General features: G+C 73.5%; 40 protein-coding genes and 2 pseudogenes (1 of these 42 running past the window's edge). 21 read left to right on the forward strand and 21 right to left on the reverse strand.

Translation table 11 applies throughout. The features are described 5' to 3' along the window. A protein-coding gene (locus tag ACH499_RS06340; RefSeq protein WP_399014087.1) for an LLM class flavin-dependent oxidoreductase crosses the window boundary here: on the forward strand, positions 1 to 662 show its 3' portion. Its footprint begins 370 nt before the window's first position; only the last 662 of its 1,032 coding nucleotides appear in the window; its start codon lies beyond the left edge, outside the window; the stop codon is at positions 660 to 662. A 313-nt stretch (positions 663 to 975) separates the two neighbouring features. Beyond that, complete coding sequence (locus ACH499_RS06345; RefSeq protein WP_399014088.1) at positions 976 to 4,740, forward strand: S8 family serine peptidase; 3,765 nt, start codon at positions 976 to 978, stop codon at positions 4,738 to 4,740. Positions 4,741 to 4,947: 207 nt separating this feature from the next. Here ACH499_RS06345 and ACH499_RS06350 read toward each other — a convergent pair whose 3' ends face one another. Together ACH499_RS06350 and uppS are read right to left on the reverse strand one after the other, a co-directional pair. Beyond that, entirely contained in the window at positions 4,948 to 6,438 is a 1,491-nt protein-coding gene (locus ACH499_RS06350; protein WP_399014089.1) for an oxygenase MpaB family protein, read from the reverse strand. Next, positions 6,425 to 7,120 (reverse strand): polyprenyl diphosphate synthase, encoded by a 696-nt coding sequence (uppS, locus tag ACH499_RS06355; protein ID WP_399014321.1) that lies wholly within the window; start codon positions 7,118 to 7,120, stop codon positions 6,425 to 6,427. The genes ACH499_RS06350 and uppS overlap by 14 nt, the downstream gene beginning before the upstream one ends. A gap of 384 nt (positions 7,121 to 7,504) precedes the next feature. On the opposite strand from uppS, the gene ACH499_RS06360 reads away from it, so the two are divergent. Then, a complete protein-coding gene (locus tag ACH499_RS06360) occupies positions 7,505 to 7,906 on the forward strand; it encodes an ATP-binding protein (protein WP_356204913.1) in 402 nt (133 codons plus the stop codon). 50 nt (positions 7,907 to 7,956) lie between these two features. Here ACH499_RS06360 and ACH499_RS06365 read toward each other — a convergent pair whose 3' ends face one another. After that, positions 7,957 to 9,714 (reverse strand): SpoIIE family protein phosphatase, encoded by a 1,758-nt coding sequence (locus ACH499_RS06365; RefSeq protein ID WP_399014090.1) that lies wholly within the window; start codon positions 9,712 to 9,714, stop codon positions 7,957 to 7,959. Positions 9,715 to 9,876: 162 nt separating this feature from the next. Next, positions 9,877 to 10,410: a hypothetical protein gene (locus tag ACH499_RS06370; protein ID WP_356204857.1), complete on the reverse strand. Its 534-nt coding sequence runs from the start codon at positions 10,408 to 10,410 to the stop codon at positions 9,877 to 9,879. A 205-nt stretch (positions 10,411 to 10,615) separates the two neighbouring features. Between ACH499_RS06370 and ACH499_RS06375 the strand changes: the two genes are divergently transcribed. Beyond that, positions 10,616 to 11,194, forward strand: a complete 579-nt coding sequence (locus ACH499_RS06375; RefSeq protein WP_399014091.1) for a dihydrofolate reductase family protein — start codon at positions 10,616 to 10,618, stop codon at positions 11,192 to 11,194. Between the two features lie 51 nt (positions 11,195 to 11,245). Here the strand turns inward: ACH499_RS06375 and gvpJ are convergent, their stop codons facing one another. Beyond that, entirely contained in the window at positions 11,246 to 11,611 is a 366-nt protein-coding gene (gene gvpJ / locus ACH499_RS06380) for a gas vesicle protein GvpJ (protein WP_356204861.1), read from the reverse strand. A 295-nt stretch (positions 11,612 to 11,906) separates the two neighbouring features. On the opposite strand from gvpJ, the gene ACH499_RS06385 reads away from it, so the two are divergent. Further along, on the forward strand, positions 11,907 to 13,103 hold the full coding sequence (locus ACH499_RS06385) for a cytochrome P450 (RefSeq protein ID WP_356204863.1): 1,197 nt from the start codon (positions 11,907 to 11,909) through the stop codon (positions 13,101 to 13,103). Positions 13,104 to 13,130: 27 nt separating this feature from the next. Here the strand turns inward: ACH499_RS06385 and ACH499_RS06390 are convergent. Beyond that, a pseudogene (locus tag ACH499_RS06390) lies at positions 13,131 to 14,111 on the reverse strand (BtrH N-terminal domain-containing protein); the annotation flags it as partial. Positions 14,112 to 14,116: 5 nt separating this feature from the next. Next, positions 14,117 to 15,724 carry a carboxylesterase/lipase family protein gene (locus tag ACH499_RS06395; protein ID WP_399014092.1) on the reverse strand — a complete coding sequence of 536 codons (1,608 nt, stop codon included), beginning with the start codon at positions 15,722 to 15,724 and terminating at the stop codon, positions 14,117 to 14,119. Positions 15,725 to 15,878: 154 nt separating this feature from the next. Between ACH499_RS06395 and ACH499_RS06400 the strand changes: the two genes are divergently transcribed. Beyond that, positions 15,879 to 16,439 (forward strand): TetR family transcriptional regulator, encoded by a 561-nt coding sequence (locus tag ACH499_RS06400; RefSeq protein ID WP_356204867.1) that lies wholly within the window; start codon positions 15,879 to 15,881, stop codon positions 16,437 to 16,439. Between the two features lie 204 nt (positions 16,440 to 16,643). Next, positions 16,644 to 18,353 (forward strand): hypothetical protein, encoded by a 1,710-nt coding sequence (locus ACH499_RS06405; protein ID WP_399014093.1) that lies wholly within the window; start codon positions 16,644 to 16,646, stop codon positions 18,351 to 18,353. 77 nt (positions 18,354 to 18,430) lie between these two features. Here the strand turns inward: ACH499_RS06405 and ACH499_RS06410 are convergent, their stop codons facing one another. Both ACH499_RS06410 and ACH499_RS06415 read right to left on the reverse strand, forming a co-directional pair. After that, positions 18,431 to 19,909, reverse strand: coding sequence for a phospholipase A2 (locus ACH499_RS06410; protein WP_356204871.1), 1,479 nt, complete (start codon positions 19,907 to 19,909; stop codon positions 18,431 to 18,433). A gap of 267 nt (positions 19,910 to 20,176) precedes the next feature. Further along, positions 20,177 to 21,043, reverse strand: a complete 867-nt coding sequence (locus ACH499_RS06415) for a class I SAM-dependent methyltransferase (protein WP_399014094.1) — start codon at positions 21,041 to 21,043, stop codon at positions 20,177 to 20,179. 129 nt (positions 21,044 to 21,172) lie between these two features. On the opposite strand from ACH499_RS06415, the gene ACH499_RS06420 reads away from it, so the two are divergent. Next, positions 21,173 to 21,757: a TetR/AcrR family transcriptional regulator gene (locus ACH499_RS06420; RefSeq protein ID WP_399014095.1), complete on the forward strand. Its 585-nt coding sequence runs from the start codon at positions 21,173 to 21,175 to the stop codon at positions 21,755 to 21,757. 131 nt (positions 21,758 to 21,888) lie between these two features. On the opposite strand, the gene ACH499_RS06425 is transcribed toward ACH499_RS06420, so the two are convergent. The 3 genes from ACH499_RS06425 to ACH499_RS06435 all read right to left on the reverse strand — a co-directional run bounded on the left by ACH499_RS06425 (position 21,889) and on the right by ACH499_RS06435 (position 24,356). Further along, positions 21,889 to 22,446 (reverse strand): M23 family metallopeptidase, encoded by a 558-nt coding sequence (locus ACH499_RS06425; protein WP_356204877.1) that lies wholly within the window; start codon positions 22,444 to 22,446, stop codon positions 21,889 to 21,891. Between the two features lie 141 nt (positions 22,447 to 22,587). Continuing rightward, positions 22,588 to 23,271: an ABC transporter ATP-binding protein gene (locus ACH499_RS06430; RefSeq protein ID WP_356204879.1), complete on the reverse strand. Its 684-nt coding sequence runs from the start codon at positions 23,269 to 23,271 to the stop codon at positions 22,588 to 22,590. Next, the gene (locus tag ACH499_RS06435; protein WP_399014096.1) at positions 23,268 to 24,356 is read right to left on the reverse strand and encodes an ABC transporter permease; all 1,089 of its coding nucleotides are present in this window, start codon (positions 24,354 to 24,356) and stop codon (positions 23,268 to 23,270) included. The genes ACH499_RS06430 and ACH499_RS06435 overlap by 4 nt, the downstream gene beginning before the upstream one ends. Positions 24,357 to 24,529: 173 nt before the next feature. Between ACH499_RS06435 and ACH499_RS06440 the strand changes: the two genes are divergently transcribed. Together ACH499_RS06440 and ACH499_RS06445 are read left to right on the forward strand one after the other, a co-directional pair. Further along, complete coding sequence (locus tag ACH499_RS06440) at positions 24,530 to 25,750, forward strand: sensor histidine kinase (RefSeq protein ID WP_399014097.1); 1,221 nt, start codon at positions 24,530 to 24,532, stop codon at positions 25,748 to 25,750. Further along, the gene (locus ACH499_RS06445) at positions 25,747 to 26,382 is read left to right on the forward strand and encodes a response regulator (RefSeq protein ID WP_399014098.1); all 636 of its coding nucleotides are present in this window, start codon (positions 25,747 to 25,749) and stop codon (positions 26,380 to 26,382) included. Before ACH499_RS06440 ends, ACH499_RS06445 begins: the two co-directional genes overlap by 4 nt. A gap of 685 nt (positions 26,383 to 27,067) precedes the next feature. Here the strand turns inward: ACH499_RS06445 and ACH499_RS06450 are convergent. Then, positions 27,068 to 27,538 carry a MarR family transcriptional regulator gene (locus tag ACH499_RS06450; protein WP_356204886.1) on the reverse strand — a complete coding sequence of 157 codons (471 nt, stop codon included), beginning with the start codon at positions 27,536 to 27,538 and terminating at the stop codon, positions 27,068 to 27,070. 147 nt (positions 27,539 to 27,685) lie between these two features. Between ACH499_RS06450 and ACH499_RS06455 the strand changes: the two genes are divergently transcribed. The 5 genes from ACH499_RS06455 to ACH499_RS06475 all read left to right on the forward strand — a co-directional run bounded on the left by ACH499_RS06455 (position 27,686) and on the right by ACH499_RS06475 (position 31,764). Continuing rightward, a complete protein-coding gene (locus ACH499_RS06455) occupies positions 27,686 to 28,897 on the forward strand; it encodes an MFS transporter (RefSeq protein ID WP_356204888.1) in 1,212 nt (403 codons plus the stop codon). Positions 28,898 to 28,937: 40 nt separating this feature from the next. Further along, positions 28,938 to 29,366 carry a heme-binding protein gene (locus tag ACH499_RS06460; protein WP_356204890.1) on the forward strand — a complete coding sequence of 143 codons (429 nt, stop codon included), beginning with the start codon at positions 28,938 to 28,940 and terminating at the stop codon, positions 29,364 to 29,366. Further along, complete coding sequence (locus ACH499_RS06465; RefSeq protein ID WP_399014099.1) at positions 29,366 to 29,722, forward strand: nuclear transport factor 2 family protein; 357 nt, start codon at positions 29,366 to 29,368, stop codon at positions 29,720 to 29,722. The genes ACH499_RS06460 and ACH499_RS06465 overlap by 1 nt, the downstream gene beginning before the upstream one ends. Before the next feature lie 15 nt (positions 29,723 to 29,737). Continuing rightward, positions 29,738 to 30,568: an aldo/keto reductase gene (locus tag ACH499_RS06470; RefSeq protein ID WP_399014100.1), complete on the forward strand. Its 831-nt coding sequence runs from the start codon at positions 29,738 to 29,740 to the stop codon at positions 30,566 to 30,568. 170 nt (positions 30,569 to 30,738) lie between these two features. Beyond that, complete coding sequence (locus tag ACH499_RS06475) at positions 30,739 to 31,764, forward strand: TIGR03571 family LLM class oxidoreductase (protein ID WP_399014101.1); 1,026 nt, start codon at positions 30,739 to 30,741, stop codon at positions 31,762 to 31,764. 11 nt (positions 31,765 to 31,775) lie between these two features. Here ACH499_RS06475 and ACH499_RS06480 read toward each other — a convergent pair whose 3' ends face one another. From ACH499_RS06480 to ACH499_RS06490, 3 genes are all read right to left on the reverse strand, one after another. Then, positions 31,776 to 32,873 carry an NAD(P)/FAD-dependent oxidoreductase gene (locus ACH499_RS06480; RefSeq protein WP_399014102.1) on the reverse strand — a complete coding sequence of 366 codons (1,098 nt, stop codon included), beginning with the start codon at positions 32,871 to 32,873 and terminating at the stop codon, positions 31,776 to 31,778. Positions 32,874 to 32,905: 32 nt separating this feature from the next. Further along, entirely contained in the window at positions 32,906 to 33,211 is a 306-nt protein-coding gene (locus tag ACH499_RS06485) for a hypothetical protein (protein ID WP_399014103.1), read from the reverse strand. A 148-nt stretch (positions 33,212 to 33,359) separates the two neighbouring features. Further along, positions 33,360 to 34,463, reverse strand: coding sequence for an NAD(+)/NADH kinase (locus tag ACH499_RS06490; protein ID WP_399014104.1), 1,104 nt, complete (start codon positions 34,461 to 34,463; stop codon positions 33,360 to 33,362). Positions 34,464 to 34,663: 200 nt separating this feature from the next. Here ACH499_RS06490 and ACH499_RS06495 point away from each other — a divergent pair, with 200 nt between their 5' ends. Together ACH499_RS06495 and ACH499_RS06500 are read left to right on the forward strand one after the other, a co-directional pair. Continuing rightward, complete coding sequence (locus ACH499_RS06495; RefSeq protein WP_399014105.1) at positions 34,664 to 35,338, forward strand: hypothetical protein; 675 nt, start codon at positions 34,664 to 34,666, stop codon at positions 35,336 to 35,338. Between the two features lie 279 nt (positions 35,339 to 35,617). Continuing rightward, the gene (locus tag ACH499_RS06500) at positions 35,618 to 36,289 is read left to right on the forward strand and encodes a DsbA family protein (RefSeq protein WP_399014106.1); all 672 of its coding nucleotides are present in this window, start codon (positions 35,618 to 35,620) and stop codon (positions 36,287 to 36,289) included. 70 nt (positions 36,290 to 36,359) lie between these two features. On the opposite strand, the gene ACH499_RS06505 is transcribed toward ACH499_RS06500, so the two are convergent. Further along, positions 36,360 to 36,821 carry a MarR family winged helix-turn-helix transcriptional regulator gene (locus tag ACH499_RS06505; protein WP_399014107.1) on the reverse strand — a complete coding sequence of 154 codons (462 nt, stop codon included), beginning with the start codon at positions 36,819 to 36,821 and terminating at the stop codon, positions 36,360 to 36,362. 67 nt (positions 36,822 to 36,888) lie between these two features. Between ACH499_RS06505 and ACH499_RS06510 the strand changes: the two genes are divergently transcribed. Next, on the forward strand, positions 36,889 to 37,716 hold the full coding sequence (locus ACH499_RS06510) for an alpha/beta fold hydrolase (protein ID WP_399014108.1): 828 nt from the start codon (positions 36,889 to 36,891) through the stop codon (positions 37,714 to 37,716). A 40-nt stretch (positions 37,717 to 37,756) separates the two neighbouring features. Here the strand turns inward: ACH499_RS06510 and ACH499_RS06515 are convergent, their stop codons facing one another. The 3 genes and pseudogenes from ACH499_RS06515 to ACH499_RS06525 all read right to left on the reverse strand — a co-directional run bounded on the left by ACH499_RS06515 (position 37,757) and on the right by ACH499_RS06525 (position 39,690). Further along, entirely contained in the window at positions 37,757 to 38,653 is an 897-nt protein-coding gene (locus tag ACH499_RS06515; RefSeq protein WP_399014109.1) for an RNA polymerase sigma-70 factor, read from the reverse strand. Between the two features lie 146 nt (positions 38,654 to 38,799). Next, positions 38,800 to 39,096: pseudogene (locus ACH499_RS06520) on the reverse strand (FAD-dependent oxidoreductase); the annotation flags it as partial. Positions 39,097 to 39,342: 246 nt separating this feature from the next. Beyond that, positions 39,343 to 39,690: a MerR family transcriptional regulator gene (locus ACH499_RS06525; RefSeq protein ID WP_399014110.1), complete on the reverse strand. Its 348-nt coding sequence runs from the start codon at positions 39,688 to 39,690 to the stop codon at positions 39,343 to 39,345. 594 nt (positions 39,691 to 40,284) lie between these two features. On the opposite strand from ACH499_RS06525, the gene ACH499_RS06530 reads away from it, so the two are divergent. Then, on the forward strand, positions 40,285 to 41,025 hold the full coding sequence (locus ACH499_RS06530) for a MerR family transcriptional regulator (protein WP_399014111.1): 741 nt from the start codon (positions 40,285 to 40,287) through the stop codon (positions 41,023 to 41,025). Continuing rightward, positions 41,022 to 41,867 carry a hypothetical protein gene (locus tag ACH499_RS06535; RefSeq protein ID WP_399014112.1) on the forward strand — a complete coding sequence of 282 codons (846 nt, stop codon included), beginning with the start codon at positions 41,022 to 41,024 and terminating at the stop codon, positions 41,865 to 41,867. Before ACH499_RS06530 ends, ACH499_RS06535 begins: the two co-directional genes overlap by 4 nt. Before the next feature lie 51 nt (positions 41,868 to 41,918). Here the strand turns inward: ACH499_RS06535 and ACH499_RS06540 are convergent, their stop codons facing one another. Next, entirely contained in the window at positions 41,919 to 42,515 is a 597-nt protein-coding gene (locus ACH499_RS06540) for a CGNR zinc finger domain-containing protein (protein WP_399014113.1), read from the reverse strand. A gap of 38 nt (positions 42,516 to 42,553) precedes the next feature. Here ACH499_RS06540 and ACH499_RS06545 point away from each other — a divergent pair, with 38 nt between their 5' ends. Next, positions 42,554 to 43,759: an MFS transporter gene (locus ACH499_RS06545; protein WP_399014114.1), complete on the forward strand. Its 1,206-nt coding sequence runs from the start codon at positions 42,554 to 42,556 to the stop codon at positions 43,757 to 43,759. The last annotated feature ends 109 nt before the right edge of the window (positions 43,760 to 43,868 follow it).

The following is a 43,868-nucleotide window of genomic DNA, read 5'->3' on the forward strand; positions in this document are numbered from 1 at the left end:
ACCCGGACACCGCCGACGCCGAGGAGTTCGGCTACGCGCGGGTGCGGCGCCTGCTCGACCACGTCGCCGGTGAGCCGGTCACGGACTTCCGCGGCACGGAGGGCATCGAGACCTACTCCGACCGCGTGCAGCCCCACTCCCCCGGCCTGCGGCAGCGGATGTGGTACGGGGGCGGCAGCCTGCGCTCGGCCCGCTGGGCCGGGGAGAACGCGATGAACCTCCTCACCAGCAGCGTGGTCAAGGCCGAGGGGCCCGAAGAGAACGCCGGCGCCGAGGACTTCGCCGCGATCCAGCTCTCCCACATCCGGGCCTTCCGCGCGGCGCACCCCCACGGGGAGGCCGCGCGGGTCTCCCAGGGGCTCGTGGTGATCCCCACCGATTCCGCCGACGCCGCGCAGCGCGCCAGGTACGAGGAGTACGCCGCGCAGCGTCTGCCCCGTACCTGGCGCCCGCAGGGTCCGGCCCGCCTGCTCTTCGCCCCGGACCTCGTGGGCCCCTCCGAGCAGATCGCGGAGCGCCTGGCCGCGCACGCGGCGTTCCGGGAGGTGGACGAGGTGGCCTTCGCCCTGCCGTTCACCTTCGCCCCGGAGGACTACGAGCAGATCCTGACCGACATCGCCGGCCGGCTCGGCCCGGCGCTGGGCTGGAGGCGGGCGAACTGACGGCACCGGGCCGGAAGTGACGTGCCTTCGAGTCTCCTCCGGCGGTGTCCGGGCCGGCCGGGAAGGGGGCCGGCCCCGTCGCCCGGGGCGGTGGACGGTGACGCGGTGACGGCCCGCGCACTGACGTCGCCCTCCCGCCGGCCGGCGGGCGCCGCACGGCACTTCGCGACGGCCCGCCGCCGCGCGACCGCGGCCGTCCCCTCCGTGGCGGGTACCGGACACGGCGCAAACCCGCCTCACCACATCGCCCCCGCCGCACCTGTCCCTCTGTCAGGGTGCTGCCACCGCAGGCACCTTGATTCTTGGGAGACCGATGCGCGCGATAGTGCGGAGTGCCCTGGGCACGGCCATAGCCGTGACCCTGGCCGCGACCGCGGCCGTGCCGTCCGTGGCGCAACCACGGACGGCCGAGCCGGAGAACAGACCACTGGTGGGAAGCGAGGCCGCCGCCGCGAAGGGGCGGCCCTCGACCGTCACCCTGGTCACCGGGGACCGCGTCCTGGTGACCACCGAACCGTCCGGCCGCAGCACGGCCGTGGCGCTGCCCCGCGAGGACGGCTGGGTGCCCGTCCTCCAGACCAGGCAGGCGGGCGACGACCTGTACGTCTACCCCGAGGCGGCCGTCGAGGCGCTGGCCTCGGGCCGGGTCGACGAGGAGCTCTTCAACGTCACCGGCCTGATCCGCCAGGGCTACGACGACGCCCGCACCGGGTCGCTGCCGCTGATCGCGGTGTACGACACGTCGGTGGACGTGGCCCGCACCGCCCCCGCCGCTCCGTTCGGCGCACAGCGCGGTCCGGTCCTCGACGCCGTCGACGGTGTCGCCCTGAAGGCCGACAAGAAGAAGGCGGCCGGTTTCTGGGCCGAGGTCTCCGGCGCCGAGTCCCGTTCCTCCAAGAACCTGCGGAAGCTGTGGCTGGACCGGAAGGTCGAGGCGCAGCTCGACAGGTCGACGCGGCAGGTGCACGCCCCCGAGGCCTGGGCCGCCGGATACGACGGCAAGGGCAGCAAGGTCGCCGTGCTCGACACCGGTGCGGACGCCGCGCACCCGGACCTCCAGGGCCGTATCACCGCGCAGAAGAACTTCACCGACTCCGACTCCACCGGCGACCGCCAGGGACACGGCACCCATGTGCTGTCCACGGTGGGCGGCAGCGGCGCCGCGAGCGACGGGAAGAAGAAGGGCGTCGCACCCGGCGCGGAGCTGCTGAACGGCAAGGTCCTCAACGACTTCGGCTCCGGGGCCGCGTCCTGGATCATCGCCGGCATGGAGTGGGCGGTCGAGCAGGACGCCGACGTCGTCTCCATGAGTCTCGGCAGCCAGGAACCCACCGACTGCACCGACCCGATGAGTGTCGCGGCGCAGCGGCTCGCCGAGACGTCGAACGCGCTGTTCGTCGTGGCCGCCGGGAACTCGGGGCCGTCCCTGGGCACCGTCTCCTCGCCGGGCTGCGCTCCCGGTGTGCTCACGGTCGGCGCCGTCGACCGTGACGACTCCACCGCCTGGTTCTCCAGCCGCGGTCCCGCCCCCTTCACCCACACCCTGAAGCCCGAGATCACCGCGCCCGGCGTGGACATCTCCGCGGCGGCGGCCGGCGGCCGGGGCGTGTACGCGTACCGGTCGATGTCGGGGACGTCGATGGCCACCCCGCACGTGGCGGGAGCCGCCGCCGTCCTCAGGCAGCGGCACCCGGACTGGACCGCGCGACAGCTCAAGGCGGCCCTGGTGTCCTCCGCCGACAGCGACATCCCCGGCGACGTGCGCGAGACCGGCGGCGGCCTGCTCGACGTGAAGGCGGCGACCGACGTCACCGTCCTCGGCGCCCCGGCGGTGCAGGGCGGCAGCTTCGACTGGCCGCAGACCGCCGGTGACCGCACCACCGTCGACGTGCCCTACACCAACACGGGCGACAAGGCGGTGCGGCTCGCCCTCGGCGTCGAAGGAGTCACCGGCAACGACGGCTCGCGCGTCCGCTCCTCCGTGGCCAGGCTCGACGACCGCTCGGTCACCGTTCCCGCGGGCGCCACGGTGAAGGTCCCGCTGCGCCTCGACCCCACCGCCCGCCTCGCGGACAGCCAGTACGGAGACATCACCGGCCGGGTCGTCGCCGAGGCGGACGGGGTGGCGGTCTCGACGCCGTTCTCCCTCTACGTCCAGCCGGAGACCGTCTCCCTGCGGGTCAAGCTCGTCGACCGCGCGGGCAAGCCCGCCGACGGCGCCTCGTCCCTCGACGTGATCGGCACCGACGACGCCACCGGTGAGCGGCGCTTCAACGACGGCGCCACCGACCAGACGTACCGGCTGCGTCCCGGCAGCTACTTCCTGTCGAGTTTCGTCGACACACCGGACGCGGGCGAGAGCCCGGCCCTGACCGACTCGGTCACCTACCTCGGCCGTCCGCAACTGAAGCTGACCGAGGACACCACGGTGGTCCTCGACGCGCGCAAGGCGCACCGGCTGAAGGTCACCACCGACCGGCCGGCCGAGACCCGGGCCGCCACGCTCTCCTTCTCCCGCTCCTGGGACGAGATGTGGCAGCACTCCGGAACCGTCACGGCCCAGGGCACCGTCCGCGGCTTCTACGCCTCGGTCGAGGGCCGCGCCCAGGACGGCGATTTCACCTTCGGCAGCCACTGGCGGCAGTACGCGCCCCTCATCTCCGAGCTGAGCACCACGGACGGCCTCGCACTGCACCCCGTCCCGTCCGGCAAGGGCAGCACCAACCTCGACGGCACCGGTCAGGCGGAACTCGTCGACGCGGGCAGGGGCTCGCCCGACGAACTCGCGGCCGCGGACGTCAAGGGCAGGATCGCGCTCGTCCACGTGCCGGACGGCGGGTCCGTCAGCACCCTGGCCGCGGGCGCGAAGGCCGCGGGCGCCACGGCGCTCGTGGTGCACCGCACCGCCCCCGGCCGCTGGCAGCCGCTGGCCGGCCTGACCGGCGCGGTGCTGCCCACCCTCGCCGTACCGGCGGACGAGGCCCGCGCGCTGCTCGACAGGCTCGCCGCCGGCGAGGTGACGCTGCGCTGGAAGGCCACCGCCAAGAGCCCGTACGTCTACAACCTGTCGTTCCCCGAGGACGCGCCGCTCCGCGCCGACCGCACCTACCGGGTGCGCGACGACCGGCTCGGCAAGGTGACCTCGACGTACCACGCGATGGGCGTGGCGGGCGACTACTTCGACAGCACGGGCGCGTACGCGCCCGACGGGACCGCGGCCTTCCCGGGGTTCAGCGAACCCGTCGCGGTGCCGGGCAGGCGCACCGAGTTCTACTCGGCGGGCGACGTCGCGTGGGACCACTTCGTCTCCAGCAGCTTCCCCTGGGGCGAGACCATGGTCGACCGGCGGCGCACCCACCGGGCCGGCAGCGAGCGTTCCGAGTCCTGGTACGACGGTGTGGTGGCCCCCACCGCCCCGCGCGACACCGACGGCGCCCCGCTGCTCGCCGCCGAACGGCAGGGCAACCTGATCGGCTTCTCGGCGGCGATGTGGGGCGACGGCACGCACTACGCCCAGGCGGGTTCGTTCGGCGACGTCGGCAACCTGGTCCTGCGCAAGGACGGTGAGGAACTCGACCGCAGCGCCTACCCGTTCGGCGTGTTCGACGTGCCGGCCGAGGAAGCCGCCTACGAACTCGAGCAGAACACCGCCAAGTTCGGCTCGCCCGCGCGGGTGTGGGGACGGTCGCAGCAGGTCCAGACCGTCTGGAGCTTCCGCTCCCGGCTCGACGAGAGTCAGTACTCGCAGGGGCTCGGCATCCTCTTCCCGCGCTACGAACTGCCCGAGGACGGCCTCAAGACGGTGGCGGCGCGGGACGGTCTGCGGATCGGGCTGGGCGTCACCGGTCACGCCGGATACACCCCGGGCGAGCTGAAGTCCGCGAAGCTGTCCTACTCCTACGACGAGGGCAGGACGTGGACCGAGGCGGACGTCACCGTCACGGGCGGCAGTGCCGTGGCCACGGTGGACCACGCCGGTGCCGCGGGCAGCCAGGTCTGGCTCCGCTCCGAACTCACGGACGCCGCCGGCAACTCCGTGCGCCAGACGGTGTCCCGCGCCTACGACGTACGCCGGTAGCGCCCTCGCAGCACGACGACCGGTCCGCCGGGCGGCTCACCTCCTGGAGGTGGACCGCCCGGCGGTTCCGTGTGAAGAGGACGGTGCCGCGCCAACTACAGGATGTTCACTGAGAGTCCACGCCGCACCCACCCCGTACGGTGCCACAGTCCGGCGAGGAGGACACGGTCCGGGCACCGCCGGGACAGCCGTCCCGGACGCGAGCCCCTAGGCCTCCGCGAGAAGAGGGTCGTACGGGGTGCCCGTGCGGCGGGCGGACATGAAGGAGAGGAAGTCGCTCACGAAGGCGCTCCGCCCGTAGGAACCGCCGGTGGCGGCGAGGTCACGGTGGAAGGCGGTGCGGAAGAGGGCCCGGTACTCGTCGGCGTCGATGGTGCCGTTGCCGTCCTTGTCGGTGGCGTCGAAGAGGACCTCGGCGACGCGGATGAGGGCAGGGCCCGCCAGGGAGGGGACGGCGGCGGCGTACTCGGCGAGGGACACGCGCCCGTCGCCGTCCGTGTCGAGGTCGGCCTGGAGCTCGCGCCACCACGCGGCGAAGGCGTCGTAGAGCCGGTTCTCCTCGGGTTCGTCCAGGTCGAGGCGGGTGGAGAGTTCGCGTGCCATGGCCGCGAGGTCCGGCCAGTCGAGGTGGCCGTCACCGGTCTGGTCCAGCACCTGGCGGAAGAACTCCTCCGCCGGGCGCCGCCCCTCCCCCGGCCCGGTCGCGGTCCCCGGTGCCGGGCCGGGGCCGTCGCTCAGCGGGGTGACGAGGCGGAGCAGGGCCGATGCCCGCTTCACGCGGTCGCGCAGGGCGGCCGCCGTCCGGGCGCGGGGGTCGTCGCTCCCGGGCGGGAGGGAGACGAGTTCGATGACGCTCTCGGCGTCGAGCCAGCCGTCGGGCAGGAAGCGGGCCAGTCCCGCGGCGAGGTAGGCGCCCCGCATCAGGGACTGGGCGCCGGGCGTCTCCGGCAGGCCGGCGCGCCTGCGGAACGGCTCGGGAAGCGAGGCGACGGTGATCGCCCCGAGGAGGGGGCCGACGACGGCCCGGCCCGCCGCCCACAGTGCGGGCGCGCCGTCGAACAGCGCCGGAGCGGGCAGGTGGTCGAACAGCCGGAAGAGGATGACGCGGGCCGCCTCGGTGTTCTCCAGTTCGTTCTCGACGACGCCGTCGAAGTACGGCCAGAAGTCGTGCAGGTCTTCGGGGAGTTCTCCCGCGTCGCCGTCGAGCGCGGCGAGGAAGGCCCGGTACTCGGCGTAGATGCGCTCCATCGTGTCCTGGCCGAGGGGCTGACCGCTCAGCCGGCACATCGTGACGGCGCTCTCGAAGAGGGTGGCGACCACCCAGGCACGCGTCGCGCGGTCCATCGCGTCGTAGGCCCGGCCACGGGAGTCGGAGCCGCTCATGCGGGCGTGCAGCCGGTTGAGGCGGGCGGCCTCCCGCTCGCGCACCGCGGGGTCGTCGCTGAACATGCGCCGCATGCTCAGGAACGTGTTGCGCAGCCGGCGCCAGGGACGGGCGACGAAGGTGGAGTTGTCGGCGAGGGCCGCGCCGATCTGCGGGTGGGCCGCCTCCAGCACGGTCGCCCGGATGATGGCGAGCGCCCAGCGCGGGTCGTCGAAGAAGGCGCGGAACTGCGCATCCGCCCCGAACAGCGGCTGTCCGTCCTCGGGGCGCGCGGTGCCCGACGCTCCGCCCGTGCCGGTCCTACCGGTCCTCATCATGGTCTCCGTTCGTCGGGGCCGGCAGGCGGCCGAAGCGGCGGTCGCGGTGCCGGTAGGCACGCAGGCAGTCGAGAAAGTGGGAGGCCCGGAAGTCCGGCCAGAGCACGTCGGGGAAGGCCCACTCCGCGTAGGCGACCTTCCAGAGCATGAAGTTGGAGATGCGCTGCTCCCCGGACGTGCGGATGACCAGGTCCACGTCGGGGGTGTCGGGGAACGGCAGGTGCGCGGCGAAGAGCCCTTCGGTCACCTCGTCGGCGGGCACCCCTGCGCGGATCAGTGACCGGGCGGCCTCGACGATGTCCCGGCGCCCGCCGTGGTCGAAGGCCACGGTCAGTGTCATCGCCCGGTTGCCGTGGGTCAGTGTCGTCAGGTCGGCGAAGTCCGCGGCCAGCCCGCTGGGGATGCGCGAGTCGGACGCGCCGAGGAAGCGGCACCGGATGCCGCGGGCGAGCAGCAGCGGCGCGTGCTTGCGCACGACCCTGCGGACCAGCCGCATCAAGTAGTCCACCTCGGCGCCGGGGCGGCCCCAGTTCTCGGTGGAGAAGGCATACAGGCTCAGCCACTCGACACCGGCGGACCGGGCCGCCTCGATGACGTCGATGACGGCCGTCTCGGCGGCCCGGTGCCCTGCCGTGCGCGGCAGTGACCGCCGTTGCGCCCAGCGGCCGTTGCCGTCCATCACGCAGGCCACGTGCCGGGGTACCGCCACCGCGTCGACCCGCCGTGGCCCGCCCGGGACGACACGGCCCCGCGTACCGCGCTCGGTCACATCCACCCCGCGTCACCCCCCGCCCGCCCCGTCCCGCTCCCACCGGCGCATGTCTGCCGGATTCTGACAGCGTCAAGGAGTCGCGGGGGGCCCGATCGGGAGACCGTCACCCTTGGCTCATACGCCCGAATCCCCCGGCCGTGCGCCGCACTTGGCCGGACTTCGGTCCCTCACGTGCGTCATCTCCGTGCCAGCGGGTAGACGGCGCCTCGACGGAGTGCGGCCGAGCAGGTAAGGATCACCACAGTGGACGGATCATCGGTACGGGCGGTGGGCTGGGCGCGGTCCCTGCCGATGAGCAGCAACGTGAAGGCGGCCCGGGACTGGGCACGCGAGCGCCTGGACGCGCTCGGCTGGACCACGGGCGCCCCGGAGACGGCGGACGCCGTGCTGCTGACCGTCTCGGAGCTGGTGACCAACGCCCACGTCCATGCCCGCAGCAACGCCCAACTGGTGATGACGTGGGACACGCGTTGCCTGCACGTCGCCGTCCACGACTCCTCCTCCGACCTGCCGGCGCCCCGCTCGCCCGACACGGAGCGCGTCGGCGGGCGGGGCATGCTCCTCGTCGACGCCCTCGCCGACAGCTGGGAGGCCCGGCCCTGCCCCTACGGCAAGACCGTCATCGCCTGTTTCCGGCCGTTCACCGAGGACCAGGACGGCACCGCGGGGCACAGCCCTCTCTCACCCGCCTAGGACGGCGCGACCGGCCGGGCGGTGAGGCCCCGAGGCACCCGCCCGCCCGATCAGGTCTCCGGAGCGGTGACGGCGCGGTCCGTGCCGCCGCCCGTTCGCGCCGGTGTGCGCAGCGCGAGGAGGGCGACGTCGTCCAGGCCCGGCGGCTGCACACGGCGCAGGAGCTGGTCGGCGAGGGACGGCAGGGGCCGGTGCGCGAGAGCCGCGGCGTGCTGGCGCAGCCGCTGCATGCCCTCGTCGAGGGTGCGGCCGGGCGCTTCGATGAGGCCGTCGGTGTACAGCAGGAGGGTGCTGCCCGGCGGGAGCGGGAGTGTCGCGTCGGGACGGGACGTGCTGAGGCCGGTGCCGAGCAGGAGGCTGTGCCCGTCGGTGAGGTAGTCGGTCAGGCCGTCACGCGTGACGAGCAGGGGCGGCGGATGCCCCGCGTTGGTCCAGGACAGCTCCCAGGACCCGTCGTCCGTCTTGATGACGCGGGCGAACACGAGCGTGGCCATGGAGACGTCGGTGATCGGCATGATCGCCTCGTCGAGGCGCTCCACGATGCGGCTGGGGGGCGCCTGCTGCGACCAGGCGTACGCGCGGAGCATGTTGCGCAACTGGGCCATTCCGGCCGCGGCCTCCAGGTCGTGGCCGACGACGTCCCCGACGGCCAGCGCGGTCGCGCCGTCCGACAGGGTGAAGGCGTCGTACCAGTCCCCGCCGACCTGGGACGCGTCGGGGGCGGGCAGGTAGCGGACGGCCATCTGCAGCCCGGGCACGCGCGGCATCTGCGGCAGCAGGTGGTTCTGCATGGTCTCGGCGACCGCGCGCTGACGCTGGTAGAGGCGCGCGTTGTCCAGCGCGAGGCTGGCACGGCGGGCGATGTCCTCGATGAGCGGCAGGTCGGAGGCGGAGAACTCACCCGGCTTGTCGGCCCGGCCCAGGGTGAGGGCGCCCAGCACCTCCCGGGTGCCGCGCAGGGGGACGATGACGGCGGAGCGGATGCCGGTGACCTCGAACAGGTGGCGCTGCTCGACGGCGATGCCGGAGTCCGGGGTGCGCTGATAGGTGTCGGGGGCGACCAGGGCGGAGGCGACGCCGCGCAGGGCCCGGGACAGGGGCATCGGTGATTCCTCGGGCACGGGCGGCATCGGCCCTTCGAGGTCCTCACGGTGCACCAGACGGCCCCCGTCGACGTGGACGACGGAGGTCCGCCACACCTCTTCGTGTTCGGTGATCAGGTCGATGACGGCCCAGTCCGCGAGCCGGGGCAGGACCAGCGCCACCAGCCGGCGCAGCGTCTCGTCGACGTTGAGGGTGGAGGTCACCTGCGTGGTGGTCTCGGCCAGCAGGGCCAGTCGTTCGAGTTCGCTCATGGGCTCCGCGGACCGCTCCGGCGCCGGCTCGGCACAGGGCGCCTGCTCCCGCGGATGGAAGATGACGAGCGTGTGCGCCTCGCGGCCGGTCCCGGCGTACGGGGTGATGAACCAGGAGATGGGCAGCACGGAGCCGTCGGCGCGGGCGAAGTAGTCCTCTTCGGCGTGTGCCGGGTGCCTGGCGTGGAACGCCTGCCGCATGCCGCACCGGGTGGCCGGCATCTGCTGGCCCTGGGGCCCCCGGTGCAGCAGCTCGTGGGCGTCCTGACCGGCCATGTCCTCGGCCCGGCGGCCCAGCAGCTCCGCGGCGCTGCTGTTGACGGCGAGGATGTGGCCCTGCTCGTCGACCAGGTACGCCCCGGCCCCGATGAGTTCCAGTGCCTCGGCGACCTGTCGGCCGGGCGCCGGCCCGTTCTGCTCGTGACCGGTCCCCGTGTCCTTCGCGCCTGCCATGTCCCGGCCTCCTCGTGACCGTACGCCTCGGTCCCGGCGCTGCTCGTGGTTGTTCCGGGGTGCCTGCTGGTCTGCTCATCTCTATGCCCCGTCGCGGCGGGGATCCTCACATCCCCCGTCGGCGGCCGGTGCGGCGGCGATCCTAACGGAATCCCGGCCGCGCTACTTGATCAGTGCGTCCGCGGCGATGACGAGGAGCCCGATCAGCATGTCCGCGAACCCGGCGCGGCAGGAGGCCGGCCAGCCGAGCCCCGCGCTGCGGGCCGCCGAGACGCCGAGGCCGAACAGGGCGACGGTGTTGAGCAGCAGGGCCACGTCCACCGCCGTGTTCTCCGTCCACCACTTCGGCACCGCGCCGAGCAGGAGCAGCACCGTGGGCAGCACGGCGACGACCAGCGGCCATTCGTCGAGCACGGCCCGCAGTCTGCTGTGCCCGGCCGCTCCCTCGGCGGACGCGCGCCGGGCGATGACGTGCGCGTACCCGTGGGCGGCACCGGCCGCAAGCGCGGTGAGCAGCACCCACAGCGCGTCCTGACCGGGATTGGCCTCATTGCCCGGGACGTCCAGGGCGGCCGTCATGGCGCTGGCCAGCACCAGACCGTAGATCCCTCGGAACATCCGGCGCTCCGCCGACGGGGACCGCAGGCTTCCCCACGGTGCGGTGACCTCGGGGTGGACGGGGTTGGCGTCAGGCATCGCATCGCCTCGGTGCGGAGGGGGACTGGGTCCCCCTATGCTCACCCGCGCCTCGTCACGGGACGCGGCGCCACGCGGGCCTGGACGCCCACCGGCACCCCCGGTCGTGCCGTCCCCGTGGGTCTCGACGGAGCGCCGCGACGACTTTCGGGCCCGGGACCGGTCATAACGGGTACGCACGCCCAACGGAGAAGGGACCGTTCCCATGGCCGGCCTCATGGTGGACTTCATCATCTCGCTCGACGGGTACGCGGCCGCGGACGGCTGGCCCGGGCTCTGGGGCCTGGAAGGGCCCGAGTATCTCGCCTGGCTCGGCACCGAGGCCGAGAAGCGGCACACCAGCCTCATGGGCGCCACGACGTACCGGCTGATGTCCCGGTTCGCCGAGGAGATGCCCGACGATCCCGGCTTCGCCGGACTGACGGCGATGCCCAAGGTGGTGTTCTCGTCGACTCTGGAGGCGCCGCTGTCCTGGGGCAACACCGAACTGGTGCGGGAGGACGCCGTACGGGCCGTCCGCGACATGAAGGGGCGGGGCACGGACCCCCTGCGCACCCTCGGCAGCCTCACTCTCTGCCGGTCGCTGCTCACCGCCGGTCTGGTCGACCGTTTCCGGGTGGTCGTCTTCCCGGTCATCACGGGCGCCACCGGCAGGGAGCGGATCTTCGACGAGTATCCGGACGTCGCTCTCGACCTGGTCGAGAGCCGCACCTTCGACGGCCGGCTCCAACTGATGGAGTACGTGCCCACCGTCCTCGACGGGCCGCCCGGGGCCGACACCTGACAGCGGCCGGCGAGGGCCCGGCCGGAGCCGTCGGCTTCGGCCGGCCGGTCGCTACCCCCCGTGCCGCTCCCTCCGCGCCTGCTGGAAGGCGTCGGAGAGGGTCTCGGCAGCTCCGGACAACAGGCCCTTGGTCGCTCCCTGGGCCCCCGACTCCTTGACGCGTCCCGGCAGTTCGGCCAGGCCGGCCGGCTTGCGAGGACCGGCCTCCAGGTCGAGACGGTTGCAGGCCTCGGCGAAACGCAGATACGTGTCGACGCTGGCCACCACGATGCGTACGTCGATCTTGAGTATCTCGATCCCGACGAGGGAGACCCGTACGAAGGCGTCGATCACCAGGCCCCGGTCGAGGATCAGTTCCAGCACGTCGTAGAGACCGCTGGACCCTCCGCCTCCGCCCTGCCGTGCCACTGCGGTCACCGCGACCAGTCCCTTCCCCAAGATGGTGTGGACCGTTTCCGGCTGCCCGGCGAGCAGCTTCCCTGATGCGGATGTCCACTGACCGTTCGGCCAAACGGGCCCGGGCACCAGGACGCCGGGGGCGCGGCCGCTCGGGGTCCTCGTTCCCGGAAAACCGGGTTTGTCCCGGGACGGCAGGCGTTACAGTCGGCGGGCAGTGGTCTTCCGCCGACGGGGCGGTGGCCCTTTCCGGGGGCCGGGAGCAGTCCCGTCGGGCACCGTCGTGTTCCGTGAGCCGTCGTAGAGGTGGTAGCCCATGAGCATCGTCGACCTGGCCGCACTCGGTGACTCCTTCACGCGCGACCCGTACCCCGTGTACGCCCGCTTACGGGCGCGGGGGCCCGTGCACCGCATCCGGATGCCGGAGGGGAACGCGGAGGCCTGGCTGGTCGTCGGTCACCGGGCGGGGCGTGCCGCGCTCACGGAACCGACGCTCACGAAGGACTGGAGCAAGGCGTCGCCCTCGCTCCCGCTCGGCGCCGTCTCCTCCGGGCCTCACATGCTCAGGTCCGACCCGCCGGACCACACCCGGCTGCGCCGGCTGGTCGCGCGGGAGTTCACCCCGCGCCGGGTCGAGGCGCTTGCCCCGCGCGTACAGAAGATCACCGACGCGCTCCTGGACCGGATGCTCGCGTCCGCCGACGGACGCGCCGACCTCGTCGAGGCCCTGTCCTTCCCGCTGCCCATCTCGGTCATCTGCGAGCTCCTCGGTGTTCCGGACCTCGACCGCGACTCCTTCCGGGCGTGGTCCGGCGACGCCCTCGGCGCCACCGATCCCGAGGTCCGCACGGCGGCCGCGGCCTCCATGGCCCGGTACCTGGAGGAACTGCTCGCGGACAAGCGGCAGCGGCCGGGCGACGACCTCATGAGCGCCCTGATCCACAGCGCCGACGGCGACGGCGACCGGCTGTCCCCGGACGAACTCCGGGGGATGGCCTGGCTGCTGCTCGTGGCGGGTCACGAGACGACCGTGAACCTCATCTCCAACGGCGTCCTCGCCCTGCTCACCCACCCCGGGCAACTGGCCGCGCTGCGTGCCGATCCCACCCTGGTCGACTCCGCGGTCGAGGAGGTGCTCCGCTACGACGGGCCCGTGGAGACCCCCACGTACCGGTTCACCACCGAGCCGCTGACCATCGGCGACACGGTGATCCCCGGGGGAGGCGAACTCGTCCTCGTGGCCCTGGCCGACGCCGACCGCGACCCGGCGCGCTTCCCCGACCCCGATCGCTTCGACATCACCCGTGACGCCCGAGGCCACGTGGCGTTCGGCCACGGCATTCACTACTGCCTCGGGGCACCGCTGGCCCGCCTGGAGGCGCGCATCGCCTTCAGAACCCTGCTGGAGCGCTGCGAGAACCTGGCCCTGGACATCCACCCGGCTGCCATCGCCTGGCGCCCGGGCCTGATGATCCGCGGTCCGCAGAGGCTGCCCGTCCGGTTCACCTCCTAGACGAACGCTCCGCCGGACGTGCTCCTGGAGCATGCTGAGTGCCCGCATCGCTTCGCGCTCGATCCGCGAGAGATCACGGAGGACGGAGCCGGCCCGCACGAGGTTCTCCGCGTCGCCGGATGCGCCCGCTGCCGCGATGAGAGCGGCCACCTGTGACCAGAGGGTGGCGGCCTCGGCGTACAGGCTGTGGCCGGTGCGCAGGTGACTGCTGTCGATCAGTTGGGCACACTCGGCGAGGAAGTCCCGGTACAGGTTGCGGAACAGGGCGCCGCCGGTGCCGGCCCTCTCCATGAGGACGGCGGCCCGCGACAGGTGCTCCCGCGGATTCTCGCCGCGCTCCAGCCATTTCGGCACGTGCTTGGCGGTCTTCTCGATGCCCCGGTACCCCAGGTTCGCGATGGGCGGGTTAAGGAAGGCCTCGGCACAGGCCTTGATCGCGGGGACGATCCGGTCCTCCGGTGGCATCGGGCCGCCGGGCGCCGCGACGGTGAACGAGCGGTGCCGGGCGGTCATGGGGCCGCGCTCGGCTCTCGCCCTGGCCAGGGCGGCGAGGCCGGTCGACACGGCTCCGCCCTGCGCGTCGGTGTCCACCAGGTAGGCCTCCTGATCGTCGTAGCCGTACATGGCCACGACGTGCCCGCCGAAATGCACCTTGGTGCGGAAGTAGTCGAGGTGGTGGCTGTCGAGCTGAAGGCCGACCGGCCGGCCGGCGTCGATGTGCGCCGCCACGTTCTGCCACGCCTTGCGCGGGGAGGTCGTCTCCTCGACCAGGAGCTCGAGTCCGAGCGCGGTGGCCAGGTTCCTGGTGAGCTCGAACGGTTTGACCCGGCCTCCGAGGAAGGGAAAGCCCATGGCCTTGCTGTCCCAGTGGACGAAGGACAGTCCGGAGCCGAGACCGAACAGCATGGGTTCGGACATGTCGATTCCCTCATGCCTCAGCAGCACGCCCAGCGCCGTCGTCTCACAGTGCCGCATACCGCGGGCATCGACGCCCTTCACCATGGCCATGCCGCTCATTCTCCACCGTGGCCCGGCGTGAGCGTCTTCCAGAAGGCGTAGTGGTGGTCGGCCGCGAAGTCGGTGCGGCCGATGCGGCCGGACGCGAGCCTCTGCACGTAGGGGTCGCGGTCCGTGAACCGCTTCCACGAGGGCACGTCCGGTCCGTTCGTCCGCCCGGTGGCCGCGAACCGGCTCCAGTAGGCGAGCACGGTGTCCGCCAGGGAGGTCTGCCGGGCGTCGAGCGGTTCGAAGAGGTCGTTGTCGAAGAGGTAGGCCAGGTCGGTCATGTGGCCGGTGCCGAGCGAGAAGCTCGCCGGCCGCGGCACGTTCGTGAAACCGGGGGCCTCGGTCTCGGCGAAGTCGTACGCGTGGACGGGGGTGTGGCGGGCCAGCGCCCGCTGGGTGTCTAGTGCCGCGGCCGACCACTCGGAGTCGGTCAGCACGGCCGACAGAGCCGCTCCGGGCGCCGGGTGGCGCGCGGCCGGATACTCGTCCAGGACCGCGGAGGCGTCCTTCCCGAACCGCTCGGTGACCTTCTCGGCGTAGCCCTCGGCGGTCAGCGGCCGCCCGGTCGACGTCTCCTCGAGCCCTGCCAGGCCGCTCATCTCGTCGTGCGTGGAACCGTGCAGCACCGGCACCCGGGCGAACCTCCCGGCGGCGATCGCGCGTGACGGGGCCTCGGGCAGCACCGTGCCGTCCACCACGGGCCGGTAGCCGTCGTGCCCGGACGCGGACGCCGCGATGAGCTCGGCCGTGGACCTGCCCCGCAGGCAGGAGTCGACGGTGCGCGGATCCTCGCAGTGCGCGGCCGCGGCGACGGCGCGCCCGCCCTCCTCCGCCCGCTCACGGGTGAACGAGCCGTCCGGTCCGACGCAGCCCGCGCTCTGCACGATCGCCTTGTCGAAGAGCCCGCGGGCACCGGGCGAGACCATCTGCGCGCAGACGCTGTAGCCGCCGCCCGACTGCCCCATGAGCGTGACGTTGTCCGGGTCGCCGCCGAAGGCTGCGGCGTTGCGCTCGACCCATCTCAGCGCGGCCTGCTGGTCGAGGAGGCCGAGGTTCGCCGGGGCGCGCAGGCCGGGGACGGTGAGGAAACCGAAGGCGCCGAGCCGGTAGTTGATCGTCACGACCGTCGCGCCCTGCCCCGCGGCGGCGAGCCGGGCCGCGCGGTAGGTGGCGCCGTCGCCGTAGGTGAAGCTGCCGCCGTGGATCCAGACGATGACCGGCAGCCGTCCCGTCGGCCGCCCGGCCGGAGTCGTGACGTTGAGGTAGAGGCAGTCCTCCCCGCCGCCGCCCTCGATCGAGACGGGCTGGTCGGTCGGCTGTGCGCAGGCTCCCTTCGGCGCGCCGGCGTTCAGCGTCGACGACCACGGGCGCACCGGCTGCGGCTCCTTCCACCTGCGCTCCCCGGTCGGCTCGGCCGCGTAGGGGATGCCCTGGAACGTGCGCACCCCACCGGCGACCGTGCCCCGCACGGGGCCCTCGGCGGTCGTCACCCGAGCGGGGTCGGCCGGTGCGCCGGGGCGGGAGGAGGCGGGGACGGCCGTGATCGCGGCGGCGGCGAATGCCGCGCAGACGGTGAGGGCGGCTAGGGCTGTGAGTCGGGATTTCCTGGTGCTCATCCGGGCTCCTGGTCTCGGCGTGGTCCTGGGAGCCCGGAACGGTAGCCAGGATTTGGGCAGATGCGCAAGACGTTTGCCCAATGCGTTCGCATGAGGCGTTCGTCTAAGGCGTTCGTCTGGCGCACACGCACAGGTCGTTGTTAGGGTCTGCGCCATGGGAAACCGGGAGAAGCTGCTGGAGGCCGCCAGACAGTGCCTCTTCGCCAAGGGCTACGAGCGCACGACGGTCCGCGACCTCGCCTCCGCGGCGGGCGTCAGCATGGCGGCGATCGGCTATCACTTCGGCTCGAAGGAAGCGCTGCTCAACCAGGCACTCTTCGAGGCGCTCGACTCGGGGGGCCGGGCCTTCGGCCCGTCGGCGGACGACACCGACCTCGCCGGGCTGTGGCGCCGTCTGATCGAGGCGTTCTCGGCCGACAGGACCTTCTGGATCGCCAATCTGGAGACCGTTCTGCGCGCGCAGCGGGATCCGGAGCTGCGTGAGCAGATGGCCGCCGGGCTGCGGCAGGGACGCAGCGGCATGGCGCGGGAGGTCACCGGCACCGCCGAGGCCGAGCTCTCCGAGGAGACGATCCGCAGCATCGGCTCGGTACAACTGGCCCTCGTCAGCGGCCTGATGATGCAGCACCTCACCGACCCGGAGTCCGCGCCCACCGCCGAGGAGGTGCTCGAGGGCCTGCGGGCACTCGCCGCCCACCTGCCCGAGGAGGCGTGAGGCTTCGGACCCGCCGCGACGCGAACTCACGGGCATCGGCTGGGAGTGCGGGGTCCGGACAACGGGAATCGTGGTCCGGGGCGGCGGGAACAACGGTGTCACGCACGGGAGTTGGCAGGTAGGGCGGGACGAAGAACGCCGCAGCTCGGTCTTGAGCGGGAGTCGGACGACGGGGGTTGTCCGCGGACACGCAAGGGGGAGAGTGTGGGCAGAGCGGGGCGACCCCAGGGTGATCCGAGAGGGGCGACGGCAGAGGCCAACGCGCTGGCGGGGTTCCTCCGGGAACTGACCGAGGGCGTGGGGGTGCGGGAACTGGCGCAGCGGTACGAAGGCGTCGGCAAGACGTTGTGGGGCGAGTACCGCTCCGGCGCGCGGATCATCCCGTTGAGCCGGCTCAACGCGGTGGTCAAGGACCGCTACCGCGACGCCCGCGGCCGGCAGGTGATGCTGGCCAGGGCCCGGGAGCTGTACGAGGCGGCCCTGCGGGCCGAGACGCCGGGCGGGCCCGCAGGTGTCGGGGCGGGCCCATCGGCCGAGGGGCGGCGGACCGGCGGGGAAGGCGCCGTCGCAAAGGGGCCGACACAGGAGCCGGATGCCTCCCCGGCGGGCGTGCCGTCGGCCGGGCCGGACGGGCTTGGCTCGCACGGTTCTTCGTCACCGGTCGCCGCCGGCCCCTCCGACGCGGCGCGGGCGGCACCGCTGCCAGGACCGCCCGACGCATCCGCCCGGAAGGGCTCCGCCCCGGTGCGGCCGACCCGGGTGACCGCGTCGGAGCACCCCCCGCCGACGGACGGCCCGCCGTCGGCGGAACCGGGCTCCCCGCACGCAACCCCGTCCAGCCGTCGCCCGGCGCGGGTGACCTTCGCCGCCGCGGCGCTGCTGGTGCTCGTCGCCACCGCGACGGCGGGCGGCATGTACATCGCCGGCACGCAGAACGACACCGCGGGCCGGCGCGGCGGACCGGAGATGTCCCTGAACCCGCCGTCCACGTCCGCCGTACCCGGCGACGACCACGGCCCGCCGCCGACCGCTTCCCCGGGTGAGCCGGGCGGCGGCGCGCTCTCCCCGCGGCCCACGACGCGGCAGCCCTCCGCCACGGCGTCCTCGCCGGGGAGAGCCCCTGCCGCCGTGAGCGAGGTCCCCGGTACGGCCTACGCGGTCAGCCCCGACCGCACCGAGGTCCTGAAGTGGACCCACACGCAGGGCTGGACGCAGGTCGGCGGCATCGCGGACCACGTCTACGCCGGAGCCGCGGGTGTGTTCGCCACCAACCCGCACACCAGGGACATCTACGCCTACCACGCCGCCAGCCAGTCGTGGCAGTGGATCGGCTCGCCCGGCGCCCGGTTCGTCGTCCAGGGCCGTTCTCTGTACGCGCTCACCCCGAGCAAGCACGCGGTCATGCGCTGGACCGGTACGGGCGGGGAGTGGGAACCGGTGGGCGGCCCCGCGGACGAGCTGTACGCCGGCGCGGCGGGTCTGTACGCCACCGGCCCGGACGGCGGTGACCTGTTCCGCTACGCGGGTGCACACGCCGGCTGGCGGCGTGCGGGCAGCCCCGGCGCGGAGTTCGCCGTCGGCGACGACTACGTCGCGGCCCTTGCTCCGGACCGCGGCGAGATCTGGATGGCGGACGCCGAAGGCCGCGGCCGGCACCGCGTCGGCGGCCCGGCCGGACACATCTACGCCGGTGGCGCCGGCCTCTTCGCCACCGACCCCGCGGGCAGGCAGCTTTTCAAGTACGGCGGCTCGCCGGGCACGTGGATCCGGATCGGCGAGGCCGGTACCGCCCACGCCGTCGACGACCGCTCGGTCTACCGCATCGCCAAGGGGACCTCCGCGGTGGAACGCTGGACCGGCGGCACCACGTGGAAGCCGCTGGGCGCCGACGCCGGAGTGATCACCGCCGGGTGACACGGCCGGGCACGGCGGAGGGGGTGCGCCGGAGATCACTGATCTCCGGCGCACCCCCTCGGGGCGGACGCCCGGCCTCAGCCCAGGGTGACGACGCTCGCGTGATACCGCTCCGCGAACTGCTCGCAGACTGCCACCATCGGCCGCGGCCGGGCCTGGACGTGCACGCCGGAGCCGATCGGACGGTTGCACTCCTTGCGCAGATCCTGGAGGAAGACGGCGTCCACCCGCGCCTTGGGGCTTTCGGGGCCGATCCCGGTCAACCCCGCGACCCCGTTGCGGAAGCCGTCCTCGCCCAGCAGGTCACGGTAGTTGCGGTACCCGAAGTCGTGACGGATGCACGCTCCCGTGAAGTCGAAGCCGGCCGGCTGGTCCGGGCTCTTGCTGCACCCGTCGTGGTCCCACCGCAGTCCGTACGGGTCGGGCCGCTTGTCCACGAGGCGCGCGCCCCGCGCCCTCGCCCAGGCGTTGAACGACTCCTGCCCCGGCTGGAAGAAACTGCTGACGAGGTCGACGGCCTGCCGCTGGGTGATGGACGACGACTCCACCGTCCCGGCCGTCCGGACCCAGGCGCCGTCCTTCGAGGTGTAGCGGAGGACGGCCGACCGGTCCGGCGACACCCCGAGCACGGTGGTGTTCCCCTGCGGGTCGCTCTCCAGGCTCAGGAACGCCGCACCGGGACCGCCGATCATCCGCCACTCGGCCGGCGCGGACCCGGCCCGGGTCCGTACGAAGGCGTTGCCGTTGCCGGGATCGGTCGTCACCAGGCCCTCGGGGCCGCCGTAGAGGTGCTGCGCCGGGCCGCCGATCGTGCGCCAGCCCGTCTCCTTCGTCCACTCGCTGACGGACGAGCGGTCGGGCGCCAGTGCGTAGAGCCGGTCGCCGCCCACGACGAACTCGGCCCCCGGGCCGCCGATCCTGGTCCACCGGTCCGTGTCGGAGTCGACGCCCGCCGCCGCGTCGCCCACCGACGTCGTCGGGCTGCCGTCGTACCGGTAGACGTCTCCCGCCGGGGAGGTGGCGAACAGGCCGGCACCGCCCGCGTAGATGTCCTGCGCCGGCCCGCCGATCGTCCTCCACCCCGACGAGGGGTCCCACGCGCTCACCGACGACCTGTCGCCGGCCAGGGCGTACAGCTTGTCGTGACCGACGGCGAACGCGGCCGCGGGTCCGCCCACGGGCGTCCACGTGCCGTCGGCCTCCCCCGGCGCGGGCGGCTGGTACCGCAGGACGCTTCCGTCGGCCACAGACGTGGCGAACAGCCCGGCACCCCCGCCGTACAGCGCCGCCGCCCCGCCGCCGATCCTCTTCCACGTGTCCCGGTCGGTGGCTCGGTAGACCGCGGACCCGTCTGCCGCCAGGGCGTAGACCTGCCTGCCCACCGCCGCCAGCGACGCCACCCCGTCCGCGGAGCCCGAAGCGCTGACCCGGGACACCGTGTCCGCGGCCGGCGCCCCGGGGCGGCTCTCTGGATCCGGGGCCCCGGCGGCCCACGCGAGCCCGCCCATTCCCAGCACCGTCACCAGGGACACGCACAGCATGCGCGCTCCCCGCATTCTCCCGGCGCTCCTCCTGCGGGCACCGACGGCGGAATCCTCCGCGTGCCCCCTCGACGACCACACCATTTCCGTTACCTCCCGGTCGGATCGGACGACGTGGAGGCAACGCTGAACGCCGCCGCGAATGTCCGCTGTCCGCGACCGGCAAAGCCGCAGGTCAGTAGGTGGACAACCCCCTTTGTCCGCGGACGGGACACCGGCGTGCGGGCAATCCGGGACGCGTACGTGCACAGTCCTCGGCGCTGGGCGGCGGGCGGATCCCCCTCAGGGGCGCCCCGCCGGCCCGGTCGGACGATCCGCCGTGACCAGCCAGGACGTGCTGCGCAGCCGTACCGTGCCGTCCGCCGCCAGGTGGTCGCGCAGATGGTCCGTCAGAGTGCGGCGGGCGCGGTCGCGCGCGGTCGCGTCGGCCTGTTCCAGCAGATGGCGGCCGGGGCCCGTGCCCAGCAGGAACTGCGCCGCGTCCTCGGCTCCGTGCCCCCATGTCCCCCATGCCTCGGCCCGGTCGACGGTGATGTCCGTGAATCCGGCCGCGGCGAGGACGTCGCGGATGCGGTCCGGGGCGGCCAGGGAGAACATGCCGGGCAGTCCCGGCTTCCCGAAGTCGCCGACCGGCAGGAAGTCGCGCAGCGACTCCACCGCTGTCACCCAGCCGTTGAGCCGGGCATCGGCCGGGCAGACGAACGCCAGGCGCCCGCCGGGCCGCAGGGCCCGGCCGACGTTGCCGAAGGCCGCCACGGGGTCGGCGAAGAACATCACCCCGTAGCGGCTGATCGCCACGTCGGACACCCCCGCCCCGAAGGGATGCACCTGCGCGTCGCCCTGGGTGAAGGAGGCGTTGGTGACACCCTCCCGTGCCGCGCGGGACCGTGCCTCGGCCAGCATCGGAGCGGAGAGGTCGAGGCCCAGCGCGTGCCCTTTCGGTGCCCGCCGGGCGGCGAGCCGCGTGGTCTGCCCGGCGCCGCAGCCCAGGTCGAGGATCCGGTGGTCCGGCGCGATCTCGGCGGCGTCGAGCAGCGGCTCGTCGAACCCCTCGTTCACCGCGTTCCAGCGGTCCTGGTTGCGGGCCCAGTGGGCGCCTTCGGGGCCGTTCCATGCCTTTTCCTGATCGGTGTTGACGACGTCCGGCACGGGTGCCTCCTGTGGTGGAAGACGGAGAATGGGCGTGCGCCCAAAACAGTATGGGCACGCGCCCGTACTGGCAATCCCCGTTATGATCCGTGGAGTTACGGCCCCTGAGGCGGATCGGGAGAGCGACAGATGTCACCGCGCGGAGTGGCGACGCCGGACATACGGGAGCGGCTGTTCTCGGCCGCCGAGCGCGTCGTGGAAAGGGACGGGCCCGGCGCGTTGACCAGCCGCTCGGTCACCGCGGAAGCGGACTGCGCCAAGGGGCTGCTGCACGCGCACTTCGCGGGATTCGACGCGTTCGTGGCCGAGCTCTGCCTCGACCGGTTCGCCCGCACGGCGGCGAGGGCGCAGGCCCTGTCCGGTCTCGCCGGCGAGGGCACGGTGGCGGGAAATCTGGACGCCGTCGTCCTCGCGTTGTTCGACTCCAGCGGCGCCGCCCTGTCCGGCCTGGCCCTGAGCCGCGCGGCGGCCACCCAGCGCATCCGCACGGCGCTGGAGGGCGGAGCGCCCGGTTTCACCGCGATACAGGAGGCCGTGACCGGCTATCTGGAGGACGAGCAGAAGCTCGGCCGGGTGGCGGAGACGGTCGACCCGGACACCGTGGCGCTCGCCGTCGTCGGCACCGCCCACCATCTCCTGATGACCGGTGGGCCGGGCGCACCGGACCCACGGCCCGTCATGAGGCGGGTGGTGGCGGCCCTGGTGGAGCGGTAGGGGCTCCCCGGCACAGGCTCACGGCCCTCGGCGGGCGGTCCCCGGCGCCGTCGTGCCGGTGAGGTTGTGGGGCCACCCCTCGGGAGGGGTCAGGGGTGGCCGTGGTGCGACGTCCGACCCGTGTTCCGGCGTCAGGCGCGCGTGTTGACGCTCACCGGCCAGGATCCGGTCGGAGGGGTCCAGCCCTGGAGGGTGGCGGGGATGCCCACCCGGGTGTTGCAGTCGATGACCTGGAAGTGCAGGTGGGGGCCGCTGGCGGCGCCGGTCGAGCCCGACCAGCCGATGATCCGCCCCTGCGGCACCCAGTCACCGGTGTTGTAGAGGGCGCGGTTGAGGTGGGCGTAGTGGGTGCAGCGCCCGTTGGAGTGCCGGATGATCACCTCGATGCCGTTCTGCCAGTACGGCGACCAGTCCGAGACCAGGACGGTACCGCCCTGGGCCGCGGAGACCTCGTAGTTCGCCGGGAGTCCGAAGTCCCAGGCGTACTCGTTGTAGGGGCCGGTGTGCGAGTACGTTCCCTCGGGTCCCTGAGTGACCTGGTAGGCCTCTCCCGCCGGGTAGGGCAGTTCGTAGTAGTAGTCGGCCGCCGCCGCCGGTGAGGCGGCGGCGAGGCCGAGTCCCGCCACGGTCAGGGCCGCGCTCGCGACGGCGGTCAGTCTGCGCATGGTCTTGCCGGCACGACGGTTCACTGCGTCTCCCTCTTCTGCGTCCGGGTACTCTGTGCCGGCCCTGTTCGGACCGGAGCGACAACGTTGGGGCTCGACTCCGTCGCCGGGCAATGGAGTTGCAGTTAGATGCCACGGGAGAACACGGTGACCCGACGCCTCCGGTCAGGGCGCCATGGCCGGCCGGGTGAGCCTGCCGTCGTGGACTTCGGCGATCCGGTCGGCGGCGGCGAGGTGGGTGCGGTCGTGGGTGACCAGCACGGTGGCGGTGGCCCGCTGGTGGGTGAGGCGGGTGATCAGGTCGATGACGGCGGTGCCGCGTTCGTGGTCGAGGGCGCTGGTGGGTTCGTCGACCAGCAGGACGGTGGGGTCGTTCATCAGGGCGCGGGCGATGTTGACGCGCTGGCGCTGGCCGCCGGAGAGCTGGTGGGGGCGGCGGCCGGCCTGGTCCGCGAGACCGACCGCGTCGAGGAGTTCCAGGGCCCGGCCCCGGGCGGTGCGGGGCCTGCGGCCGTCGATCTGCGCCATGACCTGGAGCTGTTCGACGGCGGTGAGGGAGGACAGCAGATTGGGCTGCTGGAAGACGATGCCGATCTTGTGGCGTCGCAGGTCGGTCAGTTCACCGCGGCTCAGGCCGGTGGTGGGGGTGCCGTCGATGGTGACGGTGCCGGAGTCCGGGGTGATGAGGGTGGCGGCCACGGCCAGGAGGCTGGACTTGCCGGAGCCGGAGGGGCCGACCACGGCGGTCAGGCTGCCCTTGGGGACGTCCAGGCCGACCCGGTCGAGAGCGGTCAGACGGGAGTCCCCGTCGGGGTAGGTGAGGGTGACGTCGGTCAGGGTCAGGCTCATCGGGCGCTCCCCAGGGCGGTCAGCGGGTCGACGGAGGTGATGCGGCGGATGGACAGGGCCGCTCCGAGGGCTCCGAGCAGGATCGTCACGGCGGCCGGGAACAGGACGGTGGCGGGCGTGAGGAGGAAGGGCACGGCGGAGCGGGACACGAGTGCGCCCAGGGCGGCTGCGATGCCGGTGCCGAGCAGGGTGCCGCCGACGAGCAGGACGACCGCCTGGCCGAGGGCGTCCTTCAGAAGGCCCGCCGTGGAGGCGCCGAGTGCCTTGAGGACGGCGACGTCGCCGCTGCGCTGGATCGTCCACACGGTGAAGAAGGCCCCGATGACGAGGGCGGAGATGGCGAACAGGAAGCCGCGCATGAGCTGCAGGGAGCCGTTCTCGGAGGTGTAGGAGCCTATCGCGGCCAGCGAGTCCTCGACGGACACCGTCCGGGTGCCGGCCCGCCGGTCGACGGCCGCGACATCGGCCCCGGAGGCTGTGTCCAGGGCGATGACGGTGGCGGTCGGGCCCTCACGGGTGCCGGTGGGCGGGGCGATCTTCCGCCAGACGTCCAGGCCGGTCCAGACGACCGGCGTGTGGCTGAAGTAGGCGTCGCCCTTCACGGCGGCCACCTCCACCCGCTGACCGGCCAGGGCGAGCGTGTCGCCCGGGCGCAGGCCGAGGTCGTCGGCGGCCGCGGTCGACAGCACGACAGCACTGCCGCTGATCCTTCCGCCCTCGGGGGCGAGGCCGGAGCCGGGCCGGACCCCGAAGGCGGAGACCCCCGTGCTCCGGTCCCCGGCGGTGGCCTTGGTCGTGGTGATCCCCAGCGGTTCGGCGCTCTCGACACCGGGCGCCGCGGACCACTGCCTCCACTGCCGCTCCGTGACGGTGGAGTCGGCGTAGGACAGCTCCCCTCCGCCACCGGGGGCCCGGAAGGCGATCCGGTCGGCGGGCAGGGAGGTGATCGCGGAGGTGTTCTGCCGGCCCAGTCCGGCCGTGAGCCCGGACAGCAGTCCGACCAGCAGGGTGATCAGCACGATGACGGTCCCCATCAGCGCGAAGCGCCCCTTGGCGAACTTCAGGTCTCTCCAGGCGACGAACACGGGCTCGGCCCGTCCTTTCCAGCGGCGGAATCGGTACGCCTCCACCGTCGCCGCCGGCCCCCCGTGTGCGCGTCCCACGCAGGACGGCACTTCACGGGCCGAAAGAGCGGGCGCGGGTTCCAACTTTCGATGGAGGCCCCCCGGCTGCCCGCCTCCGTAACCTGGGACGCACTGTGAACACCACTGCACCTGCCCTGACCACGACCCCCCGGCCCCTGGCCTGGTGCCTGCACCTGCTGATCACCGGCCTGCTCGCCCTGGCCGCCGCGCGGACCCTGGTGGACGGCCGACCCCACGCCGGGGCGACCGTCGCCGTCGCCGCGGTGTGCGGCCTGGTGTACGCCGCGGGTCCGCTCCTGCCCCGCGTCCGGGCCTCGCGGCGGGCCGCCGCCTGGTGGCTGGCCGCCGTGGGCGCCGTGTGGCTGGTGCTGCTGGCCCTGTCCCCCGACGCGGTGTGGGTGGCGTTCCCGCTGTACTTCCTCCAGCTCCATCTGCTGCCGCGCCGTACCGGCCTGGCCGCGGTGATCGCCACGGCCGCGGCCGCCGTCACCGGCTTCGCCGCCCACCAGGCCGCGTTCAGTCCGGCGATGGCCATCGGTCCCGCGCTCGGCGCGGCGGTGGCGGTCGCCGTGGTGTGGGGCTACGAGGCCCTGTACCGCGAGAGCGAACGGCGCAGGGAGCTGATCGAGGAGCTCACCGCCACCCGCGCCGACCTGGCCGAGGCACAGCACACCGCGGGGGTGCTCGCCGAACGCGAGCGGCTCGCCCGCGAGATCCACGACACCCTCGCCCAGGGCTTCTCCAGCATCCAGTTGCTGCTGCGCGCCGCCGGACGGGCCCTTCCGGACCGGCCGGACGCGGCCGCCGGCCATGTGGAGGCGGCCCGTCAGGCCGCCGTGGACAACCTCGTGGAGGCCCGCCGTTTCGTCGCCGCCCTCACTCCCCCGTCCCTGGAAGGCACCGGTCTGGCCGACGCGCTGGAACGGCTGTGCGCCACCACCGGCGCCCGGCACCGGATCACCGCGCGCTTCCACATCACCGGCGATCCCGTGCCGCTGCCGACCGCCCACGAGGTCGCCCTCCTGCGCATGGCCCAGTCCGCCCTCGCCAACACCGTCCGCCACGCCGATGCCACCACCGCCGAGGTCACCCTCAGCCACCTCGGCGACCACGTCGTCCTGGACGTCGTCGACGACGGACGCGGTTTCGATCCCGGCCGGCTGCCCGTGCCCGACCCCGAGAGCGGGGGCTTCGGCCTGGCCGCCATGCGTGCCCGCATGACCGCCCTCGGCGGCACCCTGACCATCGCGTCCGAGCCCGGTCACGGCACGGCCCTGGCCGCCCGGCTCCCCCTCGCCCCGCCCGTCGAGACCCGCTCGGAGACCCGCCCGTGACCGACGCTCCCGTCCGCCTCCTGCTGGCCGACGACCACCCTGTCGTACGAGCCGGACTGCGTGCCGTCCTGGAGACCGAACCCGGCCTCCTCGTCGTGGCCGAAGCCGCCACGGCCGAGGACGCCGTCACCCGCGCCGCGGAGGGTGGCATCGACGTCGTCCTGATGGACCTGCAGTTCGGCAAGGGCATGGGCGGCGCCGAAGCCACCGCCCTGATCACCGCACGCCCGGGAGCCCCCCGGGTCGTGATCCTCACCACCTACGACTCCGACGCCGACACCCTTCCCGCCATCGAGGCCGGCGCCACCGGCTACCTTCTCAAGGACGCCCCGCCCGAAGACCTGGCCGCCGCCGTCCGCACCGCCGCCGCCGGACGCACCACTCTCGCCCCGACCGTCGCGGACCGGCTGATGAACCGGCTGCGCACCCCCGGCACCTCCCTGACCCGGCGCGAGACCGAGGTCCTCGCCCTGGTCGCCGACGGCCTGTCCAACCAGGCGATCGGCAACCGTCTCCACCTGACCGAGGGCACCGTCAAGTCCCACCTGGCCCGCATCTACACGAAGCTCGACGTCGACTCCCGCACCGCCGCCGTCGCCACCGCCACCGAGCTGGGCCTGATCCGCCGCTGACCAGTCCCCCCGCCCGGCGCCCCGTCGCCTCCCCGGCACCGGTCGGGCGCTCACCCCCGTGGTCCGGAACCGGGCCCGGTACACCGTGGGAGACACCCCGAAGGCGTTCTGGAACAGGCGCCGCATGGTCTCCGAGGCCCCGAAGCCCGACTGCCGCGCGACCTCCTCCACCGAGGCGGCGCCCGAGGACAGCAGGTCCTTTCCGGACGCGGTGCCGGCACCAGTGTTCTTCGCCGGGCGGTGCGCTCGCCATGTCCGTGAGGCCATGTATCCCGCAGATGCCGACGAGACCATGTATCCCACGGCTACGGACACAACCGCTCCGCCACCCCGGCCGGGGAGCGCCTGGATGCGGGCGGGAGCGCGGCGCCCTGCGGGCCGGCAGGCGCGCGTGCGCCGACCCCGGCTCGGCGTAGGCACCGGACTGAACGACGTCCTTGCGGACGTGTCCGAACACCTCGTCGCCGGGCACGAACTCCTCGACGTCGAAACCGACCCGCTCGCCCCCCTCAGTGAAGCGCGTCTCCATGAGCGCGTCGAGCCGCCCCTCGGCGAGCTTCCGATCCACTGGGCCGACCCCTGCGGCCCTCACCCGGATCAAGACTTCACGGGGCGACCCTGGGGCCGGGGAGGCCCGTCGGTTCCAGCGCCTCGGCTCCGCCGCATTCCGCGACGGTGATCGCTTTCATGCGGCGCCCCCGTCGGCGCGCCGCACCGGCCCGAAGGTGCGCACCAAGGCTGCGAGCCGGTGGTCCTCGGCCGCTTCCGCGAGGGCCTCGCCGAGGGCCCTCTCGTTGGTCGGGCGGGCTTCTTCGAGGAGCTTGAGGCCGGTGTCGGAGACGTTGGTGTAGATGCCGCGCCGGTCGGTGGGGCACAGATAGCGCATGAGCAGGCCCCGGTCCTCCAGACGGGTGACCAGACGGGTCGTGGCGCTCTGGCTGAGGACGACGGCGTCGGCGACCTGCTTCATCTGCAGATGGCCGCCGTCTCCGTCGTGCTGGCGGCTCAGCACGTCGAGCAGCGAGTACTCGCGCACACTCAGGCCGTGCTCGGCCTGAAGGGCGCGCTCGATGTGCGCCTCGATCCTTCCGTGCAGCAGGGACAGCGCGCACCAGCCCTGGGCCAGGGCGGTGAGCGAGGGGGCGGTTGCGGTCATGGGGGGCTCCTTCGTCGGGCCGTGCACCCATAGTTGCACACGAAGGCAAACCCCTCTCGAGCATAAGTGCGTTTGCATTTATCAAGCGTCTGCAACTATTGTTTCCGGACGTAAGCGCCGCACGCAATCATCTGGAAGGTAACTCCCATGCCTCTCGCGCTCCTGGCACTGGCCATCGGGGCCTTCGGGATCGGCACCACCGAATTCGTGATCATGGGCGTCCTGCCCCAGGTCGCGGGCGACTTCGGCGTCACCATCCCCACCGCCGGCTGGCTGGTCTCCGGCTACGCCCTCGGCGTCGTCGTCGGCGCGCCGCTGCTGACCGTGCTGGGCACCAAGGTGTCCCGCAAGAAGATGCTGATGTTCCTGATGGCGCTGTTCGTCGTCGGCAACACCCTCTCCGCCCTCGCCCCGGGCTTCGGCCTCATGCTGATCGGCCGGGTCGTGGCCTCCCTCGCGCACGGCGCGTTCTTCGGTATCGGCTCCGTGGTCGCCGCCGACCTCGTGGCGCCCGAGAAGAAGGCCTCGGCCATCTCCCTGATGTTCATGGGCCTGACCGTGGCCAACATCGTCGGCGTCCCCGGCGGTACCTCGATCGGCCAGGCCGCCGGGTGGCGCGTCACGTTCCTGATCGTCGCCGCGCTCGGTGTCGTCGGATTCCTCGGCGTCGCGAAGCTGGTGCCCGAGACGGGCCGCCCCGAGTCCGTGAGCGTGCGGCGCGAGTTCGCGGCGTTCAAGAACGTCCAGGTCTGGCTCGCCATGGCGATGACGGTCCTCGGCTACGGCGGCGTCTTCGCCGCGATCACCTACATCACCCCGATGATGACGGAGGTCGCCGGCTACACCGAGGGCGCAGTGACCTGGCTGCTCGTCCTGTTCGGGATCGGCATGTTCCTCGGCAATCTGCTCGGCGGCCGGTTCGCGGACCGCAGGCTGATGCCGATGCTCTTCACCGCCCTGGGGGGCCTGAGCGCCGCGCTGCTGCTGTTCACCGTGACCGCGCACCACAAGGTGCCGGCCGCGATCACCCTCTCGCTGATCGGCGCGCTGGGCTTCGCGACCGTGCCGCCGCTGCAGAAGTGGGTGCTCGACCAGGCCTCGGCCGCTCCGACCCTGGCCTCCGCCGCCAACATCGGCGCCTTCAACCTCGGCAACGCCCTCGCGGCCTGGCTCGGCGGTCTCGTCATCGCCGCGGGCCTGGGCTACACCTCCCCCAACTGGATCGGCGCCGTCCTCTCCGGCACCGCGCTGCTCCTCGCCTTCGTCGCCGCCCACCTCGACCGCCGCACCCGGGCCGCCGGACGCGTCGTCGCCGGGTCGGCGCCGGCGGAGACCGCCGCGGTGCCCGCCGGGCACTGAGCGGCCGCGCACCACACCCCGTACCTCAGAAGGACCTCTCATGAGCACCACGACCGCCACCGCCGTCGCGCCACTGACCACCGACGAGGCCGAGACCCTCGTCGCGGCCGCCCGCACCGCCGCCGAAGCCGCCGGGGTCACCGTCAGCGTCACCGTCCTCGACGCCGGCGGCCACCTCCTCGCCTTCCGCCGCGACGACCGCGCCGTCCTCATCTCCGGCGAGACCAGCACGCGCAAGGCCTACACCGCCCTCCAGCTCGACGCCCCCACCGCCGGCCTCGCCGACCTCGTCAAGCCCGACGGCCCCTTCCACACCCTCCCCACCGCCCTCGACCGGCCCCTCCTGTTCATCGCCGGCGGACTCCCCCTCCACCGCGACGGGCGCCTCGTCGGCGCGATCGGCGTCGGCGGCGGCACACCCGACCAGGACCACGGCTTCGCCGCCACCGCTGTCGAGGAGCTGTCCTGATGTCCCGTACCCCGCGGGAGGTCTTCGCCGACCACGGCGAGCGCCTGGGTACCGGTGATCTCGATCTGATCAGCCGGAACTACACCGAGGACGCCGTCTTCGTCACCCCCGAGGGCGTCCTGACCGGACGGGCCGGCGTCCGGGAGGGGATCGGCCGCCTGCTGGCCGACCTGCCCGACGCCGACTGGAGGCTGACTCCGCGGTTCGCCGGGAACGTGCTGTTCCTGCAGTGGACCGCCACCACCGCCGCCCACGAGGTCACCGACGGCGTCGACACCTTCGTCTTCCGGAACGGACTCGTCAGCGCCCAGACCGTCCGTTACACCCTCACCCCCCGTACGACCCCTACCGTCTGAAAGGCGACACGCACCATGGCACCGTCCACCATCCCCACCGTCACCCTCAACAACGGCGTCGAGATCCCGCAGCTCGGCTTCGGCGTCTTCCAGGTCCCCGACGCGGAGACGACCGCCGCGGTGAGCGCCGCCCTGGAGGCCGGCTACCGCAGCATCGACACCGCCGCGATCTACGGCAACGAGACCGGTGTCGGCCGGGCCCTCGCGGACTCCGGGATCGCCCGCGGCGACCTGTTCGTCACCACGAAGCTGTGGAACTCCGATCAGGGCTATGACGCCACGCTGGAGGCGTTCGACGCGAGCCTGGCCAAGCTGGGCCTGGACTACGTCGACCTGTACCTGATCCACTGGCCGACGCCCGCCCGCGACCTGTACCGAGAGTCCTGGAAGGCCATCGAGAAGCTCCTCGCCGACGGCCGGATCCGCGCCGCGGGCGTGTCGAACTTCCAGACCGCGCACCTCGAGCGCCTCATCGCCGGCTCCGATCTGGTCCCGGCGGTCAACCAGGTCGAGCTGCACCCCGGTCTCCAGCAGAGCGAGCTGCGCGCCGCGCACGCCCGGCTCGGCATCGCCACCGAGGCGTGGAGCCCGCTGGCGCAGGGCGCCGTCCTCGAGGACGAGGCGATCACCACGATCGCGGCCCGGCACGGCAAGTCGCCCGCGCAGGTCGTCCTGCGCTGGCACCTCCAGCTCGGCAACGTCGTCATCCCCAAGTCGGTGACGCCCGCCCGCATCCGCGAGAACCTCGACGTCTTCGATTTCGCCCTCACCGACGACGAGATGACCGCGATCGCCGGGCTCGACCGCGACCTGCGCACGGGCCCGCACCCCGACGAGCTCAACTGACCCGGCTCCCTCCGGCCGGCCCGGGCGGGGCGGCGCCTCTTCGCGCCGCCCCGCCGGGTCGCTCCGGCTCGCGCGGGCGCGGACGGCAGGCCCCGTCCGCGCGAGCCGCCCACGACCGGCCGCACCCCGCACCGCTCCCCCGTCGCCACGACGCTGAAAGGCCCCCCGGCATGTCCCCCACCCCCACCGCCCTGGACCGGCTCGTGAACCCCGCGGGCCTGCCGACCCTGGGTCTCGAACTGCCCCTCGACAACGACTGGGGCGCCACCCGGCTGCGTGCCGACCAGGCTGCCGGCAAGCCCTTCGGCGTCCCCGACCTGACCCGGCACACCGAACTGGCCGGCCTCGCCGACACGTCGGGTTTCGCGGGCCTGTGGGTGCGGGACGTGCCGCTCTACGACCCCGAGCAGTTCGGCGACGCCGGCTCCGTCTTCGAGACCTTCACCCACCTCGAGCACCTGGCCGCCGTGACCCGGCGGGTTGTGCTCGGCACCGCGGCCGTCGTGCTGCCCCTGCGGCGTCCGATGCTGGTCGCCAAGGCCGCGGCCACCGTCGACGTCCTGTCCGGCGGCCGGTTCGTCCTCGGTCTGGCCAGCGGGGACCGGCCCGTCGAGTACCCCCTGTTCGGGGAGGACTTCCACGCCCGCGGCGACCTCTTCCGCCGGGGAGTGGAGACGCTGCGCGCCGCCTGGGCCCGGCATGCCGACGGCGCGGGCATGGAACTGCCCGACCTCGGTCTCGGGGCCGAACGCCGTCTCGACGTCCTGCCCAAGCCGACCGGCCCGACCGTGCCGATCGCCGTCGCGGGACACGCCCGGCAGTCGGCCGAGTGGATCGCCCGCAACGCGGACGCCTCGCTCAACTACCCGCGCCCGCTGGGGGCGCTGCACCTCACGACACGGGAGTGGCGGGAGCTGACCGGCGACGACCCCAAGCCGTACCTGACGCCCATGCAACTGGACCTCACCCGGGATCCGGCGACGCCCGCGACCCCGATCCGGCTCGGCCTGCGCACCGGGAGCCTCGCCCTCGTCGAGCATCTGCGCGCGATGGGTGAACTCGGCGTCGCCCACGTCTCGTTCAATCTCCGCCCGGGCGACCGGCCCGTCGAGGAGGTCCTCCACGAGCTCGCCGAGACGGTTCTGCCCCACTTCCCCTCCCCGGGCACGGGTGCGGCCGGCGTGCTCGCCCCCTGAGGAGAACCGATTCAGCGCAGCGGGTCGTACGACGACAGGTCGATCCCCGCGTCCGTCCGCCGGGCGAGACGGGCCGCGATCGAGCCGGCGTACGGACCGACCGTGAGCCCGGACGCGCCCAGACCGTTGACGACGACCAGCCCGTCGATCTCCGGCAGCGCCCCGAGCGACGGCCGGATGTCGGGGCCGACCGGGCGGAAGCCGACACGGGTCTCCACGTGGGTGGCGCCGGCCAGTCCGGGAGCCACCGACAGGGCTTCGGCGAGCACCTCCGCCAGTCCCGCCGCGGTCACCCGGTGGTCGAAGCCGGCGTCGTCCTCACGCGTCGCCCCGATCACGACCCGTGAGTCGTCGAAGGCGACAAGGTAGTGGTGCGACTCGGGCAGCACCACGGGCCAGTCCGTGGTCCGCGTCCCCGGCAGCCGCAGGTGCACGATCTGGCCGCGCTGGGGCGCGACGCGCACCCGGACGCCGAGCGGTTCGAGCAGGCGCGGCGACCAGACGCCGGCCGCCGCGATCACGGAGTCCGCGCCGACGAACTCGTCCCCGACCCGTACGCCGCGCACGGCACCGTCGGCGACGATCGCGGCCGTTCCTTCCGTCAGCCGTGCCCCGTGCCGGACCGCGGCGCGGATCATCGCGTCACGGACCGAGCGGCCGTCCAGGCGTGCCGCTCCCGGGATGTGGATCGCCGGACCGTCGTGCGCGAGGGGCGGGAAGAGGTCACGGGCCCGGCGAGCGCCGACGAGCTCCACCTCGCCCGCCGACGGGGACTTCGCGGCACGCTCGGCCACGCGCCGCAGCCTTTCGGCGGACTCGGCCTCGCCGACCAGACGCAGGGCGCCGACCCGCCGATACCCGAGGTCGCTCTCGCCGTCGGCGGCCAGTGCCGCCAGCAGTTCCTGGTAGTGCTCGGCTCCGGCGACCGCGATCCGGTACCAGTCCTCGTCGTCCGTCCGGGACGACCACGGGCAGACGATGCCCGCTCCGGCCGATGTCGCGCGGCCGGGCACCCGCGAGTCCACCATGACCACGTCCACGCCGTCGCGGGCCAGGTCATAGCCCGCTGCCGCACCGGCGATCCCGCAGCCGACGACGACTACACGCATCTTCCGCTCCTGCTCGCTCGACCGACGTGCTGTCACCTGCCGGTGCCCATCATGGCCGCATCCCGCCCGGCGCAGTAGCGGGCCTCCGGCCCCGGGGTCCCGCTACGAGCCCGGTCGTGGCCGGGTGCGCCACCGGACGCGCGTGTCCGCTCCGCCGCGACCACTCGCGCCCGGGCGGCTCCCGCCGACGGGTCCGGTGTTCCCTCCCGCCCGCTGCACCGCCGCCTTCGTCCCGCCCGCGGTCGCGGGCTCGTGTGCCCGTCGCCGATCTCGTCGAGTTCGCGGTCCCGGTGGTCGGGGGCGAAGGCGATGGCGGCCATCGCGATCAGCGTGGTCACGATTCTCCTACGGCGTCTTCGTCCGCACCCGGTCTGTCGAACGGTGCGTCACCCCGGACGGGAAGGATGTCGTGCTGCGGGGAGGGCCCGCCCGCCGTCACCGTGCGCTGACGACCGCCGGAAGCCGTGCGTCGCCGCGCCGGAGCGGTCAGGCCGTGCCGTCGGCCCGCCGTACGGCGGCGGGAAGGCGTCTGCCGTCCTCCAGGGTGGGCAGGTTCAGGTGCTCCAGGTCGTGCGGCGGCGGGGCCGTCAGCGGCCAGACCGCGGGCACGTCGTCGTCGGAGGCCGTGGCCGGGGCGTCGGTCAGCCGCAGCCGCCGGCGCAGGCGGCCGTAGAAGTCGGTCGGCCCGAGGCGCACCGCCCGCAACCGGCTCGGCGCGGCATAGACGCCGATCCAGTCACCGGGGCCCAGCACACCGCGGAGCTGGCCGTCCACGCTGACCGCGGCGCTCCCGGAACTCGGCAGGAGACGTATGCCGATGGGCTCGTCCGGCGCGGCGAGGACCGAGCGGTCGAAGACCATGTGCGCCGCGACGGGCGTGAAGACGAGGGCTTCCGCGCGGGGCGACACCACGGGGCCGCCCGCCGCGAAGCTGTACGCGGTCGAGCCCGTCGGTGTCGCCACCAGCAGCGCGTCCCCGGCGTAGCAGGCGAGCAGCCTCCCGGCGAAGTAGACGGCCGCGGCGACCCGGCCGTCCCGGGCGAGCTTCTCCACGACGACCTCGTTCAGCCCGAGCACATCGAGCGCCACTCCCCAGCCGCCCCCGGTCTCGCATCCGGGACGCACCTGCGGCGGGGGGAGGGAGGGCCTGCGACCGTGCCGCAGCAGCGGCCCCAGTTCCTCGGGCAGCGAGAGCGGCCTGGAGGCGCGCATGGTGAGCAGCATGCGCGCCTCGACGGTGACACGGGATTCCCGGACGGCGTCCAGAGCCTCGAGCACGTCGTGTGCGGGCACCTCGGTGAGGAAGCCGACGTGACCGAAGTCGATGCCCAGCAGCTGGGAGCCGTGGTGCGACGCGAGACGCGCCCCGCGCAGGAACGTCCCGTCACCGCCCAGGGTGACGATGAGGTCCGGGTTCCCGGCCGCGGCCATCTCCTCGCGGGCGCTGCGCCGCCGTTCCCCCGCGTCCCACACGTCGATCTCGGTGCACCGGACACGGTGGTCGTCGCACCAGGCCCGTACCGATCGCGAGGCCTGCACTGCTTCCGGTCGTCCCTTGTGGACGACCAGACCGACGCTGTCGACCGCCATAGCACCTTCTTCCCGGGCCCGGGGCGGTGGGGTTCCCCTCCAGGATGCGCACCGCCCGGCGGTCCCGGCCACTCGCACGGCGCCGGGGCGTTCGCAGGGGGCGACCCGGCGGAAAGGCCGCTCACGGCGGTTGAGTACGCTTCGGGCCACGATCGATGACGTACGGGGCGCCGCCACCCCGAGTACCGAAGGACCGCCCCATGCGACCGCTCTCCGTCACCGGCTCCGCCTCCCCGGCGTCCGGTGCGCTGCGCGGCCTGCGGGCCGGGGTGCTGGCCGTGCTGTGCGTCCTGCTGCCGCTGGCGGGGCACGCGCTGAACCAGTGCCACGCGCCGCGGTGGGTCGTCGCCGCCGCCGTCGCCGGGGTGGCGGTGCCCGGCGCGGCTCTGCTGACCCGCCGGCGGCTCACCGACACCCAGGTGGCCGGTGTCCTCCTGGCCGCGCAGATCGCCTCGCATCTCGCCTATTCGCTGCCCGGTGCCTGCCGGGCGATGACGGACGGGCGGGAGCCGCCGCTCGGTCTGTCCGCCGTGGCCGAGCACGGCACCGACGGCGGACCACCGGCCGGTGTGCTGGTGGCCGGGCATCTGATCACCGTGTTCCTCGCCGCCCGTCTGCTCGGGGTCACCGAGCGGCTGCTGTGGCAGAGCAAGTCCCTGCCGGCCGTCGTGCGCGGGCTGCTGCTGTTCGCCTGGGCCGTGCTCGGCCGCCGGGAGCACGGCACCGGGCCACGGGGCGCCGCCCATGTGAGCGCGTCGCCGTTGCGTTCCGCCGTCCTGGCCCGCCGCGGGGAAGGCCGTGCGCCGCCTTCGGCCCGGTGCGCACGCTTCGCGTCCTTCCGTCCGCTGCCGATCGGCGGCCCGGTCCTGCCCTGACGGCCGCGACACGGGAGCCGACCGGTGGACCGGTCCCCCTCTCCCGGCAGTTTCGCGCCGCCGGGGGACCACGGAAGGTCCCGCACGTGCCTGCCGACAACCGGCGCGCCGCCCGTGCCCCCGCCGCCGTCGCCGCACTTCGGAGTGTCGGCGGGACCGGTTCACGCACCCCGCGGCCGGCTGCGCCCGCGGTGACTCGCCGCCCCCGACACCCCTGGTCGGCCTCCCCGCCCGTGACCGGCGCAATGGCCGCGACCAAGACCGGAAGAAGGAAACCTGATGAAGAAGCTGACCAAGCATCTGATCGTCGCGGCCGTCCTCGTGGCAGGCTTCGCCGCCGCGCTCGGCTCGTACCTGCTGCTCTCCCCCGGCACCGAACGCGGCGACGGCGGCAGCGACGTCCGGCCCGCCGCCGGGGCCGTGCCGGTACGGGAGTCCAGTCACCGGCTCACCGATCCGGCCGACAGCGAACTGACCCTGGTGGAGTTCCTGGACTTCGAATGCGAGGCGTGCGGCGCGTACTTCCCGGTCGTCGAGAAACTGCGCGCGGAGTACGGCGACCGGGTCACCTTCGTCGCCCGCTACTTCCCCATGCCCGGCCACCGCAACGGCGAACTCGCCGCCCGCACCGTGGAGTCCGCGGCCCGGCAGGGCAGGTTCGAGGAGATGTACGCCAAGCTCTTCACCACCCAGAAGGAGTGGGGCGAGGCCCGGGATTCCAAGGAGGACGTCTTCCGCGGCTACGCCGGGGAACTGGGCCTGGACATGGGAAGGTTCGACGCGGATCTGACCGACCCGGAAACCGCCGGACGCGTCCAGGAGGACCAGCGCGACGGACTCGGACTGGGCGTCCAGGGCACCCCCACGTTCTTCCTCGACGGCCGCAAGATCCCCAACCCCGCCTCCTACGAGCAGTTCAAGGCGCTCATCGAGGAACGTCTGGCCGACTGACCCGGTCCCGCGGAGGGCGATGACAAGGGAAGGCGAGGGGGAGGCGGTGCACCGGCGCGTCGGCGTCCTGTCATGACGCTTCCCCACGCGCCCGGGGGACGGACTCCAGTACCGAGGTCAGAAAGCGGCGCACCGTCTCCAACTCCCCCGGGTCGAAGCCTTCCGCGACGCCCACCACCTCGCCGATCACCGGCCCGAAGAAGGACCATCCGAGTTCCACGGCCTTCTCCTCCACCTCCAGCAGTACCCGGCGCCGGTCCGCCGTGTCCCTGCTGCGCCGGACCAGCCCCAGCCGCTCCAGCCGGTCCACCAGGGCAGTGGTCCCGGCCGAGTTCAGGCGCAGTTGTTCACCGAGCCGGCCCGGCGTGGTACGTGCGCCGGTCCGCTCGGCGTCCAGCAGGTGGATCAGCGCGCGCACATCGGTGGGATGCAGCCCGTGGCGCGCGGCGAACTCGGCGCCGAGCAGGTCGAACTCCACCGTCACCGCGCGCAGCAGGTGAACCAGACCCATCTCCAGGCTCTGATGGTCCATGCACACGTCCCCGTTCCCTCGTATTATCTCGCTCATCGAGATTATCGCTGAGCGAGAGGACAACCTCGTGCCCCTGTCCGCCTTCGATCACGCCTACGACGAACTCCGGGCCCGCTGGCCGCAGTCCACCGAGGAACGCGACATCGCCACACCGTACGGGCGGACCCGGGTCCATGTGCACGGTCCCGCGGACGGCAGCCCGCTGGTCCTGCTGCCGGGCGGCTCGGCCACCGGGCTGGTCTGGTTCGCCAACGCGGCGGCCCTGGGGGCGCGTCACCGGGTCCACGCGGTGGACCTGATGGGCGACGCCGGACGGACGGAACGCCGGGGCAGGCCGTTGAGGAACGCCGACGACCTCATGGCCTGGCTGGACGCGGTGCTGGACGGGCTCGGGCTCGACCACACGCACCTGTGCGGCCACTCGTACGGCGGCTGGCTGGCCGTCAGGTACGCGCTGCACGCACCGCAGCGGGTCGACCGTCTGGCCCTCGTCGATCCCACCCAGGTCTTCGCCGGGTTCCGTCCCGGATATCTGCTGCGCGCGCTGCCCCACCTGATCCGCCCGAGCGAGGCCCGCACCCGTGCCTTCCTGGCCTGGGAGACGGCGGGCACCCACCCGGACGAGACCTGGCAGCGCCTGTACGCGCTGGCCGCCACGGTGCCCGGTCGCAAGATCGTCGCCGGCGGCCGCCCCGGGGTCGCCGGTCTGCGCATGCCGGTGCTGGTGGTGCTCGCGGAACGCAGCCGCACCCACGATGCCGTCAAGGTCGCCGGCCTGGCCCGCCGTACGCTCCCGCACGGCGAGGTCGCCCTGCTCCCCGGAGCCACCCACCACTCCCTGCCCCTCACCGAGCCGAAGCAGTTGAACGACCGGCTGCTGGACTTCCTCGGCTGACGGAGCCCGCGTTTCTCCGGGTGAGCGGCGGGCTCTCCGTTCACCTCAGTGTGAGCCGGGTCTCGGATGCGACGTGGGTCAGTTTCGCGGGGTTGCGGACGTAGTAGAGGCCGCTGATGCGGGAGTTCTCCACGCGGACCGCCATGACGCCGTCGATCTCGCCGTCCAGGCGCACGACGAGCGCGGGGCTGCCGTTGACCACGGCGGGCTCGGTGGTGAGCCTGGGCCCGCGTTTGCGGGTGCCGCCGATGAGGTAGCGGGCGGCCTTCTCGGCTCCGAGGACCGGGTGCAGCGCGGCCTGCTTGACTCCGCCGCCGTCGGCCATGAACACGATGTCGGGGGCGAGGACGTCGAGTACGCCCTGCAGGTCGCCGCTCTCGATCGCGCGCCGGAACGACTCCAGGGCCGCCCGGGTCTCGTTCTGGCTGACCGTCTTGCGGGGGCGACGGGCGTCGACGTGCCGGCGGGCGCGGTGGGCGATCTGCCGGACGGCCGCGGGGCTCTTGTCGACGGCGGCCGCGATCTCGTCGTAGTCCACGCCGAAGGCCTCGCGCAGCACGAAGACGGCCCGCTCGGTCGGCGACAGCGTCTCGAGGACGAGCATGAGCGCCATCGACACGCTCTCGGCCAGTTCGACGTCCTCCGCCACGTCCGGCGCGGTGAGCATCGGCTCGGGCAGCCAGGAGCCCACGTAGGTCTCCTTGCGGCGGGCCATGGTGCGCAGCCGGTTGAGGGACTGGCGGGTCGTGATCCTGACCAGGTAGGCGCGCACATCGCGGACCTGCGCCAGGTCGACGTTCACCCAGCGCAGCCAGGCCTCCTGGAGTATGTCCTCGGCGTCGGCCGCCGATCCGAGCATCTCGTAGGCGACGGTGAACAGCAGATTGCGGTGGGCGACGAAGGCCTCGGTCGCCGGGTCGGTGGTGGGGTCGCTCATGCCCCGATCCTCTCCTGTCCGGCCGCGGCCTGTGCCTCGTTGTGCCCCGCGCGCAGGACCTGGCGGCGCCTGTCGCTCTTCGGCCGGCGGTGCGAACCGGGCTTCTTCGCCTCGTTCACCAGGTGCTTGACGCCGAGGTCGCAGGACTCCGCCAGTTCCGCCGCCGTCTCGATTCCGCTCGGGCCGGCGCCGACCACGGTCACCGCGGTGGTGACGGGCGCGGCGTCGAGAACCGGCCGTACACCTGGGCCCAGGACGTCCCGGTAGGGGACGACCGCGTCGTGGGTGCCGGCCACGCGCTGGTGCAGGCGCAGACGTGCGACGAAGTCCGGGCGCGGGTTGATCACGGTGACCGTCACGTCGTCGCGCCGGGGCAGGCGGTTGGCCGCCATGACGCCGGCGTACCCGCCACCGATCACGACCACCCGGGTGTTCTCGTTCATGGTCTCTCCTTCGCGTTCCTGCGTGCGCCCTGGAGACACCACGGGTCCGTGGGGTGTGACAGCTCGTGAGCCGGATCACAGGGATGACGCGGGTGAGGGCTGCCGGAATCCCGGCGACGGAGCTGTCGCGTCGGGAGCTCGAGCACCTGAGTGCCCCCGGCCCTCCGGGCCGACGAGGAGGCCGGTGAGCGGCCTCCTCGTCGGCCCGGGCGCCTGCGCGACGGTCCGCGCGGGCGCGTCGATCACCTAGGCCGGGGGTTTCGGCTGTCGGCCGGCTGCGTGGGCGGCGCGGAGTTCCTCGTTGATGCGCTGCGCTTCCTCGAGCTGGTCTTCGAGGATGATGATGCGGCAGGCGGCTTCGATGGCGGTGCCGGCGTCGACGAGTTCGCGGGCGCGGGCGGCGATGCGCAACTGGTAGCGGGAGTAACGGCGGTGGCCGCCCTCGGAGCGCAGCGGGGTGATCAGCCGGTGTTCGCCCAGGGCACGCAGGAACGCGGGAGTGGTGCCGAGCATGTCCGCGGCGCGGCCCATGGTGTAGGCGGGGTAGTCGTCGTCATCAAGAGGGGTGGTGGGACGGGTACTGCTAGGGGGCATAGACCTCTTCTTCCGGGAACGCGTCGGGGGGCCCGGACGCCGACCGGCGCCCGGGCCCCGAGCTTTCAACACCATCTTCCGGCTGACGTACGCCGGTTGTCTTCTTCCGCTCTCGTCCGTCCGGGAGGGCGGAGGAGCGGGGATCGCGGCTGCGTGACCGGGGACCACCTTCCAATCCGGGGCCTGCGGTACCCGGGCGGCGTTGCCCACCCGGGCGATCCTGATGGCGTTTGGGCTCCTTTACCTCTTTCGATCAACCTGTCGGGTACTGCTGGGTTACGCGGTACTGCCTGGCGGCCCTGGGGCCGCTCGGCCCGGCAACCAGTGGCGGAACCCTCCGTTTCCGGCTCCGCCACTCCACTGCCGGGCCGCATCCGCTTGCACGGCACCACGTCTTCGCCGTGCCCTTCGACTTCTGGGCTACACCAAAGACACTAGCCCCCACGCGGGGCAATGTCTACTGTGAACACAACAGATTTCCTCCATCCGGGGCACGGTGCCATTGCGCTCTCCCCTGCCCGAGTCCCTGGGGCCCGGCAAGGCGGCCAAGGCCGGGCTTGACCTTGTCGCAGCGGCAGGGTTTCTACTGGCGGCATGCGCATCGGAGAGATCGCCGCGCTCGTCGGAGTCACCTCCCGGGCCGTGCGCCACTACCACCACATCGGCCTGCTGCCCGAGCCGCGGCGGCGGGCCAACGGGTACCGCGTCTACGGCCTCCGGGACGCCGTTCTGCTGGCCCGCATCCGACGTCTGTCCGAGCTGGGCCTCTCCCTGGAGGAAGTACGGGACGTCCTCGCGGACGACGCCGGGCGTGAACTGGCCGAGGTGCTGGAGGAGCTGGACGCCGACCTCGCCCGCCAGGAAAGGGAGATCCAGCGGCGGCGGAGCGTGCTGGCCGGCCTTCTGGCCGGCCCGCTCACGCCGGACGCGCCGCTCTCCCCCGCCCTGGCCGAGCTTCTGGAGGCCGCGCCCGCCACCCCGTCGCCCGCCGCCGCCAAGGACCGCGAACACCTGGCCCTGCTGGACACGGCGGCCGGCGGGGACGCGCTGTACGCGGCCCTACGGCCGCTGGCCGAGGATCCGGCGGTGCTCCCGCTGTACGAACGGCTGGACGTCCTGGCCGGGGCCGAGGCGGACGATCCACGGATCGCGGCGCTGGCACACGACCTGGCCGCCGCCGTGCCGGACGAGGTGCTGGCGGCGATCCCGGAGGCGGGCCCGGTGGTGACGGGCTTCGAGCAGGCACTGCTCGACGACTATCCGCCCGCCCAGGCCGAGGTGGTGCGCCGGGTGATGCGGGAGCTGACCACCCGGATGAGCCGGAGGCGGGCATGAGCACACGGATCGCGCGGGCCGCGGTGTGGGTGGCGCTCCCCAGTGAGGCGGCTGTCCTGGTGTGCGCGGTGGCGGGCGTGCGGGTCCCCGCAGCGGTCCTCGCCGCGGCCGAGGCCCTGGTGGGGACCGTACTCGCCCTGGAGGCCGCCCTGTCGTGGCGGAGGTACGCCGCCCGGCGGCGGGCCGGCGACCGCCGACGGGACGCCGCACGGGAGGCCGTGCGCGCTCTGGTACCGACGGCCGCGCGCCGGCTCGCCGCTCACGAGATCCGGGCCCTGCGCAGCCTCGGACTGTGGGTGCTGAGGCGCCGTCACCAGGTGCCGGACGGGGCGCTGGCGGTCGCGTACACCGGGCCCCAGACGGCCCTGATGTACGGGATGCTGTTCGTCTGTGTCGTCGAGACGGTCCTGCTGGCGCTGGTGATCCCCTGGCCGCTGGTCCACGCGGTCCTGCTCGTCGTGGACGTGTACGGGGTGGTGCTGGTCCTCGCCCTGCACGCGTCCTGCGTGGTCCGGCCGCACGTCGTGGGAACGGACGGCTCGCTGCGCATTCGGTACGGCGCACTGTTCGACCTGCGTGTGCCGGGCTCCGCCGTCGCCGCCGCCCGGGTCGAGCGGCGCTCCGCGGACGGCGGACCGGTGCGTCCGAGCGGGGACGGGCTGCTGGATCTCGCGGTGGGCGGCCAGACCACCGTGACGGTGGAGCTGACACGGCCGGTGGAGTTCGTACGGCCGCTGGGACGGCGGGGCTTCGCACGGACGCTCCGGTTCCACGCCGACGACCCGCGCGCGACGGTCGCCGCGCTCACCCGGGCCCGCACACACCCCTCGCCGTCCGCGTGACGGCCGGGCTTCGGCGCCGCCGTCCCTCGTTCCCGTGGCTCTCGCGCATTCCTACGCGGTCGTGCCGGGCCGCCCGGTGGTGCGGGAGCGCCGGTGGGCCGCGACCCTCTCCCGGGTCGCGCATCTGCGGGAGCAGTAGCGGCGTTCCGGACCGCTGCCCTGGCTGATGAAGACGTACCGGCAGCTCGGTGACGCGCAGATCCTGCCCGGCGGGCGCTGGCGGTCCCAGACGAGGACGGTCAGGGCCATGCAGGACGAGGCGAGGAGCCATGCGTCCCAGTGGGCGTCGTCGTCGCGGTCGAGGTGGGGGTGCCACGGGGTGGTGCCGCCGTGGGACGTCAGGCGGACCTGGCCCGTGTGATCGCGCAGGAGGCGGTTGAGCGTTGCGGCGGCGTCGTCGGCGTGCTCGGCGGCGAAGACCTCCCGCAGCAGGGCGGCGGCCGCGCGCATCCCGGTGATGTCCCGGTCGGTGAGGTCGAGCGGGCCGCTCTCGCCGTGGGCGCGGAGCACGCCGGCGACTTCGGCCGGGTCGGGGCGGTCACCGGAGAGCGCGTTGATCAGGGCGGCGGTCCGCCGGGCCGTGGTCAGTACGGAGTGCCGGGTGGACCAGTCGTCGGTGGTGGAGGACACCCGAGGAATGTAACGCATATTGCCGAGTTTTGAGTTACCCCCGTAACGTCTCGCTGGTGAACACGCGTTACTCACTTCCCTTCTACCTGGCCGGAGCGGTGGCGGCCCGGGCCGGGGACGAGATGTCGGGGCCGGCGTTGATGCTGGCGGGATTCGCGCTGGCCGGCTCGGCGGCCGACGCGTCGGCGCTGCTCGCGGGCATCACGGTGTCCGCCGCGGTCGGGGGGCCCGTGCTCGGGGCGCTGATCGACAGGGCGCGACGGCCGGGGCGCCTGCTGGCCGCTCTTCTCGCCCTGTACGCGGCGGGCCTGGGGGCGGTGCTCGTGGGGCTGGGACGGGTGCCGTTCTCCGTCACGCTGGTGATCGCGGTGCTCACCGGGCTGATGGGGCCGGCCCTGTCGGGCGGGTGGACGGCCCAGTTGCCCCGCGTGGTCCCCGCGGGGCGGCTGCCGCGGGCGAACTCGCTCGACGCCATGACGTTCAGCGCGGCGGGTCTGGCCGGTCCGGCGCTCGCCGGGGGTGTCGCGGAGGCGCTGGGGGCCCCGGCGGCCGTGGTGGCCTCCGTCGCGCTCATCGCCCTGGCACTGCCCGCCGCGTGGTCGCTGCCCGCCCGTTCCGTCCGGGTGCGGCGCGCCCGGGCCACCTCGGTCCTCGGCGACCTCGCCGCCGGTATGCGGGTCGTCCTCGGCAGCGCGCCGCTGGCCCGCGCGACGCTCACCTCGGTCCTCTCGTGTGCCGCCCAGGGGATGCTGACGGCCTGCGTCGCGCTGCTGGGCGAGCGCGTCCTCGGCGGTGCCGGCCGCGGCGCGCTGCTGCTGTCCTGCGCGGCGCTCTCCGCCCTGGTGGCCAACGCCGTCCTCGCCCGGTTTCCGCGGGCGGTCGCTCCCGACACGGTCGTCTGGGCCGGCGCTCTGGTCCAGGCCGTCGCACTGGGCCTGATGACGGCGGGCGGGCCGGCCGTGCTCGTCGTGGCCGTGCTCCTCGCCGGGATCGGTGAAGGCCCCCAACTGGCGGCCCTGTTCGAGGTCCGCCACCGTGAGGCCCCGGAGCATCTGCGCGGCCAGATCTTCACCACCGGCGCCAGCCTGAAGATCACCGGCTTCGCTCTCGGGGCGGCGGTGGCCGGCCCCGTCGCGGCCCGGTCCCTCACGGGCGCCCTCACTCTGGCGGCGAGCGTGGCGGTCCTGGCGGCCCTGGCGTTCCACGCCGTCCCGTCGGCCGCCGGCGGCCCGGCCGACGGGAAGGAACCGTCGAGCCGGTGACGACCGGCGGTGAACGCGGCGGGGGGGGGGGGGGGGGGGGGGGGGGGGCGGGGGGGGGGGGGGGGGGGGGGGGGGGGGGGGGCGGGGGGGGGGGGTGGGGGGGGGGGCT

Origin of the sequence: Streptomyces sp. NPDC018947, assembly GCF_044390505.1 — a bacterium.
Lineage (GTDB): Bacteria > Actinomycetota > Actinomycetes > Streptomycetales > Streptomycetaceae > Streptomyces.

Coding starts and splice junctions, on each gene's coding strand:
- ACH499_RS06465 (WP_399014099.1), top strand. CDS start 29,366: ATGTCCCGTACCCCGCGGGAGGTCTTCGCCGACCACGGCGAGCGCCTG.
- ACH499_RS06450 (WP_356204886.1), bottom strand. CDS start 27,538: ATGACCGCAACCGCCCCCTCGCTCACCGCCCTGGCCCAGGGCTGGTGC.
- ACH499_RS06525 (WP_399014110.1), bottom strand. CDS start 39,690: ATGCCCCCTAGCAGTACCCGTCCCACCACCCCTCTTGATGACGACGAC.
- ACH499_RS06430 (WP_356204879.1), bottom strand. CDS start 23,271: ATGAGCCTGACCCTGACCGACGTCACCCTCACCTACCCCGACGGGGAC.
- ACH499_RS06490 (WP_399014104.1), bottom strand. CDS start 34,463: ATGGCGGTCGACAGCGTCGGTCTGGTCGTCCACAAGGGACGACCGGAA.
- ACH499_RS06395 (WP_399014092.1), bottom strand. CDS start 15,724: ATGAGCACCAGGAAATCCCGACTCACAGCCCTAGCCGCCCTCACCGTC.
- ACH499_RS06400 (WP_356204867.1), top strand. CDS start 15,879: ATGGGAAACCGGGAGAAGCTGCTGGAGGCCGCCAGACAGTGCCTCTTC.
- ACH499_RS06420 (WP_399014095.1), top strand. CDS start 21,173: ATGTCACCGCGCGGAGTGGCGACGCCGGACATACGGGAGCGGCTGTTC.
- ACH499_RS06350 (WP_399014089.1), bottom strand. CDS start 6,438: ATGAGGACCGGTAGGACCGGCACGGGCGGAGCGTCGGGCACCGCGCGC.
- ACH499_RS06480 (WP_399014102.1), bottom strand. CDS start 32,873: ATGCGTGTAGTCGTCGTCGGCTGCGGGATCGCCGGTGCGGCAGCGGGC.
- ACH499_RS06460 (WP_356204890.1), top strand. CDS start 28,938: ATGAGCACCACGACCGCCACCGCCGTCGCGCCACTGACCACCGACGAG.
- ACH499_RS06470 (WP_399014100.1), top strand. CDS start 29,738: ATGGCACCGTCCACCATCCCCACCGTCACCCTCAACAACGGCGTCGAG.
- uppS (WP_399014321.1), bottom strand. CDS start 7,120: ATGGACGGCAACGGCCGCTGGGCGCAACGGCGGTCACTGCCGCGCACG.
- ACH499_RS06505 (WP_399014107.1), bottom strand. CDS start 36,821: ATGGACCATCAGAGCCTGGAGATGGGTCTGGTTCACCTGCTGCGCGCG.
- ACH499_RS06515 (WP_399014109.1), bottom strand. CDS start 38,653: ATGAGCGACCCCACCACCGACCCGGCGACCGAGGCCTTCGTCGCCCAC.
- ACH499_RS06360 (WP_356204913.1), top strand. CDS start 7,505: ATGAGCAGCAACGTGAAGGCGGCCCGGGACTGGGCACGCGAGCGCCTG.
- ACH499_RS06475 (WP_399014101.1), top strand. CDS start 30,739: ATGTCCCCCACCCCCACCGCCCTGGACCGGCTCGTGAACCCCGCGGGC.
- ACH499_RS06495 (WP_399014105.1), top strand. CDS start 34,664: ATGCGACCGCTCTCCGTCACCGGCTCCGCCTCCCCGGCGTCCGGTGCG.
- ACH499_RS06540 (WP_399014113.1), bottom strand. CDS start 42,515: ATGCGTTACATTCCTCGGGTGTCCTCCACCACCGACGACTGGTCCACC.
- ACH499_RS06370 (WP_356204857.1), bottom strand. CDS start 10,410: ATGCCTGACGCCAACCCCGTCCACCCCGAGGTCACCGCACCGTGGGGA.
- ACH499_RS06410 (WP_356204871.1), bottom strand. CDS start 19,909: ATGCGGGGAGCGCGCATGCTGTGCGTGTCCCTGGTGACGGTGCTGGGA.
- ACH499_RS06530 (WP_399014111.1), top strand. CDS start 40,285: ATGCGCATCGGAGAGATCGCCGCGCTCGTCGGAGTCACCTCCCGGGCC.
- ACH499_RS06535 (WP_399014112.1), top strand. CDS start 41,022: ATGAGCACACGGATCGCGCGGGCCGCGGTGTGGGTGGCGCTCCCCAGT.
- ACH499_RS06375 (WP_399014091.1), top strand. CDS start 10,616: ATGGCCGGCCTCATGGTGGACTTCATCATCTCGCTCGACGGGTACGCG.
- ACH499_RS06365 (WP_399014090.1), bottom strand. CDS start 9,714: ATGGCAGGCGCGAAGGACACGGGGACCGGTCACGAGCAGAACGGGCCG.
- ACH499_RS06345 (WP_399014088.1), top strand. CDS start 976: ATGCGCGCGATAGTGCGGAGTGCCCTGGGCACGGCCATAGCCGTGACC.
- ACH499_RS06385 (WP_356204863.1), top strand. CDS start 11,907: ATGAGCATCGTCGACCTGGCCGCACTCGGTGACTCCTTCACGCGCGAC.
- ACH499_RS06500 (WP_399014106.1), top strand. CDS start 35,618: ATGAAGAAGCTGACCAAGCATCTGATCGTCGCGGCCGTCCTCGTGGCA.
- ACH499_RS06455 (WP_356204888.1), top strand. CDS start 27,686: ATGCCTCTCGCGCTCCTGGCACTGGCCATCGGGGCCTTCGGGATCGGC.